The sequence below is a fragment of the Furfurilactobacillus milii genome, from assembly GCF_009863985.1.
In the GTDB taxonomy this organism is placed as follows: Bacteria; Bacillota; Bacilli; order Lactobacillales; family Lactobacillaceae; genus Furfurilactobacillus; species Furfurilactobacillus milii_A.
This window is the reverse complement of record NZ_WEZT01000005.1, coordinates 340,017-389,384: the sequence shown is the minus strand read 5'-3', so window position 1 is coordinate 389,384 and position 49,368 is coordinate 340,017. Positions and strand designations below refer to the sequence as shown.

Genomic DNA, 49,368 nt, shown 5'->3' with positions numbered 1-49,368 from the left:
TGAGCACATTAGTGCTCAAGATTTAACAACGACGTTACTCGAAATTAACCAACGCCCCCTTAAAGTACTTAACTGGCAAACACCTTACCAAGTGATGCTGACTAATTTGTCAAAAAATTCGGATTAAATTTGCAATCTACCATAAGTATGCTTTTTCGTTTTAAAATAAGCTACTAAATTTGGCTATAGTACAAACAGGGATTGCTCTCAACAGCAATTCTTTTTTATTTTGGCCTCGTATTCAAGAAAACAATTTTTTTAATTTCTGGAACATAGGTCAGCATTTTTCTTGATTTCTATTTTGAGCCCTAAAGGAACTTTAAAAATAAGTCGCTGAGTTCCGGTCAAGGCGTCTTTTTTGGTACAATGAGTCTAGTTTGAAGTTCGCTTATTGAGGAGTGTTCACATGTGGAAGAAGATTGTGGCAACATTTGCCGTTTTGGGGTTATTGATTACACTAGCGGCTTGTGGTCAGAAAAGTTATGCAGGCGTTCAGGTTTCGGAGAAAAAGTACGAACGGGTTCAATCGGAAAATGACGATATCAAAACATTGGTAACGGCGCTACAAAAATTTCGGTATGATGATGATAAAAGCGCCAATACTGTGTATAAGGCTGCTGACAAGCTGAATCAGGAGTTGCGTCCTGGACTTAGTGAAGCACAGAAAAACCAATTAGGGGTTGCCCTAGGGGATGGTGCAACAGGTGTGAAGGGCATTGTCAAAGCAGCGGTTAGCAAGCAATACAATTTTGACGATGAGGTTGCATCTCAATTTCATGCTAATTTCCGTATTGTGTTCGACTTAGCCTCATTTTCAATCGGTAATTCAGTTCAACAACGTAGCAAGATTGAAACACAGATGCGAAAAGACACCAACGCAGACACAGAACTCTATAAAATCGGTACACAGGAGTAACCGTTTATTAACGATTTGGTAAAAGATGACATAAATCTCTTAAGAAGGCTTAAAAATTGAATATGAGCCTCTGTGATTGATAAACTGGAAACAGATACTTAATCAAGTTAAGGGAGGTTTTTAGATGCTTGCCGTATTGATTTTATCCATTGTTTTGATCGGAAGTGGCGTGTGGGAATTGATGGGTCGTTCGTCAGCATCGCATCTGTCAACTAACCGTACAACCGCTCAACCAGATCATCGTCAGCATTAGTTTGTTTGAAAAATCGACTATTAGCTCCTTAACGTAGTGTGAAACCAGTGTGTTTCCACTGCGTTTTTTGTTACAATTAAAAACGACTGAGATGTTTTGCCAGAAAAAGGACTTGAAGCATTTGACGCACCGGGTCTTCTCTGGTAAACTCTTATTGTTGTATTTGTGGACTTCCCACACTGCAACCGCGCAAAATAAGTTTTAAGTTTTCTCTGTTTAGGCAGTGAAACGCTTATCTTTGGCGAGTCTAAGAAACTTTTAAGGAGGTGCACAACGTGTACGCAATTATTAAAACTGGTGGTAAGCAATACAAGGTTGAAAAGGGTTCACCTATCTTTGTTGAAAAGCTTGATGCAAAGGAAGGCGACAAAGTTACTTTTGACGAAGTTGTGTTAGTTGCTAGCCGTTCCATTAAGATCGGAACACCATATGTTGATGGTGCTTCAGTTACTGGAACTGTTGAAAAGCAAGGCAAGGAAAAGAAAGTTGTTACTTTCAAGTACAAGCCTAAGAAGAACCAACACACTAAGACAGGTCACCGTCAACCTTATACGCGTGTCATGATTGATGAAATTGCCGGCGCAACTTCATCAAAGAGCGCTGACGCAGACAAGTAAACAACTACGAAACCACGCTAAGCTATTATGATTAAAGTTGATATTTCGAGAAATGCTAAGCGCCAACCGGTTCGGTTTGTTATGACTGGCCATGCAGATGCTGGTGATTATGGTGAAGATATTGTTTGTGCGGCAGCCTCCGTGCTGGCGATTACCACTGTTAACGCACTGGATGAAATTGCTGGGGTTCACCCGACAGTTTCATCAGATGATGACAATGGTGGCTTCTTGGAAGTGATTATCAATGATCGCAATCAAGCAGTTGAAACAATTTTAGCCACATTTATTTTAGGCATGACGCAAGTTGCACAGAAATACACTCAATTCGTTACGATTAGTGATGGTCACATTAACTAATGGAGGTGTAACCACATGTTATTGGATATGAACTTACAATTTTTCGCTCACCATAAAGGGGGCGGATCTACTGCCAACGGTCGCGACTCTGCTGGTCGTCGTTTAGGTACTAAACGTGCCGACGGTCAAAAGATCAACGCTGGTTCCATCATCTACCGTCAACGCGGAACTCACATTCTGCCAGGTATGAATGTTGGTCGTGGTGGTGATGACACACTGTTTGCTTTGACAGATGGTGTTGTTAAGTTTGAACGTAAAGGTAAGGATCGCCGTCAGGTGTCCGTTTACCCTGCCGCTGAAGCAGCAGAATAACAATCGATCAATAAACGGGCATAATGTTAAGGCATTGTGGCCGTTTTTTGTTTGATTTAATTAGTGATGAGGAGCGATAGCATGGGACAAAAACGGGTTGCTAAGGTTCAAGGTGTTTTGGATCAATTACATTTAGATGCTTTTTTGGTCACGGATGAGTTTAATCTACACTATTTAACAGGTTTTGCTAATGTTGGTGGTGACGGATGTTTATTAATTACTGGCGATCAGTCTTTTATGATTACCGATGCTCGGTATGAAACCGAAATGAAGGCTGAATTAGATCCACAAATCACATTAATGATTACGCGGGACTATTATGGAACAGTTGTTAAGCTAGCTGCAGACCAAAATCTTAGTGTGATCGGGTTTGAAGACACATTACCATACGTTATTTGGTCTATGTTAGATGAGCAACTTGCCGCTGATTTTGTTGGACTACATGCAGTGGTGGATCATTTACGAGAAATTAAAGATGCTGACGAGATTGCTAAGTTACGTCGTGCGATTCGTTTGTCATGTGAAGGTTATGATGCGCTGTTGCCGAATGTTCACGTTGGCATGACGGAAATTGAAGTGGCCAATAAGTTGGATGCTTGGATGCGCGCGCATGGTTCGACCGGGCCTTCGTTTGATACAATTGTGGCCAGCGGCTATCGTTCTGCAGAACCACATGGGTCAGCCACAACAAAGAAGCTCGCTAAGGGCGAATTAGTTACTGTTGATTTTGGCTTCTACTTCGACGACTATACGTCTGACATCACTCGCACGTTTGCGTTGGGGCAACCAGATCCCGAGTTAGTGGATATTTATAATCTAACTAAGACGGCTAACCAGGCAGTTATTGATGTAATCAAGCCTGGCGCAACCGGCGCTCAATTGGATGCTGCAGGTCGTGATTTGATTAAGGCGGCCGGATATGGCGCCGAGTTTAATCACGGCATGGGACATGGCATTGGTTTGAATATTCATGAAGAACCTCAAGTTTACGGACCAAGAATTCCTTATGCCATTCAAGCTAACCAGGTAATCACTGTTGAACCAGGGATTTATCTGCCAAACCTTGGTGGCGTTAGGTTGGAAGATGATGTTTTGGTGACGGAAAACGGTGCTGAGGTGTTAACAACCTCTTCAAAGGACTTAAAGATTTTGTAGTCGTTTAAAATTGCCAACTATTGCAACGACGGGATGCGTTACTGTATACTGAACAAGAATGAATTTTAACAAGTGTCATATTTGGGCGTTTTGTGTGCCCAATATGCCTTTAGGAGGAACAATTATGTCAATCTCTACTGCAGACTTTAAAAATGGTCTGACGATTGAAGTTGATCACGCTATTTGGCGGATCGTTGAATTTCAGCATGTTAAGCCCGGTAAGGGTGGCGCCTTTGTGCGTTCAAAGTTAAAGAACTTGCGGACAGGTGCCGTTCAAGAAAAGACTTTCCGTGCCGGTGCAAAAATGGAATTGGCTGAAATCAGCCAAGCTACCATGCAATATTTGTACAACGATGGTTCGAACTACGTCTTCATGAACACTGAAACTTATGACCAAGTTTCAATTCCAAACGAACAGATGAAAAATGCTGCTAAGTACCTGTTGGAAAACATGGAAGTTAGCGTAACCTCATTTGGTAACGAAATTTTGGGTGTTGAAGTACCAAACACGGTTACTTTAACGGTTAAAGAAACTGAACCCGGCATTCGTGGCGATACTGCTACTGGTGGCTCAAAGCCAGCAACAATGGAAACTGGTTTAGTTGTTCAAGTACCATTCTTCGTGAATGCAGATGATAAATTGATCATCAACACACAGGACGGTTCTTACGTTTCAAGAGCTTAGTTTGGATTGGAGGCCATTATGCCTGAAGTCAATAACATTACCTTAAATCAACCAGCTGATGCACTAGGTAGCATTGAAATTGCATCGGATGTTCTGGAGATTATCGTTGGTGTTGCGGCTAGCCAAGTAGACGGTGTTAACCGGATGCGTGGTACGATTGCGAATAATGTTTCGGAGTTGTTTGGCCGTACTGAACACAGCAAGGGTGTCAAGCTGAGCGTTAACGATGGCGAGATTTCTGCTGACGTCTTTGTCTACCTAGACTATGGTGTTAATGTGCCTAAGGTAGCCTTGGAAATGCAGGATAAGGTCAAACAACAAGTTACTTTGATGACGGAACTGCCAATGGGTGAGGTTAATGTTCACATTGTTGGTATCGTTCCAGAAAAAAATGATTCTGATATTGATCCAGATGACATTTTTGGTGACCGCGCCGCTGCCGCTGGCGACGACGAACAAACGACCAGCAAAGATGGTGACTTGTAGTGAGCTTAAATAGACATCAGATTAGAAAAATTGCATTTCAAGTGTTGTTTGCAAAACATATGAATGCAGATGCGAATGTGGAAGATCTGTATCGTCAATTAATTCCTAGTCAATCAGATCAACCCACTGTGGTGCCTGAGTATTTAGTCACATTGGTAAATGGTGTGACTGAAAAGGAAGCTGAACTTGATGAACAGATTAGTCCATTGTTAGCAAACAAGTGGTCCATTTCTCGATTGGCCAATCCTGATTTAATTATTTTAAGATTGGGTCTGTATGAGATGGAGTACTCTGCTGAAGTTCCCACACGTGTCGCTCTTAATGAAGCCTTGGAGTTGGCAAAAGAATTTTCTGATGACAATTCACGACGATTCATTAACGGGGTTTTATCAAAGCTTTTTGATAAAGCAGATGCTTCTTCTGCGGAATAAAGTTGAATAACGATGTCATTAATTGAGACTATGTGGTCTGAATTAATGGCATCTTTTTTATGCTTCTTCGTTAATTTCTCAACGAAAATGCGTATGTAATGAGTATCTAAAACACACAGTGAATGTGTTAAAATTATTCAGTATGAACGAATAAAAGTGTGAATTTAAAAAGTTAGGGGCAGTTTTATGACAGCAATAAAAATTGATGGTCGTGCGACCGCTAAAAAAATAAATGCGCAGTCTGCTGAGCAAACACGGAAGTTGACGCAAAAAGGTGTCATTCCGGGATTAGCTGTCATTATGGTGGGGGATGATCCTGCCAGTGCCATTTACGTTCGAAATAAGGAACGTAAAGCTGCCAAGTTGCAGTTTAATTCTGTTGTGAAGCATTTGCCGGCCGATGCTTCACAAGCCGAGGTCATTGCCCTAGTCCAGCGCTACAATGAGGATCCGCAAATTCATGCGATCTTGGTACAATCACCATTGCCTAGCCACCTTGATGAGGAGGCGGTGGTGATGGCGATTGATCCACGCAAAGATGTTGACGGTCTGCACCCCGAAAACTTGGGTCAATTGTTTGCTCAAGTTGGTGAGAACTTTCCTGTTGCGTGCACGCCGAAGGGCATCATGACGCTACTTTCTCAATATCAGATTTCACTACCAGGTAAACGCGTCGTGATGGTCGGGCGTAGCCGATTAGTTGGCAAACCATTATTAGCGTTGCTTAATAACGCTAATGCGACGGTAACATTGGCTCATCGGCATACGACAGATTTAGCGGGGCTAACCCGTTCTGCAGATATTGTCATTGTGGCGGTTGGACAGGCTGATTTAATCACTCGTGAAATGATTAAGCCAGGCGCTGTCGTCATTGATGTGGGCATGAATCGTGACGAAAATGGTCAACTCACGGGTGATGTTGCAAAGGATGTTGAGGACGTTGCTGGTTATTTGACACCCGTACCTGGTGGCGTTGGTCCGATGACGATTGCGACGTTAATGCAACAAACGATTCAGTTAGCAGCATGGCAAACCGGACAAGTGGTGGATTAAATGGCAGATCGTGAAGATTATCTATCCGTTACAACGTTGACACGTTACCTTAAACGAAAATTTGATGCTGATCCTTACCTTGGTCGTGTGTATCTAACAGGAGAAATTTCCAATTTTCGTCCGCGACCGAACGCCCATCAATATTTCAGTTTGAAAGATGACCATGCCAAAATTAATGCAATTATGTTTAAATCCGCTTTTGCAAAAGTGAAGTTTCAACCTGAAGAAGGCATGAAAGTTCTTGTGACCGGGCGGATTTCGCTGTACGAGCCATCCGGTAGTTATCAAATTTATGTAGAGCGGATGGAACCAGATGGTGTCGGTGCCTTGTACCAAGCTTATGAACAATTAAAGCGTAAGCTAGCCAGTGAAGGTTTGTTCGAACGTCGTCAACGGCCGTTGGTTAAGTACCCAAAGCGTATTGCGGTTATTACTAGTCCATCTGGGGCTGTCATTCGTGATATCATTACAACTACTCGCAGACGTTATCCCATTGCCCAGCTTGTGTTGTTTCCAGCGCTAGTTCAGGGTGATGCAGCGGCAGATGATATTGTCCGCCGTATTCAACAGGTGAATGAACTTGGCACATTTGACACCCTGATTATTGGTCGTGGTGGTGGTTCTATAGAAGATTTGTGGCCATTCAACGAGGAACGCGTAGCGCGTGCAATTGCCGCTAGCGAAATCCCTGTCATCTCGTCAGTGGGCCATGAAACGGATACGACAATTGCCGATTTAGTAGCGGATGTGCGAGCAGCTACGCCCACTGCGGCTGCCGAGTTAGCTACACCTGTGTTGTCAGAAACATTGTTGGCCATTTCGCAATTACAGGGTCGGTTATTTCAAGCGATGACTAGCCAAATTCAGTTAGATCGTCAGCGGTTAAAACAAGTTCGCCAATCTTACGTATTCACGCAGCCACAGCGTTTGTACGAAGGTTATACGCAGCGTGTTGCACAGCTTACCGATCAGTTAGTTAATGATCAACGTCAGCTGTTGAATGGCAAGCAACAGCAGGTAGCAACTGTTCGGGCCCGCTTGAGTACGCATTTGTTAACGGCTCGTGTGAAAAATGGTCGTCAACAGACCGATGCATTAAGTCATGAGCTTCTTAGTGTGAGTGTTAATATGATCAAAACGAAAAAAACGCAGTTACATGCTCTGATTAATCAACTGGATTTATTGAGTCCACTAAAAATTATGACGCGCGGGTATAGTTATGTGACGGCTGAAGGTCAAGTTGTTAAAACAGTTGATCAACTGTCTGAAAAGCAGGCCGTTACGTTGCACTTAGCAGATGGTCAAGCGGCGGCTACAATAAATAGCGTGGATAAGGAGAAAGACTAACATGGCAGAGGAAAAAAAGGCACAACCAACGTTTGAAGAAAACCTTACAGCGCTTCAAGCAATCGTAACAAAATTGGAGCAAGGTGACGTACCGCTAGAAACAGCGCTAACTCAATTTCAACAAGGGGTTACGTTGAGTAAGCAGTTACAAGATACTTTGGACAATGCAGAAAAAACGTTGACCAAGATGATGAATGATACTGGTCAAGAAGTTGATTTTGAGGCTGCTCCCGATTCGGCAACAAATCATGAATAAACAATTACGTAGTTTCGAACAAGAATATGTGCCAAAAATCAATCGGTTGTTGGATGAAAAATTAGCAACCAGTGCTAATCAGTCGTTGCTAGGTCAATCAATGGCTTATTCCGTTAAGGCCGGTGGCAAACGGTTACGACCATTACTGACGCTGGCAACAATAGTGAGTTTGAATAAAGAAATTACGGCAGCTGAAATGCAAGCAGCGGTGGCTGTCGAATTGTTACACACGTATTCGTTAATTCACGACGATTTGCCCGCGATGGATAATGATGATTTACGTCGTGGTCAAGCAACAAATCATAAAGTGTTTGGCGAGGATATTGCTATCTTGGCCGGTGACGGACTTCAAGCGTTGGCCTTTGACTGGCTAGCGACAGCACCGTTAGATGCTTCAATCACAATTCGTTTGGTGCAAAAATTAGCTGTTGCAGCAGGGCCTAAAGGAATGGTTGCAGGGCAAGTAGAAGATGTTTCAACTACTGGCAAGCGGATTCCACTGGCTCAATTACAAGCGTTACACAAACGTAAAACGGGTGCACTCTTGGAGTACGCGGTTATGGCGGGCGCCGTCATGGGTCACGCAACGGCGGAACAATGTCAACATTTTGCTCGTTTCGGCGCAGCGTTTGGTTTGGCATTTCAAATTTATGATGATATTTTAGATGAAACTGCAACGGCTGAGCAGCTAGGCAAGACGCCTAATAAGGATGAGGTTGAGGGCAAAAACACCTATCCACGGTTGATTGGGTTACCTGCTGCACGGCAAGCGTTAAACGCCAGTATTGAGGATGCTCGGCAGGCTTGTGATGCGCTGTCAGACAGTGGTGCTGATGGAAACATCCTTAGCGCGTTCTTGAGTTATTTTGAGGGTTAGAAAGGGAAAAACACATGGAAAAACAACGTGTCGACATCCTGCTTGTTGAGCAGGGAGTATTCACGTCTCGTGAGCAGGCCAAACGGGCAGTAATGGCCGGTGAGGTGCTAGGAAAAAATGAAGAACGATTAGATAAACCGGGTGAGCGAATTCCAACAGATACGGAATTGCATATTAAAGGCGATCCGATGCCGTACGTGAGCCGAGGCGGTTTTAAACTAGCCAAAGCACTTAAAGTGTTTAACATTGATGTAACTGGCCAAACAGTGCTAGACATTGGTTCTTCCACGGGTGGTTTCACCGACGTTATGTTACAGAATGGTGCCGTCCGCTCATATGCACTAGATGTTGGCAGCAATCAGTTGGTGTGGAAGTTACGCGAAGATCCGCGTGTCGTTGTTATGGAACATACGAATTTCCGTTATTCGAAACCTGCGGACTTTACCTTTGGTCGGCCAACATTTGCTAGTATTGACGTATCCTTTATTTCACTACATCGCATCTTGCCTAACTTGAAAACAATTTTGCAGCCTCAAGGCGAAGTGGTTGCGTTGATTAAACCACAATTCGAGGCAGGTAAAAATTACGTTGGTAAGCACGGCATTGTTAAAGACCCAAATGTGCATGAATCTGTTCTGAATGATATTGTCTCCTTTTCATTGGCAACAGGTTATTCTGTTACAGGACTGGATTTTTCACCAATTAAGGGTGGCGAAGGAAACATCGAGTTCTTAATCCATCTTGTGAACACAGACGGAGAGGGACAACTGTCGCCAAATGTGTCCGTGAAGGAAACGTTGACGTCAGCTTATGCCCAACTGAATCAAAAGTAGAGGGTGGATCGTTCATGAAAAAACGGGAACGGCAGGCAATCATTCGGCGCGTTATCGTTAATAATGCTGTTCATACACAGACAGAACTGGTGCTTTTGTTAGACCGAGAGGGACTTGATGTTACACAAGCGACAATCTCGCGAGATATCACTGAGATGCAATTGATTAAAGTGCCTGACGAAAATGGGCGCACGTATTACACATTTTCTAGCGACCGACCAATCGATGGTGAGAGTAAGTTGCGACGAAACTTAAATGGCAATGTTATTGATATGACCATTAATAATCAATTTTGTTTGCTTAATGTGCTGCCAGGAAACGGCCCGGTTATTGCTAGTTTAATCAAACAGATGAATTATGATGAGGTTTTTGGTGTGTTAAGCGATGACAGTACCGTTTTGATTATTGCCTCAACGATTGATCATGCTGTGCAAGTTCGTTCAAAACTCGCCGAGTTGGGTGCGGAATAAGTTAAGTTTTAGACATACCACGATAGGGTCCCTAAACGAGGGCTTAAGGAGCAAGGAATGCTACAGGAATTATCCATTAGGAACTTTGCAATTATTGAAAAATTGAATATTGCCTTTGATGATGGAATGAGTGTTCTGACTGGTGAAACAGGTGCAGGTAAATCCATTATTATTGACGCTGTTGGTTTACTGGCCGGTGGCCGCGCTTCCGTTGACTTTATTCGTAAAGGGGCAACCAAAGCGTCGATACAGGGATTATTCGTGCTACCAAAGTCTTCTGTCACTTTTGAAGTGTTGTCAGACCTTGGTATTGATCATGCCGATCAACAAGTGGTTATCGATCGAGAACTGAATAAAAACGGACATAATACTAGTCGTGTTAATGGCACATTAGTTAATACCACCACCCTCAAACGCATTGGGGAGACAATGGTCGATATTCATGGTCAGAACGAACATCAAGAATTGATGCAGCCAGAAAAGCACTTGCAGTTGTTAGATGAGTATAGACCTAGCGCTTTAGCTAAGTTGAAGCAAACGTATACAGATAAATATGATGAATACCGGCGATTGCGTAAGCTGGCAATTGACAAACGTGACCACGCCCAAGAATGGGCGCAGCGAGTCGATATGTTGACATTTCAGGTGCAAGAAATTGAAGATGCCAATCTGTCGCCCGATGAAGAGGACACGTTGATTACAGAAAGAGACCGTTTGGCCAATTATCAAAAAATTGTGACAGCCTTAGAAAGCAGTCATGAAGCCATTGATGGTGGTGAAGATGGTTCAGCCTTGGATCGTATTGGTGTCGCAATGGCAGCTATGCAAGAAATCGCCACATTAGATCCTGAATATCAGGCATTGTCTGACACAATTGCGAGTGCCTACTATGGGCTTCAGGATGCAACTAATGGTCTTTCTTCACAACTTGATAATCAGGAGTTTGATGAAGGACGTTTAGACGAAATCGAAGCACGTCTGGAGGTTATTCACCAATTAAAGCGTAAGTATGGCGATTCTGTACCTAAGGTGTTGGCCTATTTCGATAAAATCAAAGTTGAATTGGATCGTATGCAGGGTGATCAGGATGATGATCAGACACTGATGACCCAGTTGAACAAGGCTAAGACTGCGGTGCAAAAAGCAGGCAATGAGCTTAGTGAAATGCGACAAAAATTGGCTAAGCAATTAGAGGAAGATGTTCACGAACAATTGAAAGCTCTCTATATGGAGAAGGCCGTTTTTGGTGTACGGTTTTTGAAACATGAAGAAACGCCATTTTTTACGACTGGGATTGATAACGTTGAATTCTATATTCAAACAAACCCTGGTGAAGATCCCAAGCCATTGGCCAAAACTGCCTCTGGCGGAGAACTTTCGCGGATGATGCTGGCGTTGAAGACGATTTTTTCTGAAAATCAAGGTGTGACAAGTATTATTTTTGATGAAGTGGATACTGGTGTTTCGGGGCGGGTTGCTCAGGCCATTGCTGAGAAAATTATGGTAATTGGTCGCCACTCTCAAGTTTTGTGCATCACTCACTTACCACAAGTTGCCGCGATTGCGGATCATCAATTTTATATTCAGAAGCAGATCAACAAGGGACGCACTAAGACCAGTGTTGATAAGTTGACAACTGCTAAACGGGTAACTGAACTAGCACGGATGCTGGCCGGCACGACTGTGACAAAATTGACAACTGAACACGCCTCAGAGTTGTTGAAAATGGCAGATGCAGAAAAAAAGCAGTTAGCTGAATCATAAGGTACAGTAGTTGGGCTGACGATATTTAAAATTAAACGAAAATAAAAAGCACTTGCGTTAACAGTTCCTGATTAGATACTCAGGAACTGTTAACGCAAGTGCTTTATTTTATACAACTGGTGTAATGTCATTCTTCAAATCTGTAATCAATGGTCGCTAAGGTTTAAGCGACCATCAAGCCGAAACAGATTTGACGAATTTGTTCTGGTAAAACTAAATAAGTTTTGCCAGTTGCGTGATTGGTAATCGTCAGAATGTCTTGGTCCTGCCTAAGAGTACCAGTAACTGTCGTGAGTTTCTTGGCAAACGGGTTTGATGGTTGGTTTAACATGATTGAGACAACTGCATGCTGTTTAAGCGCACGATCAAGATGGGCAATAATCACGTCAGACGAAAACTGTGGATGACGTAGTGTATCGCCACGTTCTGCCGTGAAAAAGCTTCTAATACGCTGACCAAAAGAGAGACGACTATGGTGTGAAAGAACCGATGAATGGCGAATACTATGATGAAGTGTTGATTTTGTCATCACAGGGTTGATATAAGTATTTGGCATTAATTGTTCCATAGTCGTGGCCTCCGAAATTTCGTATCGCTCGTCATTAAGAAAATGACGAAAACAGTTGAATTTTTTTCTAACGTTCGACAATCTGTTCGTGATAGAGAACGTCTGTTTGACTATTTATATTATACGAACACGCGTTCAAAAATGCAAACATAAATTTCAATTCTGTTAACAAGCTTTTGTAAAGGGACACTTTTCACGCAAAAGTTTCTAAAACGGCGTATTTAGCGGCAAATGTCGTAGTTGAACGCTTGAAATTGACGCCAAAAAAGTGCAAAATAATTGTTAAATTCTTTTTTAGGTTATAGATGAAAGGAACGAAGCAGTCGATGCCGAAACGTGGAATGTTAATTGTTCTATCTGGTCCATCAGGGGTTGGTAAAGGAACAGTTCGGAAAGCAATGTTTGACCAGGGAGGAACTGATTTTCAGTACTCCATTTCAATGACTACTCGTCAGCCACGGGAAGGCGAGGTAAACGGGAAAGACTACTTTTTTGTGAGCAAAGAGACATTTGAGCACAACATTGAAACCGGTGAAATGCTTGAATATGCTCAGTATGTCGATAATTATTACGGAACACCAATGCAATATGTTAAGGATACCTTAGCTTCTGGAAAAGATGTTTTTCTTGAAATCGAGGTCAACGGTGCCATGCAAGTTCGTGAGAAGATGCCTGACGGTGTTTTTATATTCTTAACCCCACCTGATTTAATGGCATTGAAGCAACGGCTGGTTGGTCGTGGCACAGAAACCATGACAGTTATTAACGAACGCATTCACCAGGCTGTTACAGAAATTAAAATGATGCGGAACTATGATTACGCAGTTGTTAATGATAAAGTGGATCTTGCTGTTGATCGAATCCGCGAAATTATCAGAGCGGAGCGTTTGCGGGTGCCTAGGGTTTACCCAGACTATGCACAAATGTTAGAATCGAAGCAGGTTACCGAGACGGAAAATGGGAAGGACGCTTAAATTATGATTTTATATCCATCAGTAGATAAGCTTTTAAAGAAGGTTGACTCACGTTATTCACTGATTATGTTGGCTTCCAAACGTGCACATGAGTTAGACGCTGGCGCACAGGAATTATTGCCACATTATCAATCAGTTAAGTCTGTCGGCAAGGCGCTTGAAGAGGTTGAGGCTGGTGAAGTCACAATTGATCCTGACCACGAAGAAGACTTGGGTACTTCAACACCTAAACCAACTGTTCAATAATAGTGTTCTTTAAAAAGAGAGTTAAGCAACAAATCCAGTTTAAAAAATTAATCTTTATTACACGATGATTCTATTCCTAAATTGTAGGAATAGGGTCATTTTAGTTTCGGCTTCTATTAAATGATTGTTAGTACTGTCTGGTCCTTGAAAATTGGCGCTACTGCCATTTGAAACCTGATAAATAATAATCTAAGGCTAAGACTTCGGCTTTCACTCACTGACAATTCACAAATAAGAGACTTCAAAAAATCTTGACTGGAGGGAGTCAAACAATGTCATTTTTTCCAGAATGCGCTATGCTTAAAGGGTAGTGAAAACGAGGGGGTTGTTCTCATGAACACGGAAATTAAAGCAGTTGTTTTTTTTGATTTAGATGGAACACTGTTTGATGATCAAAAAAATGTCCTGCCTGAAAGCATTGCTGCGATAAAGGAAATGCAGCAACACGATATTTTGCCAGTGATTGCAACAGGCCGTAACATCTTTGAGATTCAGGACGTATTGGACGAAACGGGCATTGACACGGTGGTTAGCGCCAATGGGTCGTACGTTCAGTATCGTGGTAAAGAGTTATTCCGCGAAGCAATTGATCAATCGCTTATCGAATCATTCACAGCGTTTGCAAATGAACAGGGTGACGCGGTTGCTTATTACAACAATGAAGGCTTTGCATTGACCAAGACAACGGATGATATCGTTAACAACTATAAGGCACTACGCTTGTCGATTACGGTGGATCCGGAATACTACCTTAAGCATCCCATTAACTTTTTAAATGTTTTTAACCGTGACAAAGAAGATCTCTATAACGAGCATTTTGCCGGTCAATTAACCTTGGTACGAAATAATCCGGTCTGTTTGGATACCATGAAGAGTGGCGTTACCAAACGAAGCGGATTAGAAAAATTGCTTCAACAGGCTCATTTGGAAGGTATTCATACTTATGCTTTTGGGGATGAACTAAACGATCTTGAGATGTTTGCTAGCGTTGATACAGCCATTGTTATGGGAAACGGTAATCCCCGTGATAAAAAGGTCGCCGATTACATTACTACGACGAACACAACGGATGGAATTGTTAACGGCTTAAGGCACTATCAACTCATCGCGAGTAAATGATGCCGATAAAAAACATTCAGAAAGGGAGCAGCAGATTCATGAAGATTAAAATTCCAACTGAAAATGGGTACATTGGTGACCGTTATAGTCGTCATGCCCAACCGGATGAAATGTACGCAGGCCAACCAGTGATTTCATTTCCGATGACGTTCACTGATTTACCAGCAGGTACAAAAACCGTTGCTTGGACACTGTTAGATGATGACGCGATTCCCGTTTCAGGATTTACGTACATTCATTGGATTGGGGCTAATCTGTCTGCTGAGCACGCTGAACTTAAAGAGGATGCCAGTCGCCGTGAAGGTGAAGCCTTTGTTCAAGGCAATAATAGTACGGCAGGTGGCCTGATCCACCGAACGGATCCGGCAATTACACGGCATTACGTTGGTCCAACGCCGCCAAATGGTGATCATGTCTATACGGTCACGGGGTACGCTTTAGATACCACATTGCCACTGCAAAATGGTTATTGGTTAAATGAGTTTTATCGGGCAATTAAGGGGCATGTTTTAGAGACTACCAAGACAACGTTTCTTGGGCGTTCTTAATAGGTGCAGTTTTTGTTTTATGTTCTAAGATAATCAAAAAACGACTTATCGATTATGAAATCGGTAAGTCGTTTTTGAAACTTATTATCCTGTATTAATTTGAGTCGATTAATTGTCCATTTGTGCTTTGATATTATCAAGAGTTAATGCACTAGTGTCAGCAAAAATAACATTAGCAGCACTTAGTTCTTGCTTATCGCCAATTCCAATCGAGGTTTCGTTAGCGGCATTGATACTGGCTACTCCGGCCGCAGCATCTTCCACACCAGCACAAACAGATGGATCTAAGCCAAGAATTTCTGCGCCCCGGGTGTAGATTTCTGGATCAGGCTTGCCCTTACTCAAGGTAGCAGGGTCAACAATTTTGGTAAAGTAGTCGGACAAACCGATATGACCTAAAATTGTTGGTGCATTTTTTGAAGCAGAAGCCAAGGAAATCTGGTAACCGTTGGCAATCAAATCATCTAAAAACTCCTTAATACCAGGGAAGACGTCATTAGGTGTCATGTTTTTGATGAGTGACAGATAATTGTCGTTTTTCTTTGTTGCATAGGCAACTTTTTCTTCAGGGGTATAGTCATTTTCTTTACCGCCGGCTTTTAAAATCATTTCCAAGGAATCCATTCGGGAAACGCCTTTTAAGCCATTAGCTAGTTCTTCGGTCCAGGTCACACCAAGTTCGTCAGCTAGTTGATGCCACGCTTGTCCGTGGTACTTTGCTGTACCAGTAATTACGCCATCCAAATCAAAAATAAATCCCTTTAAATCCGCAAACTTTGTCATTAATAAAACCTCCGCAAATAATTTTTAATTTTGATGATTCGTTTGAACACCTGCAATTAATTTTTTAATTGTAAGGGTTTGTCCGGTGTAACTGAGAACTCTTGCCCGCGAACCGTGAGTTTAGCTGGCTTATCTACAGTCACATGAATGCTAGTGTGGGTGAGATTAAACTTGTATAGTACACCCTTAAAGCGTTCACTAAACGCGAGACGGTGCCAATCTTCTGGTAAGTGTGGATCAACAGCTAATTCAGATTCGAATTCATTGACACCACCATAGTTACGCAATTCTAGCATTAAGACGGCACCCATAACGCCGAGGTGAATACCTTCAGCAGTTGTTCCACCCTGAATGTCATAGTAGTCAGAACGCAAAGCGGTGTTGAAGAAAGCAAATGACTGATCCATGTTGCCGTCGATCAGACTTAATTCTGAATAGACGATCCTTGATAAGGTTGATCCGTGAGTGGTTCTTGCCAAGTAGTATTCGATGTTCTTAGTGAGATATTCACCTGGCATTTTATAACCCAAGGTTTTCAGAACATTATCAATCGTGTCAAAGCTTAGGTTATAGTAAGCCATTAAGGCATCCGCTTGTTTGGCAACCTGATAAGAATCGGGTGATTTGCCTTCCGCTTTTAACAACCGGTCAACTCGCGAAATGTTACCATACTTTTTACGGTATTTTTCAAAATCGAGCGTTGGCAATTTAAAGTAGCCAGCAAACTGACCGATGATCCCATCTTTATTGATGTCCAATGCTAAATGATGAGCGATGTCATCAAACCGATTGAAATCATCGTCGTTAAGCCCGACTTTGGTTGTGACCGTTGACCAGTCCTTGGCTGGCATTGCCTTATGAATGTTGGCTAAAGTTGTAAACAGCCAACTTACCATGATATTGGTGTAGGCATTGTCTGTTAGGCCAGGCTCATCGGCATTAGGATAGTTTTCGTGGAACTCATCTGGACCCATGACATTTTTAATATCATAACGGCCGTTATCATTTTTGACGGCCTTACTGGACCAGAAGTGGGCAATTTCAAGTAACATTTCCAGACCATATTTGGTCATGAACTCGGTGTCATTAGTTGAGTGGTAATAAAGCCAAACGTTGTAAGCAATAGCTAATGAAACATGGCGTTGCAAACGACTGTTGTCGGGATCGAATTTGCCACTGTCGGGATTAAAGTGAAGCAGTTGCGACTGTTCATCCCCGAATTGCGCCGACTGCCAAGGATACATAGCGCCGTCATAATGTTCAGCAGCCGCATTTTGCTTAGCAGCGTCCAAACGTTTGTAGCGGTACATGAGCAATTGGCGGGTGAGGGATGGCGTGTGCAAGGTGTAGTAAGGCAGGATGAATAATTCGTCCCAGAATACGTGACCTCGGTAAGCTTCCCCATGGAGCCCACGAGCCCCGACAGAGGCGTCTAAATGCGGATTACTGATTGGGGAAGCAGATACGAATAAGTGATAAATGTTAACTCGTGTTAACTTTTGGGCAGTCAAATCCCCGTCAATCTGAATATCACTGTCTTGCCAAACTCCGTTCCAGAAGCTGGCGTTTTGTTGCACGATACCGCTAAAGGTGGCACCGTCTAATTCTGATGTAACAGCGTTATTTAAATCATCCTTGGTTTCCAAGGATGTGTTGATAGCAACCGCTTTTTCAATAACATAAGTCGTGCCAGTTTGTGCTTGGAACGAGAAGTTTTGTTCGAGGACGTCATCGGTAACGCTTTCATTTATCTTTGTTGATGGCGTTATTTCTTGACTTGAAAGGCGACTGCCAATTGAAAAAGCAACCTTGGAAGTTTTGGTTTGACCGCTGAGCATAGCATTTGAGCCATTAATGGTGGTTTCGGTAACGTCGAAATGACGACCATCGAACGATTTGTAACGGTCTACATTGGCGTTAGTAACGCTACCATCGATTCTTGAGAAAACGGTGACAGTACCTTCAAAGTTCATGGGTGTGATTTCATAACGGATGGCAAAACGGTGCCACTGATTCATATCGGCGACCCGTTGTGCACAGATTTTGAGCAAGTGGCCAGTTGGTAAGGATACCAACATTGTTGTGGTGAGCACACCTGTATGTAAATCTAATGAACGGTAAATGTCAGAAATGTTTTCTTTTTTGACGGTAAACGGTTCTTGATGATCGATGCTAAAGGACAGGTACTGGGCATTTGGCAAGTTAACTAAATCTTCGTTCACCACGTCACGACCATTGATTTTGGTGGTTAGCTGATTGTATAAACCGGCAACATACATGCCAGGGTAATTGTCAACATCTGCATTAGCTGCCAAATATGCACCCCGTAACCCATAATAGCCATTACCAATGGTGAGCATTGCTTCTTGGCCGTAATTACGTTTGGCTGCATATTCGCCGTAGTAGTCAAGGTGCCACTGATTGTATTGACGCTTGTTTTCAATGGCTTCGGCTAAGCCATTACGATTAGCCGTTTCTTGACTGACAACGGGGATGTTCAGCATGTTGGACAATGCTAGACCCATGTCGATTCGCTGGTGATTGACCCCAATAATGGTATCTGAAAAATCATATTCCAACGGATTTTCAATCAGTGCGGCATCGAAATCGATGCCGGCCAGTTTTTCACGAATCTTTTCAAGATTTTCACCAATGGGCACATCAGGATCGCACACAATGGTAATTGTTTTTGTCGCATTTGTTTTTCCGTTTGGTACGTAGGAGAGCTCAAAGGCGTCATCGAGGACGCGGACTGAAAACGTACGCATATTGCCTTACCCCCTAAAAAGTATGTGATGTAAATACATCTACTATTATCGTAAATTTAATTTTGCGACTTCTCAACCTTAATGTCTTATTTCATTGAAAAAAGTGCGTTTATTATGATCAAGTTTGTTTGACGGGTGAAATGTTGATCAAAGTTGTCTGTGTTAAATGTGCAACACAAACTATTACGCGGCATTTGACCGTAAAATCGCTGGTTGTACGGTTTTTTGTTAGTGAAATGATCATCCAGGACTGCACCTCATATTATGATGCATTAAATCGGCATCTTGAAACGGCATAGTACTTGTCATGTCTGGTACAATTGGAAAAGACAAAAACACATTGAAACTCAAAAATTGAGATTAAGACTAGCAATTACTAGCAATGATCAGAAAGGAACGCGTGATGGCAAAAATTGCACAGGTAATTGTGGATGTGCCAACAATGCAAACGAACCGACCTTATTCTTATTTAATTCCAGATTCGCTGACGGATGCGGTTCAGCCCGGAATGCGCGTTGCCGTTCCGTTTGGACAAGGTCACCGCGAAGTCGGTGGCATGGTTGTTGCCGTGAGCGACACAGGTACTCTAGATGAGACTTTCAGTGGCAAACTTAAACCACTGGGCGCTTTATTAGATTTAGCACCCGTATTAAATGAAGAATTACTATCGTTAAGTGACTGGATGGCTCAACATACGTTTGCATTTCGTATCTCAACTATTCAAACGATGCTCCCGGCAGCCTTAAAGACTAAGAGTCATAAGTTTCTCGTTGCTGATGCATCAATTGATGATCCTCAGTTAGCCTCATTATTTGATGATCAACGGCGGTTGGATTTTACGGCAGCTTCGTTAACTGATGAACAAACAGACGCATTGGCAAAGTTACAACAGCGGCAGATTATTCATGCTGAGTATCAGGTTGCTGACCGTGCTCGTGTCAAAACAGCCACATGGGTGAAATCATCATTATCAACAACCGAGATTGAAACAGCGCGAAAGGATGTCCGTCCGAATGCAATTAAGCAATTGCGGGTGTTGACTAGGTTAATGGATTTGCAAGAAGCACGTCCCTTACAGGATGTACTCGCAGATGAACGATTAACACGTGCTGATTTTACGGCCGCCGCAAAGAAAGGGTGGGTTGAATTAAGTGAACGCGAGGTTTATCGCGATCCATACGCTGATCATCAAATTGCTAAGACGGCGCCACTAACCTTGCAACCTGACCAACAGAGTGCCGTTAATGCCATAACTGACGCGATTGATGCCCATGATCCTAAAACGTTCTTGTTACAAGGTGTCACTGGTTCTGGAAAAACCGAAGTTTATCTGCAAAGCATCGCAGCCGCATTGGCTAAACACAAGACCGCACTGATGTTAGTTCCCGAAATTGCGCTAACGCCACAAATGGTAAACCGGGTGAAAGGTCGCTTTGGACATCAGGTAGCAGTGCTCCATAGTGGTTTAAGCGCTGGCGAAAAGTATGATGAATGGCGCCGTATTGAACGACATGAAGCAGCCGTTGTGGTTGGCGCCCGTTCGGCGGCGTTTGCACCATTGACAAATATTGGTCTGATTGTGATGGATGAAGAACATGAAACCAGTTATAAACAAGAAGATAATCCCCGCTATCACGCCCGCGATGTGTTGTTATGGCGCGCTCAGCGTCATCATGCCCCGGTGGTTTTGGGATCAGCGACGCCATCGCTAGAAAGTCGCGCGCGTGCCGAACGTCACGTATATACCCGATTGGCATTGCCACACCGGATCAACCAGCAGCCATTGCCACCAGTAAAAATCATTGACATGCGTGAGCAACTTAAAGCGCATACGGAAAGTAACTTTTCTACGCCTTTGCTAGAAGCGTTAAAAGTTCGGCTGGAACGACATGAACAAAGTGTGTTAATGCTAAATCGACGCGGCTTTTCTTCCTTTGTGATGTGTCGCGATTGTGGCTTCGTTTTAAAATGTCCCAACTGTGATATCTCGCTAGTATTGCACATGGACAGTCACACAATGAAATGTCATTACTGTGGTCATGAAGAACCAATTCCGCGAATTTGTCCAAATTGTCACAGCAAACGCATCAGCTATTATGGCTCTGGTACCGAAAAAGTTGCTGCGGAGTTAAATAGTTTGCTGCCAGATGCACGGATTATTCGGATGGACGTTGATACGACGCGTCGCAAGGGGATGCATGAAAAGCTTCTCAATTCATTTGGGCAACACAAAGCAGATATCTTGCTGGGTACGCAAATGATTGCCAAGGGACTAGACTACCCGGATGTGACACTGGTGGGCGTACTCAATGCGGATACTGCGTTGGGACTGCCAGATTTCCGTTCAAGCGAACGGACTTTTCAATTGTTGACACAGGTCAGCGGTCGTGCCGGCCGGGCTGACAAGCCGGGTGAAGTCTTGATTCAAACGTTTAATCCGGATCATTACGCCATTCAATTGGCTAAAACACAGGATTACGAACGATTCTTCCGGGTGGAAATGGGGATTCGCCATATGGGTAATTATCCACCATACTTTTTCACGGCCTTGATAACCGCCAGTGACAAAGACGAGGGTGTTGCCGCTAAGAAAATGTTTGAATTGAGCGATCAGCTTAAACAGACTTTGTCACCGGATACAATTATCTTAGGACCAACTCCACGACCAATTGCCCGCATCAAAAATCGTTATTACTATCAAATTGTTTTAAAATATAAGCGAGAGCCTAAACTGCAGTCGGTTTTGGATGGCATTTTGGACGATGCGCAGCGTGAGCAACGTAATGGTCTGCAGGTTGCTATCGATATGGAACCGCAGAGCTTTATTTAAATGGCGGGCCCAGGATTGGGTAATTTCGAATAATAAAGATGAGGTATAAGGAGCAAATTCATGACAAAAATTGTATTTATGGGAACACCGGCGTTTTCTACACCAATTTTGGAATCATTGATTGAAAAATATGATGTTGCTGCAGTGATGACACAGCCAGATCGGCCAGTTGGCCGGAAACATGTTTTAACACCATCACCGGTTAAAAAAGTGGCCTTGGTCCACAATATCGAAGTTCTTCAGCCGGAGAAAGTAAGTAAGTCACCGGAAATGCAACGGGTGATTGACATTGCGCCTGATTTTATCGTCACGGCCGCATTCGGTCAGTTCCTGCCGACAAAACTATTGAAGGCGGCTAAGATAGCGGCTGTCAACGTCCATGCTTCATTGCTGCCGCTTTATCGTGGCGGCGCCCCAGTCCACTATGCCATCATGAACGGTGATGAAGAAACGGGTGTGTCCATTATGTACATGATTCGTCAGATGGATGCTGGTAACGTCATTTCACAAATTAAGTGTCCAATTACTCAAGCGGATGATACAGGGTCGATGTTTGACAAACTGAGTCTGGCGGGCCGGGATTTGTTATTAAAAACGTTGCCGACGTTAATCGATGGTCCAGTTGAGGGGATTAAACAAGACGAACGAGCAGTCACATTTTCACCTAACATTTCACGAGCTCAAGAAGAAATTGACTGGACGCATACGGCCAGTGAAATTGATTGGCAAGTACGTGGCTTGCGGCCGTTTCCGACTGCCTATGTAGTCATGGATAATGTTCGAACAAAGATCTTGGATGTCACAGTATTAGCTGATCAACAGACGACTCAGATGCCAGGAACGGTCGTGAGCCGAACCAAGCACGAATTAGACGTTGCTGCTGGTCAGGGGACGGTTCTAAGAATCAATCGCTTGCAACCAGCGGGCCATCCGCAAATGGCGATTACTGATTTTCTGAACGGTGCGGACACGCAGTTTGAGGTTGGTAAACAAATCATGAAAATGAAGTTTGGAGCGACAAATTAATGGCAACAAAGCTTAAAAGTCAGTCTGATCACGTTAGCAAACAGGTGAATGCAGAAACAAATCCACGTTTTGTCGCCGTCTCAGTGCTCGAAAACGTAGCTAAGGGCGGTTACTCAAATCTAAGTTTAAATGCGTCATTGGACGATGCTCAGTTATCGGCAGTGGACGCAGGTTTATGTACAGAAATTGTCTATGGCGTTTTACAGCACCAAATGACACTGGATTTTTGGCTAAAGCCGTTTATTAAACAACCAGCCAAGGTTAAACCGTGGGTTCTTATCTTACTTAGAACAGCCTTGTTTCAAATGCAATATTTGGACAAGGTGCCAACTCGTGCTGTTTTTGATGAAACCATTCAGATTGCCAAACAACGTGGGCATGAAGGCATTCGTCGGTTTGTGACAGGCGTTTTGCACGCGGCTGATCGACATGGCTTTGCAGATTTAGCAACAATTAAGGACCCGTTGACGCGCTTGAGTACGACTTATAGCGTGCCAATGCCATGGGTCCAGCAGATGCGCAAAACAGTTGGTGATGATAAGACAAGGCAGATTTTAGCCAGTATTAATCAGCCAGCGTTTCAGTCCGTTAGATTAAATCCAGCGCTTGGAGAGCGACAGGCACTTTTGCCACAGCTTACTGCGGCGGGTTTAAAATGGACGGACAGTGAAGTCAGCGGAGAAGGGTTAAGAATCAACGCTGGTCATCCAGCAGGGACACCGCCTTTTAATGAGGGGCTTATTACGATTCAAGACGAAAGCGCGATGCTGCCTGTTGAGGCTTTGGCTCCGCAACCTGGCGATGCTGTCTTGGACGCATGCGCTGCCCCAGGCGGAAAGACAACACAAATTGCCGCTCAGCTGAATCCATCGAAGGGTGGGCATGTCACGGCACTGGATTTACATGCGCATAAAGTGGCACTGATTGAAGCAAATGCGCGTCGGATGCAGGTTGCAGACAGAGTAACGGCGGAACAGTTGGACGCTAGAAAGTCGGCTCAACAGTTTGGCGATGAAGCATTTGACCGAATCTTGGTCGATGCACCATGTTCGGGATTGGGACTGTTGCGTCGAAAACCAGAAATTCGTTATGCAAAGACACTTGCGGATAGCAAACAACTTCAGCAGATTCAGTTAGCAATTCTTGATGCAGTAGCACCGACGCTGAAGAAAAACGGTATACTAGTTTACAGTACTTGTACCATTTTGAAACAAGAAAACGATGACGTGGCAACTGCGTTTGTCAAAGCACATTCAGACTTTGAACTTGTACCAGTGGAGACAGTTCATCATCTGAAAGAAAATCGGTCAACACCTTGGTTGACCATTTATCCCGATGATTTTGGCTCCGATGGGTTCTTTGTTTGTGCATTTAGAAAACGTCACGACAACGATTAGGTGATTGGCTTATGGAAGTAGCATATCTGTCAGATATTGGGCGGCAACGAGAAAGCAACCAAGACTATGTCGGCATGTTTCGGAATCAATCGGGACTTGAATTTGCCATTGTGGCGGACGGCATTGGTGGTCATCAGGGTGGTGATGTGGCCTCAACAATGGCCGTTTCACACATGGGCAGTCGGTTTGAGGACACCTCTTTCACTGACCCCGGAACTGCGGCCAAGTGGCTGTCTAGCGAGGCCCAACAAGAAAATGACACCATTATTGAAAAAGCACATCAATATCAAGATTTAAACGGCATGGGAACCACCATCGTTGTTGCGATCATTTTTCAACGACAATTTTTGTTAGCCAACATTGGGGATTCACGTGGTTATTTACTGCGTAATGCACAGCTTGCTCAATTAACTGAAGACCATTCATTAGTTAATGAGCTGGTCAAGTTGGGACAGATCAGTGAAGAAGATGCGCGCACTCATCCCGAGAAAAATATTATTACGCGGACACTAGGCATCAATGACGAAGCTGATATTGATATTAATTTGTATCACGCTCAACCGCACGATGTGGTTATGCTTTGTTCTGATGGGCTGACCAATATGGTGACAGATGCCCAAATACAGGCGGTCTTGCAGAGAAATCTGACATTGCAGGAGAAGTGTCAACAGTTGATTGATTTGGCAAACGAGGCTGGTGGCAAAGACAACATCACGGTATTACTGATTTCAGCCGAGGGTGAGGTGACTGCCTCATGAGGCCGAACTACACATTAGCGGGTCGTTACCGAATCATTCGTCCGCTAGGTGAAGGCGGGATGGCCGATGTCTATCTGGCACATGACCTGATTTTGGATCGGGATGTATCCGTTAAGTTATTACGTTTGGACTTACGCGATGATCCTTCTACGGAACGGCGCTTCCAACGCGAAGCGATGGCCGCAAGTGAACTCGTGTCACCACATATTGTGAGCGTGTATGACGTTGGTGAAGATAACGGAATGCAGTATCTGGTCATGGAATATGTGTCCGGAACTGACTTGAAAATGTATATTCGCAATCATTTTCCGATTCCTTATCCGACCGTTGTCAATCTCATGCAACAAATTTTGGATGGCGTTCGCATTGCTCATGAGCATGGTATTATTCACCGTGATTTAAAACCGCAAAACGTGTTGGTGGATCAGTCTGGCCAGTTAAAAATCTCGGATTTCGGGATTGCGGTAATTAGCAGCGAGTCTTCGATGACACAGACTAATACCGTGTTAGGATCGGTTCATTATTTGTCCCCTGAGCAGGCGCGTGGTGGCATGGCTAGCAAAAAGAGTGACATTTACTCATTGGGGATTATTCTCTATGAGATGTTAACCGGCAGTGTACCATTTGAAGGCGAAACGGCTGTGTCGATTGCGTTGAAGCACTCACAGAGCAACATGCCATCGGTCCGCGATTATGACTCCAGAATTCCGCAACCGTTAGAAAATGTTATTCTTCATGCCACGGCAAAAAATCCCTCAGATCGTTACGTATCTGTTCAGGCCATGGCCAACGATTTAGCAACGGCGTTGTCACCAGAACGGCGTGACGAGAAACGATTTGAACCGCGAATTGTCGACGACGGTGCCACTAAGGTGATTCCAGTTGATCAAATATTGGCAGCGAGCAATCAACAACGTGCTGATAGTCAAATTTCGCGTCAGGAACCGTCTTCCGCAGCTGCCGAAGTGGCGGATACACCAAGTCGAAAATCGCCTGCACGAGCCCGCAAGCTATTCGGGTGGTTGTTTGGCGTTGCTGTCGTCTTAATATTGGGTGTTTTAGCGTGGATCTGGTTGATCCCTGGTCAGGTAACGGTGCCCAACGTCGCAGGGATGACGCCAGTTAAAGCAGCCAAGGTGTTGAAACACAACCAGTTGCGTTTGGGCAAGCAAACTAAGGCAACTAGTGAACGGCGTGCCAAGGGTGAAATTATCAAGGCTACGCCGGCAATTGGTTCACAGGCAAAGCAGCAGGCAAAGGTCAACGTGATCGTCAGTTCAGGACGGCCAAAGATTAGTGTCGACGATTATACCGGTGAACGGTATACGACGGCTGTGCGCCAATTAAAGAAGCTGGCTTTAACAGCAACACGTGTTGATGAATATACGGCTGACGCGGCTAACGGGGTCATTGTTGATCAAGATGTCGTGCCAGGCGACACGGTTTATCGTCACAGCACCATAACGTTTACTGTTAGCAGTGGGTCTTCTCATGGCTCAACGGTTAAACGCTATAAAATGCCAAACTTTGCCGGTGATAAGCAGACTGAGGTGCAGCAGTGGGCAGAAGACCATAGTGTGACTGTCACATTTAGTGATGAAACATCGACAACGGTCGCTCAGGGTAAAATTATTCGCCAGGCACCGACGTCTGGCAGCATGATTTCAGCCGGTCAAACGTTCGCAGCCGTAGTGTCATCTGGACCAGCGTTGCATAATTTCCATGTCAATCTCACAATTCCGTACAAAGCACCAAGTAATGATCCAACCGGAACGAATGATATTAAAATTTATATCAAGGATCACGACAAGAAATTAACGGATGTGTATCAGCAGTTACAAATTTCATCAGATACAGATGTTTCGCTGCCATTTACAACAACGACCAATGGTGAAGGCGAATACGTCATTAAGCGTGATGGTCATACAATTATGGCGGATCATAGCGTAACCTCAGGAAATTAGGAGAAGTCTATGAAGGGACAAATTCATCAGTTGTTGGCCGGTTTTTATGACGTTCAGACAGCTGATGGCCAGTTATACAGAACGCGAGCTCGTGGTAATTTTCGCAAACGGAAAGTGAGTCCCATGGTTGGCGATTTTGTTGAATTTAGTGCAGAGGCCGGTTCAGACGGTTACATTTTAAGTATTGATGATCGACGAAATGCTTTAGTCCGGCCCCCAGTTAGCAACATTGATCAGGCTGTCGTCGTGACTGCGGCCACGGAGCCAACCTTTTCGAGTAACTTACTGGATCGTCAGTTGGTCGCACTCGAGAGTCAGCATATTCATTCCATTATTTATTTCACAAAAACAGATTTGTTAACTGCTGATCAGCGAGAGCATTTTGCACCACTCATTGCTGGTTATAAAGCGATTGGTTACGATGCTTTCTTTAGCCAGCAGGCGTTTTCAGATACCGATTTAAACGGGCTACGCGATTGTTTTAAGGACAAGTTAACTGTTTTTATGGGCCAAACAGGTGCAGGAAAATCGACTTTACTCAACCATTTGTCACCAGAGCTAGACTTGGCAACGGGTGAAATTTCACAGGTTCTGAATCGTGGGAAACACACAACTCGTAAAGTTGGCTTGTTAAGTGTCGGTGATGGCTTAGTCGCGGATACACCTGGTTTTTCATCGTATGAAGACTTCAATATGGATGCTCGTGAATTAGGGCAGTACTTTCCTGAGTTGCAGGCACTCTCACCATCCTGTCGTTTTCGCGGCTGTCAGCACATTAATGAACCAGGTTGTGCAGTTAAGGCTGCCGTGGACGCAGGCGAGGTCATGAAAAGCCGATATGAGAATTATTTACAGTTTCACCAGTTGATTGCCGACCAGAAACCACGGTATGATAAGAGTCGGAAATAAAAATTTGGAGGAAGATTTTATGATTAAGGTAGCCCCATCGATTTTAAGTGCAGATTTTGTTAATTTTGAACGTGACATTAAGATGGTTGAAAAAAACGGTGCTGACTTGTTACACGTCGACATTATGGATGGTATGTTCGTACCTAACATGTCATTTGGCTGGACAACAGTTGCAGCCATTCGTCCAATTACTAACTTGTTCTTGGATGTTCACATGATGGTTCAAAATCCTGAACGGTACGTTGACCAGTTTGCTAAAGCAGGTGCTGATTTAATTGGTGTTCACGTTGAAGCAACTTCTCATATTCACCGTGCACTTCAAATGATCCATAACGATGGCGTTAAGGCTGAAGTTGTGATCAACCCAGGCACGCCTGTTAGCCAAATTGAACCATTACTGCCATTTGTCGATCAAGTATTGGTAATGACGGTTAATCCTGGTTTTGGTGGTCAAAAGTTCTTGCCACAAATGATCGAAAAGATTCAACTTTTGGATGATTTGAAGAAGGACAAGGGTTACGACTTTGACATCGAAATCGATGGTGGTGTTAACGACAAGACAGTTGTTGACTGCTACAAAGCAGGTGCGACGGTTGCTGTTGCTGGTTCGTTTGTATACGGTGCTGATGATTCTGCAGCTGCAATTGCATCTATTCATAATGCAACGCGCTAATTGATGAGGGCAATTCAAACATGGTAAAGACAAGTGGGACACCTCAAAGCCTTGAACGACTCAATATTTTAGTTGGCGGTCCTCAATCCGAATGGCCGGATGACTTGGTCAGAGGGGCGGTTAGTGGTCCATGGATTGGTGTTGACCGTGGTGCAATTAGGCTATTACAACTTGGGATAACACCGTTAATTGCGCTTGGCGATTTTGATTCTTCAACTGATGAGGAGTTTGCACGTGTACGCAAGGCAGTTAGTGATCTTCGTCAAGTCGGTTCTGCAAAAGATGAAACAGATACGCAAATGGGTGTTTCAGTAGCTATGACCGAGTTTGATGCTCATGAAATTGTTGTGTACGGTGCTACCGGTGGCCGCCTTGATCACTTGTTAGCTAATGTATTTTTACCATTAGAACCTCGGTACCGATCAGTCGTTAATCGGCTCACGTACGTTGACCGCCAGAATACGATGCGCTTTTATGTACCGGGAACTTATCAATTACAACGGGAATTAGATAAGCGCTATTTGGCGTTTGTTACGTTTGGCCCTGTTCGACAGTTAACTCTTCCAGATGAACGTTATCATCTGGATCATGCTGATATCACGCGACCGGTTTCATTTGCCAGCAATGAATTTGTGGGCGACACAGCGTCATTTTCATTTACCAGTGGTATCGTTGGCGTTATTCAAAGTCGCGATTTAAAAGATAATCGTGCGGAACGATATGATTTAAATGCCTAAACCTCAGATGACGCTGCTTAGTTGTCATTTATATTCATAAAAAAAGTTGATTGCCAGATTTGGTAATCAACTTTTTTAGTAATGTGAATTTTTTTGAACATTGATCAAAGTGATTGTGAGATGCTTTGTTCTGACTTGGTTTTTATAAGGTACATTTTCAAAGAGAAGCGGGGCATCTTATTGAAACCAAAGAAAAAACGCCAGTCAATTGACTGACGCTATCGTGTTTAATTAAACACGAGTCACTTTTCCTGATTTTAATGTCCGGGCAGAAACCCAAACACGCTTCGGCTTGCCATCAACTAAGATGCGAACCTTTTGCAGGTTAGCCTTCCAGCTACGACGGCTGCTGTTTAAGGCGTGGGAACGGTTGTTACCAAAATGTGTCCGTTTGCCAGTAATAAAATCTTTAGCCATTGTTCATCCCTCCTTATCGGATTTCCAAAGGGAACCTCTTTTTTCTCACCTAAATAATTTACCATATGCTGTTAGCGAATGCAATATAAAATGCCAAGGAAAAATACTTGACACCTTAAATTGCCGTTCAGACGCTTAAACAACACTCTAGACTTTTTTCAAGGACCGTTTTATGATAGCATGATTGAAGATTGCATGATGAACTCTTTATCTAAGAGTGAGTTAAATAGTTGAGGAGGCCTATTCATGGCTGTTAAGATCAAAACGCAATTTGGCACCATCGATATTAATAACGATGTGATTGCCACGGTCGTTGGTGGCGCCGCAACCGACAACTATGGTGTTGTCGGAATGGCATCTAAAAACCAACTGCGTGATAACGTAAACGAAATTTTACGACGTGATAATTATGCACGTGGCGTCGTTGTTCGCCAAGAAGACAATGGTGTGGCCATCGATGTGTACATCGTGGTTGGCTATGGCACCAAGATTTCTGAAGTATCTAAAAACGTACAACAAAAGGTTCGTTACAACTTGGATAGTATGCTTGGCATTGCAGCTAACTCCGTGAATGTCACGGTTCAAGGTGTTCGAGTACTTGCAGACTAGACGATTTTTTGTAACGAAGTGGGGGAAACTGAATTGGAAGCAACATTAACTACCATGACCAACCTTGAATTCGGAAAGATGGTCCAGGCTGCCTCGAAACGTTTGACGAGTCAGGCAGAATTTATTAATTCGCTCAACGTTTTTCCGGTGCCCGATGGTGACACAGGTACCAATATTTCACTGGCGTTTGCCAGCGGTGCAAAATATGAACGCGAAGTTACGTCAACTTCTGTTAGTGATCAGGCGGCTGCTTTAGCCAAGGGATTGTTGATGGGTGCACGTGGTAACTCCGGTGTTATCACATCACAGATTTTTCGCGGCTTTTCAAAGAGTGTTGACGGTAAGCAAACACTTAGCGCTAAAGACTTTGCTGAGGCTTTAGCAGCCAGTGCTCAAACAGCTTATAAAGCGGTTATGAAGCCAACGGAAGGTACTATCTTAACGGTTATCCGTGAGGCTGCCAAGGCTGGTCGCGATAAGGCAAACGAAACTGATGATATTGCCGTTGTGATGGATGCCGTATACGCAGCGTCTCAGAAGGCTTTAGCTTCAACACCAGATTTACTACCCGTCTTAAAGCAAGTTGGCGTGGTGGACTCTGGCGGTCAAGGGTTGGTATTCATTTTCCAATCTTTTGATGAAGTCTTGAACGGAAAGTCTACTGACTCTGATATTGATACACCAGACGATGCTCAAATGGATGAAATGATCAACGCGACTCATCATCGCAGTGTGCAGGGTGAATTAGATCCCAATGATATCAAGTACGGTTACTGTACTGAAATTATGGTGCGTATTGGTGGCGGACAGCAAGTTGACCGCAAGTTTGATTATGATGAATTCTATCAGTATTTAGCTGGTTTAGGCGATTCATTGTTAGTGATTAATGATGACGAAATCGTTAAAGTGCATGTGCACACCGAGCACCCCGGAGATGTCATGACATGGGGTCAACACTTTGGTGATTTAATCAAAGTTAAAGTTGATAACATGCGCCATCAACAAGAAGAAATCATGGAAAAGGATCAGGACGAGGTAACCACTAAGACGGCTACCGGCGTTGCCCAACCTGTCGCCGCACCAGACACTGCTGTGATTTCCGTTTCTGCTGGTGATGGTGTTGCTGAGCTATTTAAGAGTTTGGGTGTCACGCACGTGATCAACGGTGGCCAGACCATGAATCCAAGCACTGAAGACATCGTCAAGGCGATTAATGCCAGTGGTGCCAAAAAAGCGATTGTGTTACCAAACAATGGCAACATCTTTATGGCCGCTGACCAGGCTGCTAAAGTTGCCGATGTGCCAACTGTGATTGTTCACAGTAAATCCATTTCGCAAGGGATGACAGCTCTGCTAGCCTATAATCCTGATTCAGAATTGGATGCTAACAAGCAGGCAATGGAAGATAACTTGGATACTGTGAAGAGCGGTCAAGTAACTCATGCCATTCGTGATACAACGCTTGATGGGATTGAGATCAAGAATGGTGAGTTTATGGGCATCATTGATGGTTCTATCAAAGTGACAGATGCATCATTGCTCGGTGCTGCCACCAAGATGGTGCAAGCTATGATTGATGACGACAGTGAAATTGTCACGGTGATTTACGGCGCCGATGCAACGGAAGCTGACGCTTCATCGCTAGAAGACGCGATTATGGCGTTGGATGATGAGCTTGAGGTCGAAATCCACGAAGGTGACCAACCGGTTTATCCGTTCTTGGTTTCCGTTGAATAATTAAAAACAATTGTAAAATTCCTATTCCTGTACTCTAGGTTTAGGAATTTTTTGATTTAGTAATAGCTGTTTAACTTAGTTTTGCCTATTGTTTTGGATGACGTTTTTACTCGTGTTAGGTCGTAAACTGTTCTTTTTCTATTGCTTATCTGTCGTTTTTTGCCCGTCTTTGATACGATAAGAGTAATGCATTTACTTCAGATTAAATCACACTGCATAATTGGAAGGGAGGTTTCAAAATGTCTGCGCCGTTAAAGTCAATCGAAGATCCAGTGACACAATTAAGCGGCGTCGGTGAACAACGTGCCGCTGCGCTAAAAACGTTAGGTATTCAAACGATTGCTGACTTATTGGAATACTTCCCATTTCGTTATGATGATATGGCTGCTAAGGATTTGTCCAAAGTGACTGAGGGTGAAAAAATCACCCTGAAAGGCACTGTAGCAAACGAACCGACAGTCGTCAGATTTGGCAGAAAAAAGAGTCGCTTAAACTTTCGCTTACTTATCGGTCATGACGTCGTCGGTGTTACATTTTTCAACCAACCGTGGTTGGACAAGCAACTGGCGATTGGCCAAGAAACAGCCGTTTATGGTAAGTGGGATGCTACTCGAAAGAGCCTGTCCGGGATGAAATTAATCACCAGTAGCGATAAGGCAGCGTTTGGTGCCATTTATTCGACGAACAAGCACATTCGTCAGAGTACGATTGCTCAACTGGTGAAACAGGCGTATGAGGCATATCAGGACGTTATCTATACGGTTTTGCCCGCGAAACTGATTGAAAAATATCGTCTTTTAGATCGTCGAACAATGATTCATGATCTTCATTTTCCGAAGGATCCAGAGGCGGCCAAAGCTGCACGGCGAACGGCTGTGTTTGAAGAGTTTTTCTTGTTTGAATTACGTTTGCAAATGATGCGGGCAAAAGATCACCAGGCAGCTGGCATCAGTATTGAATATGATAATGAAGCGTTAAAAAAATTTATCAAGACATTGCCGTTTGAACTCACCAATGCGCAAAAGAAAGTGGTTAACGAAATCTGTGCGGATCTAAAACGACCACTTCACATGAACCGATTACTGCAGGGAGATGTTGGTTCCGGTAAAACAATCGTGGCGGCCATTGTTATATACGCAGCCATTACTGCGGGATATCAGGCCGCGCTCATGGCGCCAACTGAAATATTGGCTGAGCAACATGCACGTAATTTGGCCAATATTTTTAAGGATTTGCCGATCAATATCGTTTTGCTGACGGGATCAACAAAGGCAAAGGCTCGTCGCGAGGCATTGAAACATATTGCTAGTGGTGAAGTAAACTTAATTATTGGCACGCACGCCTTAATTTCAGACGATGTGGTTTATCACCAACTTGGTTTGGCAATTATTGACGAGCAACACCGGTTTGGTGTTAACCAACGACAGGCCCTGCGTCAAAAAGGGCAACATCCAGATATATTGGCAATGACGGCGACACCGATCCCCCGAACCTTGCAAATTACCGCTTATGGCGAAATGGATGTTTCCATTATTGACGAACTACCGGCAGGCAGAAAACCGATTACTACCCGTTGGATTCACAGCAATCAGGTTGAAGCTGCGATGGATTTTATCCGCACCCAATTAGCCGCTGGTCAACAGGCGTATGTCGTCACACCGCTAATTGAAGAGTCGGAAGCACTGGACGTCAAGAATGCTGAGGCGATTTATGACCATTTAAGTGAAAACTTTGCGCCGGATTATCGAGTTGGTTTGTTACATGGCCGGTTGAAAAACGAGGACAAAGAAGCTGTCATGAATGCCTTTAAGGCTGATGATTACGACGTGCTGGTATCAACAACTGTAATTGAAGTCGGCGTGGACGTGCCGAATGCTACGGTAATGCTCATTTTTGATGCGGATCGCTTCGGCTTGGCACAACTACATCAATTACGTGGTCGAGTCGGTCGGGGGTCAGTTGCGTCAACGTGTATTCTTGTTGCAGACCCTAAGACCCAGGACGGCATTGCTAGAATGCAAGTCATGACGGATACAAACGACGGTTTTCTTTTGGCTCAAAAAGATTTAGAATTACGTGGTTCTGGAGATTTGTTGGGTACAAAACAGTCTGGGGTGCCAGACTTCAGAGTCGGCGATCCCGTTGCGCAGATTAAAATTTTGCAGATTGCTCAACAGGAAGCGATTGCTTTGGTGGATCAGCCTAATTGGCAGACTCAACCAGATAATCGTGAATTGGCCGGTTACGAACAAAGCGAATTAAAACGACATTCAACTCTTGATTAGCGTTATGCCTAAAAAGTTACGGTTGAATGTTTAATCGCTTGACTTAAATGGTGTGAGTAGTTTCTTTATTATAAAAACGGGTTTAGAAAGCGAAGGTAGAACTGTGAAAGTTGCTGTAGATGCAATGGGCGGCGATAATGCCCCAGAAGAAATTGTCAATGGTGTTGAGTTGGCTCGGGACAAATATCCTGACATGTCCTTTCAACTATTTGGACCGGAAAAGCAAATTAAAGCGTTGGTTCAAAACGATGATCGTATTACCGTTGTGCCCGCAAATTCCGTCATTGCGATGGAAGATGAGCCGGTGCGCGCGGTGCGGACGAAAAAGGATTCGTCCATCGTGTTAGCCGCAACTGCTGTTAAAGAACATACGGCAGATGCATTCTTCTCTGCTGGCAATACGGGTGCTGTTCTTGCCGCGGGACTGTTTATTATTGGTCGTGTCAAAGGAATTGATCGGCCCGGATTAACGACCACATTGCCAGTTGTCACTGGAGATGCCACTGGTAGTTTCACCATGCTAGACGTTGGTGCCAACGCTGATTATAAAGTTGCTAACCTTGAACAATTTGCTGTGTTAGGCAATTTTTATGGTCAAACCGTGATGGGTATCAAAACACCTCGCGTTGGGTTACTGAACAACGGTACCGAATCTGATAAGGGTGACAAAGCGCATCGTGAGGCATACCAACGATTGTCAGAAATGACAAACATTAATTTTATTGGTAATGTGGAATCTCGCGAATTATTAAATGGCGCGGCTGACGTTGTTGTGACAGATGGTTTTACTGGAAATGCTACGTTAAAGGCCATTGAGGGAACGGCACTGTCCATGATGACGTTGATTCGCTCAAAAATCATGGCTTCTACCAAGGCTAAGATGGGTTATGTACTGAGTCGCAATGCATTTCACCAAGTTGGTCAGGTCATGGATTATTCCAAACATGGTGGGGCAGTGTTGCTCGGTTTGAAAGGTGCAGTAATCAAAACTCATGGTTCTTCGAAAGCAGAAACCGTTCGCAATACAATGGGTCAGATTCATCAGATTATTGCTAGCGGATTAATTCAACAAACAATTGACTATTTTGATACTTCGGCGGACCAAACAAACGCGGATAACACTGAAAAGTAGCTTCGAGAGGTAGACATTTCGCCCCTAAAACGATAGACTAAATGACTGTAAAACACTTATGAGAAACTAGGTTAAACATGACTAAACAGGAAATTTTTGATAAAATCTCTAAAATTATTGAAGACCGGTTTGAAGTTAGCAAGGACAAGATTACTAATGACCTTAACTTTCGAACTGATTTAGATGCTGATTCCATTGATTTCGTTGAATTTATCATGGAACTAGAAGATACTTTTGGCTCCGAAATTTCGGATGATGATGCCGAAAAATTGACGACCATTGGTCAAGTGGTCGATTACATTTATGATCATCAGGAAAAAACTGACTAAGTTTGGTAAAGCCGCCTCACAGGCGGTTTTTTTAAACAGTCAGTTTATGTAAAAATGCATTGTCACAATAGGACTTAAGGAGCGTTCACATTGATTGCAGGACTAGAAGACGAGTTAGCAAAACGATTTGATATTCATTTTCAGCATCCGGAACTACTGGACGAGGCGTTTACACAAGCCAGCTACGTAAATGAACATCCACATCAAAACTTGAAGTTTTATGAGCGAATTGAATTTTTAGGTGATGCGGTGCTTCAATTGACCGTATCAGAGTACATTTATAAGCGGTATCCAGAAATGCCACAAGGTAAGTTGACACGGCTACGTGCGGCAATGGTTCAAGAGGCTAGTTTTGCCAAGTTTGCACTAGAGTGCCATTTTGATCAATACATCCGTTTGGGTCGCGGAGAAGAAAAAGAGGGTGCCCGTCACCGCTCATCATTACTTTGTGATATTTTTGAATCCTTTATTGGCGCATTGTATTTGGACCAAGGCAAAGATGCCGTTGTTGCCTTTATCACAAAGGTTATTTTTCCCAAACTTGATGCAGGCTGGTTCGATCATGCGATTGACTATAAAACGGCATTGCAGGAATGGCTACAACGCGATGGCGATGTCATTATTGATTACGAGCTTAAACGTGAAGATGGCCCCGAAAACGATCGCAACTTTACGATGACCGTTGCTGCAGATCAAAAGATTATTGGTGAAGGCACCGGTAAATCAAAGAAGAATGCAGAACAAGCGGCTGCGTTACAGGCGCTTCAAAGTCTTCGTGGTCAACAAGAAACATTAGTGACGCACGGTAAGGACGAACTCGATTAATTAACGGATGGATGTTGCATGAAATTAAAGGCCTTAGAGATCAGCGGCTTTAAATCGTTTGCTGATAAGACAAAAATTGAATTTATGCCGGGCATGACTGGTATTGTCGGCCCGAACGGAAGCGGTAAAAGTAATATTATTGAAGCCATCCGTTGGGTTTTAGGCGAGCAGTCTGCGCGTGATCTTCGTGGAACCAAAATGACTGACGTGATTTTTGCCGGCGCAGCGAACCGAAAGCCACTTAACCGAGCGGAAGTCTCGATTACGTTTGATAACAGTGATCATTATCTAAAGAGTGATTATGCTGAAGTTCGCGTTACACGGCGTCTTTTTCGTAACGGGGAATCTGAGTATCGGATCAATGGTAATCAGTGTCGGCTTCGTGACGTTGTTAGTTTATTCATGGATACTGGCTTAGGTCGAGAATCATTTTCGATTATTAGTCAGGGGCGTGTTGAAGCCGTTTTTAATAGTAAACCGGAAGACCGCCGCACAATTATCGAAGAAGTAGCCGGTGTCTATAAGTACAAGCAAAATAAGGACAAGGCTGAAAAAGAATTAGGCACGACTCGCGAGTATTTGAACCGGGTCAATGATATTATTGCGGAACTGGAAAGCCAGATGGAACCGTTGGCTGAGCAAAGTGCCATGGCTAAGGACTATCTTGATCAAAAGCACCGGTTTGACGATTTGGATAAATCTAGATTGGTTATTGAAATTCAGGATAATCGACGCGCTAAGCACGAGGTCGATCAGAAAATGACCCAGGCCAAGATGCTTGTGAGTGACTATGAGCAACAAGTAAAAGACCAAACGCAAGCTGTCGCAAAGATGAAACAGCATCAAACAGAATTGCTGAACAAAAAAGATACTTTGCAGAACAAACAGTTAACACTTACGCAGCAAGTTGAGCGGTTAACGGGTCAACGGACTAATGCCAGCACCAAAACAGCCTTTCAACAGCAACAATTGGAAGAAGTAAACCATGCACTAAGCGAAGCAAAGACAAATGCACAAAAAGTGATCGCTGATAACGATACTTTAAAGGCGGCTATTGCTACTCAACAACAGGCCATTGACGAAGCCAGTAGTGTCGTTGCAGGCCTTAAAGATGGCCAAAACAAACAGCAACAAGCAACGTTAGAAAGCAAAATTAGTCAGTTACAAGACTCATACATTGAGCAAATGCAGTCACTGACAACCTTGCACAATGAGTTGCATTATTTGGAACGGGAACATGAGCAAGGCGGTCAGGCCCGCGCCCACCTTTCGGATGAAGCTGGCAAAGCCCGTGCAGAATTGGATCAATTAACGGCCCAGCGTGATCAGTTAGCTGCTCAACTGAGTATTAGTAAATCCAATCAAGACAAAGTACGTGCTAGCTTTAAGGATGCTGGTGATAAGTACCAGGAGCTTACACAAGCCTTTGAAAAAGCACAAAAAAATTGGTACAACGCGTTAGGTGTACAACAACGGGCCAAGGCCCGTGCGGATAGTCTGGCAGCTTTGAATGAGGAACACGCTGGTTTTTATCAAGGTGTTAAGGCGATTTTGAAGCAACGAAACAAGTTTAGTGGCTTAGTCGGTTCAGTGGCGGATCTCATCACCGTACCCAAGGATTTGGTCAAGGCCATTGAAACGGCTTTAGGAGCTCAATTACAGCAATTAGTTGTTCGTGATGAACAGACGGCCCGTGATGCAGTGCATTATTTGACCCAGCAACGAGCCGGGCGAGCAACCTTTCTGCCATTAACGACCATCCATGGCCGTCGACTCTCATCAGCACAGCTGTCAGCAGTTTCATCCACCAACGGGTATGTCGGCTTGGCAGCGGAACTAGTGACGTTTGATCAGTCATTGGAGCCAGTCATTGATCATTTGTTGGGAACCACTGTTGTTGCGACTGATTTAGATGCTGCGATTGCGATTGCGAACATCGCTGGTCATCGCTTTAGAATCGTGACACAAGATGGTCAGGTCATGAATGCCAGTGGTTCGATTACTGGTGGGGCCAATCGAAACGCTCAGGCTGGTTTATTAAGCCAACGCGCTGAACGTGATGAACTGACAGCGGCTATCGCAGAAATGCAGGCCAAATTGGATCAACAAGAACAACATGTTGCTGATTTGCAATCACAAGTCGACGCCATGGCTAGCACGGGGACAGACTTACGAAATCAAATGAACGATGCTGATACTCAGGTTCAGCAGCAATCAGGTCAATTAGAGCTGCTCGGTGACAAAATTAAGGAAGCCAAGCGAAAGCTTTCTGCTAGTCAGTTTGAACGTGACCAACAGGTTCAGGATGCAGCCGATTATGAATCACAGTTGGCAAAGAACAAGTCCAACACAGCTGCAACTGAGCAACAGCTGGCAACAATCAAAGCTCAACGTGAACAAGCACAACGGGACTTGACGAGTTTAACGGCAGACGATGAAACGAAAGCGACTCAGTTACAAGAAAAGATGACTTGGTTGGCGGCTGCTAAAGCCCAATTAGCCGCTAAAGAAGCTGATTACAGGCGGGGCGTGCAATCCTTAAAGGATCTTACTGACCGTCAGCAATCATTATCTGATCGTTTGAAATCGTTGCAAACGAGCCAATCGGTTTCGGGGATGTCAATGAGTGAAGTTGCTGCTCAATTGACCAAATCGCAGGCCGAAGTTAAGCAAGTTGTGAAGCAGTTAGAACAAACAAATGCTGACTTGACGGAATTGAGTGATCAATTAACGACTGGCGATGCCGAGTTAACGAGGATTCAGGGGCTTCAACGCGCATCTCTGAGTGAGATGAATGATTTGAGTGCCCGTCAATCCCGACTGGCAACATTGTTAGATAATGATTTAAATACGTTGAGCGAAACCTATCAATTGAGTTTTGAAGATGCTCAAGCTGGTTTGAATGACCTCGATCCGAATGAGATTAGAAAGCAGTTGAAGCTACTCAAGCGTGGTTTGGATGAAATTGGTGATGTGAATATTGGCGCGATTGACGAATACCAGCGTGTTTCAGAACGTTATGATTTCTTGGCACGCCAACAGTCAGATTTATTGACCAGCCAACAGCAGTTACAGGAAACCATGACAGAAATGGACGGAGAAGTTCAGACGCGATTCAAACAAGCATTTGATGACGTGGCCAAGGCCTTCAGCAAGATTTTCGTTCAGATGTTTGGTGGCGGTAAGGCACAACTAGTTCTGACTGATCCGGAACACTTATTGACGACTGGAATCGACATCATGGCGCAGCCGCCTGGCAAGAAGTTCCAGCGAATGAGCTTGCTTTCAGGCGGTGAGCGAGCCTTGACTGCGATTACACTCTTGTTTGCGATTCTTGACGTGCGGCCCGTTCCGTTTGCAATTCTCGATGAGACAGAAGCGGCCTTGGATGAAGCCAACGTTACGCGGTTTGCTCGCTATCTGCGTGAATTTGCAGGTGATACACAATTCATTGTCATTACACATCGTAAAGGCACAATGGTGAACGCAAACGTGCTGTACGGGGTCACTATGCAGGAATCGGGTGTTTCAAAAATGGTTTCGGTTTCTCTCGATGATGTTGAAGCTGTGTCATAATAAATTTAAATTTGAGAAGGTGAAGAAATGGGACTATTTGATATTTTTCGTCGTCGAAACGCTGAAGAAAATAAAAAAGACTCAGATCAGGCCAGTGAAAATTCTGAAACGGCCTCGCAATCGACGGTCGGTTCAGAATCTGCTCAATCGGCCAATTCTGACTCTGAACGAGTTGAAATAGCAACTTCCATTGTGCCCAGTCAGGATCATGATAGCCAGTCTGATCATGATTCGCAGACACCTTCATCGGCTAACAGCCAACATGGTGTGTCGGATGAGGCGATGGAATCGGCAACAGGAAGCACGGTGGCATCTAGTTCATTAGTAACTGACGAGAGTAACGATGCTTCTGCACAAAAATCAGGCTTAAACGCCGATTTAAACGGAAGCAAAGACCATCAACAATCAACTGCAAGTGTTGCCTCGTTAACGGACAGCCAACCGTCTGAGGCAAAGTCGGCCGTTACTAGTAGTAATGCTACGAGTGGCCTGACGGCGCGGCAATCTGTCGCTAATTCGATAGCGGCGGCTCGTCAATTGGCACATCGGACCGCTTCACTGAGCGCTGATGCTGCTGAAAAAAGCGCATCTGAACAACAAGCATCTGAATTAGCGTCTCAAAGTGAACAGGCCAGTCAGTCAGTTGCGAGTGAGTTTGCTGTCAGTACATCTGTTAGTGCCTCCGAAAATAACGTATCTGAGTCTGAGTCGAGTGAAGCATCTGAGTCAGCGACAGATACGCGAACGGATGCTGAACTTTATGATCAGGGATTAGCCAAGTCGCGTAAGACGCTTGGTGATCGTTTGAATGCGTTCTTAGCTAATTTCCGTTCTGTTGATGAAGATTTCTTTGATGATCTTGAAGAAACGCTGATCGGAGCGGATGTTGGTTTCAATACTGCAGTTCAGATAACCGATGAGCTTCGCGACGAAGTTAAATTGAAAAATGCGAAAAAGCAACAGGATGTTGAAAACGTGATCGTAGAAAAGTTAGTCAACTTATACGATCAGGATGGTGCTGACGAAAACATTGCCGTCAACATGGCTGAAAGTGGACCTACCGTCATCTTCTTCGTTGGTGTCAACGGGGTTGGGAAAACCACAACGGTCGGGAAAATGGCTAACATGTACAAGCAACAAGGTAAAAAAGTTTTGTTGGCTGCGGCCGATACTTTTCGTGCTGGTGCCATTGAACAGTTACAAGTATGGGGACAACGCGATGGCGTTCCCGTAGTGGCGTTACCTGAACGTAGTGACCCAGCCGCAGTTGTTTTTGACGCAGTGCAACGCGCAAAAGATGAACACTTTGATATTTTGATGGTTGATACGGCTGGTCGTTTGCAAAACAAAGTTAATTTGATGAACGAGTTGTCAAAAATGAAGCGTGTGTTAACGCGTGAAATTCCTGAGGCTCCGCATGAGGTCTTACTCGTGCTAGATGCCACAACAGGTCAAAATGCGTTGAACCAAGCAAAGACGTTTGGCGAGATTACAGCCGTTACTGGTATTGTATTGACGAAGCTTGACGGTACTGCTAAAGGTGGTATCGTGTTGGCAATTAGAAATGAAATGCATTTACCCGTTAAATTTGTTGGTCTGGGCGAACAAGTCAACGATCTGCGACCATTTGATGCAAACGAATTCGTTTACGGACTGTTTAAAGGATTGATTAAAGAATAGTCAGGTTTTTAAATTAAGCGTTAATTATAAAAACAATAAAAAAAAGGACTGCCGGCAATGTCGACAATCCTTCTTTTCTTATATCGATGCACGAGGTGGGGTTCGAACCCACAACCCTTGGTTTCGAGGACCAATACGCTATCCAGTTGCGCCACTCGTGCATAACTTGATTACACTACTAATACTAGTGGTTTCGATTGTCTTCGTCAATTGCAATGTTATCAGTGCAAAGGGTAAACTATTTATTGAAAAATATTTTTTGATTTCAAGCGATGATTTACGCGGGGCAATAATATGGAAATTGATACGACAATGCTACAACAGGCAATTATGGCTAATAAGGCAGCTCATAACTGGAACACGACTGATGTGCGGTTTGAACTTTTACAATTGTACAGTGAAACAAGCGAACTATTTGAGGCTACTTTGAAAAAAGATCAGGACAACATTACTGAAGAATTGGCCGATGTTGCAATTTTCCTACTGGGCATTGCTGAGATGGAACACGTCGATTTGGGTGAGGCCATAACAGACAAACTAAAAATTGATCAGCACCGTGGCTATGATGAGCAAGGGCATAAACGGTTGATGCCGGACAAATCGCCCAAAAAGAACTAATTCTTTTGATTGACGTGGCTGCGCAGTGTTCTTTAGTGAGTCAAAATGTTAAACTATTACGGTATCGGGAATAATGAAGGGTGCGTGGAAAGATGGAAATCGCAAAAAATGATCGCATAAATTCATTATTTGAGTTTTATGAACCGTTACTGACGGAAAAACAAAAAGCTTATATTGAACAATATTACGGCGATGATTATTCCCTTGGCGAAATTGCAGAAAACTTTGACGTAAGTCGCCAAGCCGTTTACGACAATATCAAACGAACAGAAAAAATTCTGGAAGGTTACGAGCAAAAATTGCATCTATTTAGTGATTTTCGCAAACGCAATCAGGTGGCTGATGAAATTTCCGTTTATGTACGACGCGCATATCCTAGCGATAAACAGCTAATCCAGTTAGCTGACCGACTTGAAACAACAGAAAGCGATTCTGAATAAGCAATTATTTAGAGTCGCTGACGATGGAGGAATGACACATGGCCTTTGAAGGGCTTACTGAACGATTACAAAATGCAATGAAAACACTGCGTGGTAAGGGCAAGGTCTCTGAAAGTGACCTTCGTGAAACCATGCGGGAAATTCGGCTTGCCTTGTTGGAAGCTGATGTTAATTTTGATGTTGTTAAAACATTTGTTAAAACGGTGCGTGATCGTGCCATGGGTAGTAAAGTGCTGGATGGTTTGAATCCAGCTCAACAAATTGTCAAAATTGTGAACGAAGAACTCACAAAAACGATGGGGTCTGATGCTTCAGAATTAAATAAGTCACCAAAAATTCCAACAATCATTATGATGGTTGGGCTTCAAGGGGCCGGGAAGACTACGACTGCTGGTAAGTTAGCCAATAAGTTGAAGACTGAACAAAACGCTCGACCATTATTCATTGCGGCCGATGTTTACCGTCCCGCCGCGATCGATCAGTTGGAACAAGTTGCTAAACAAATTGATGTCCCAGTCTTCCAATTGGGGACTGATGTTGATCCCGTGGAAATTGTTCGCCAAGGTCTGGCGAAGGCCGAAGCCGATAAAAACGATTACGTGATTATCGATACGGCTGGTCGTTTGCAAATTGATGAACAGCTGATGGATGAACTGGCTAACATTAAAAAGTTAGCTAATCCGACTGAAATTTTGCTGGTTGTCGATGCGATGACCGGTCAAAATGCGGTCAATACGGCGACTGGATTTAATGACAAACTGGATATTACCGGTGTCGTCCTTACCAAGCTGGATGGTGATACGCGTGGTGGTGCTGCACTGTCAATTCGGGCCGTGACTGGCAAGCCAATTAAGTTCGTTGGTGAAGGCGAAAAGATGTCCGATCTGGATACTTTCCATCCAGACCGAATGGCCTCACGAATCTTGGGTATGGGGGATATGCTTACCCTGATTGAAAAGGCTCAACAAGTTTCTGATGAGAAGCAAGCTGCTGATTTGGAACAAAAGATGCGGGAAAATTCGTTTGACTTTAACGATTTTCTCGATCAAATGGACCAGATGAACAAAATGGGTGGCATGGAGAGTATCATGAAAATGATTCCAGGATTGGCTAACAATCCTGCGCTCGCCAATGCCCAAATTGACCCTAAGGATCTTGCCCACATGCGTGCGACAGTGTATTCGATGACGCCACAAGAGCGTGAACATCCCGAGGTGTTAAACCCGAGTCGTCGCCGTCGAATTGCTGCTGGGGCTGGTCGACCTGTTCAAGAAGTCAACCGGATGATTAAGCAGTTTGATCAAATGAAAAAGATGATGAAACAGATGTCTAACGGTAATATGGGTGCGTTGGACCAAATGGTGCCAGGTGGTTTAGGCGGCATGATGGGCAGCGGTTCTGGAATGTCCGGTCGTTTAGGCAAAATGGCGGTTAACCGAATGGTCCGTCAAACAAAGAAGAATAAAAAGAAGCGGCTTAAGAAGAACAAACGCCGTCGCTAATAGAAAATGACTTGTGAATGCCCAATTTTTTGAAGGCCGCAAGTCATTTTTTGTTTGTCCAAAAATCGTGTAAACATTCATTTCAGGATGCTTTAAAAAATTCCGTGTTTTAATTTGAAAGTCAACCATCGGTGATGAAAAAAGTTTTCGACTGGGCGTAGGATAATGTTTTTAATGAAGCAAATATGGTTACGGATTTATCACCCATATTGAATAAACATTTACTATTTCAAGCATTTATTTAATGAAGTTCTAACACTTCTAGTTTAAAAATTTTAAAAGTCGCTAAAATTTTTTTCATGTTTTTCAGCATTGTTTGATATATGACATTGTTTCCGATCAGTGTAAGCGCTATGCTAAATATGTGAAAACACTTTCAAAATTGGAGGGATGTTGAATGGCAATCGTAGTTTCTGCGCTTAAAGAAGCTGATGGCGAGAATCGTGTCGCAATGACACCTGACATCGTTAGTCGGTTAGTTAAGAGCAACTATGAAGTTTTAATTGAACAGGGCGCCGGGGTAAACGCGTTCTACCCAGATGACGCCTACACCAAAGCTGGTGCAAAGGTCGTTAGTCGGGATGAGGCCATTAATCAGGCTAGTATCATTGCCATGATTGACAAGCCAAGCGCCGCAACAATTCAGCAGTTAAAGGCAGGTCAGGCAATTATTGGCTTGTTGGCACCTTTGACTGATCAGGATACGGTGAAGGCACTTGCTGATAAAAAGGTTAGTGCGTTAGCTTTTGAGCTACTGCCACGGACTGTTTCGCGTGCGCAAACAATGGATGTGCTCAGTTCACAATCCAGTGTTGCAGGTTACAAAGCGGCTTTATTGGCGGCAGATCGCTTCTCACGTTACTTCCCAATGATGATTACCGCTGCCGGTACCGCTAAACCGGCTAAAGTACTAGTTTTGGGTACCGGTGTCGCTGGATTGCAGGCCATTGGGACAGCCAAACGTTTGGGTGCAGTTGTATCGGGTTATGATGTCCGTCCGGCCTCACGCGGTGAAGTTGAATCACTGGGGGCCACGTTCTTGACGACATCTGTTTCAGGCGCTGGTGAAGGCGGTTATGCTCGTCAATTAACACCTGAAGAAACGCAACAGCAACAAGATGAATTGGCTGGTTTCATTGCAGAGAATAATGTCATCATTACTACGGCGCAAGTGCCTGGTCGAAAGCCACCATTGTTGGTAACTCAAAAATCCGTTGATGAAGCTAAACCTGGGACGATCTTTGTTGATTTAGCCGCTAGTGAACTTGGCGGTAACGTTGCTGGTTCAAAACCTGCGACGACAGTAACAACCGATGCTGGGGCGCAAATTATTGGTGCTGGTGACATGGCAAGTCAGTTGCCATCCGCTGCTTCCGATATGTTTGCTAAGAACGTTCAAGCGGTCATTACTTACATTACTAAAGATGACCAGTTGACACTGGATGTGGACGATGACGTTATTGGTGAACTATTGGCTACCAAGGATGGCGAAATTATTAGTAACCGTCTGCGTGGGGCAATGAAGTTGCCAGAGCGGAAAGCTGCTGAGGAAACTGTCAGCGCTTCAAGCGAGGCTGCCAAAGATGGTCAATCTACGTCTAAAAATGATTCGAAAGGAGCTTAGCCGTCATGAGTCAGGAATTATATACCAACTTGGCCATCTTTGTGATGAGTCTGTTAGTTGGATTTGAAGTTATGAGTAAGATTCCGTCAACGTTACAAACGCCCATGATGTCTGGGGCAAACGCCATTCACGGGGTTGTTGTCGTCGGTGCATTTGTGATCGCTGCGGAAGCAAACAGTTGGATCTTTTATGTTTTAGCCTTCCTTGGCGCCTTCTTCGCCGCAGTTAACGTGGCTGGCGGTTATACTGTTACAGACCGGATGCTGGGCATGTTTAATCGTCCTAAGAAATCCGCTTCAAAGGAGGATGAGAATAAATGAGTGCGTTAACGACTGTTGCTTCTTTAGTTTATTTGATTTCCGCCGTTTGTTATGTGATTGGTGTGCACTTAATGCGGTCACCGAAAACTGCTCGCCGTGGTAATGGCTTATCTGCAGTTGGGATGTTCTTAGCCGTGATTATGATTGTGATCACGATCATCGCTGAGGGCAAGATTACTGGTACCGGTTGGGTTGTATTGATTCTTGGTCTAGCACTTGGTGTTTGGTACGGGGTTGCCCGTGCACGCAAGGTGCCAATGACGGATGTGCCTCAATTGGTTAGTTTGTTCAACGCCGTTGGTGGTGGTGCTGCCGCTGTAATTGGGATCTTCGACTACGCGGTCAAAGCGGGCGGCACCCACTTGAGCGTTGCCTTTTCACTACCAGTTTTACTAGATGTTATTATTGGTGGAATTACATTCTCTGGTTCGCTGATTGCGACCGGGAAATTATCTGGTCATGTTCCAGGTAAGCCAATTACATTCCCAGGCGCTCGTCTGGTCAATGTGTTAGTTGTCATTGCTATTTTAGTGGCTGCCTGGTTAATGATTGGTTTGCCAACAAATGTTTGGTTCATGGTGCTTGGCTTAATTGCCAGTTTGGTCTTTGGTCTGTTAATGACCTTGCCAATTGGTGGGGCTGATATGCCGGTTGTTGTTTCACTGTTAAATGCCTTTACTGGGTTGGCAGTTGCGTTTGCCGGGTTTGTTATCGATAACCAAGTATTGATCATTGCTGGGGCATTGGTTGGTGCTGCAGGGACGATCTTGACCTTACAGATGGCTGATGCGATGAACCGTTCAGTTGCCAACATCCTTGCCGGTGGTTTCGGTACGGGCGATAGCAACAGCAGTTCTGCTGCCGATGAAACACCCGTTAACGTTAAAGAAACGTCAGCTGACGATATTGGCTTGCAACTCGCTTATGCTAACAATGTCATGATCGTTCCTGGTTACGGGTTGGCTGCTGCTCAAGCGCAACATGAAGTCGCTGAGTTGGCCAAACTGTTGACGGACAATGGCATCAATGTCAATTACGCCATTCACCCAGTTGCTGGGCGGATGCCAGGACATATGAATGTGCTGTTGGCGGATGTTAACGTGCCTTACGACCAGATGAAACAGATGGAAGAAGCAAATTCCATGTTTGAAAACACTGATGTTTCACTTGTTATTGGGGCAAACGATGTTACCAACCCATTGGCTCGCGAAAGTGGTAATGCCATTTCTGGGATGCCGATTCTGGATGTTGATAAGTCGAAGTCCGTGGTTGTTATCAAACGGTCAATGAGCACAGGTTATGCTGGTGTTCAAAACCCACTGTTCTCGATGGATAACACGCAGATGTTCTTCTCCGATGCAAAGAAGGGGCTTGCTGACATCATTGCATCGACTAAAGAGTACATTAACCAGTAAGATGAGTAATTGTTCGTGATGAATAGAAAGACCATTTCGATGGATAAACTTTCATTGAGAGGGTTCTTTTTATTGTCTTCGACAGAATTTGGCGCAGTTCAATATAATGGGTTAACGCTTGTGGTTGAATTCATTAAAAGTTCTTTCAGTTACCAAAATAACTTAAGAGTGTTATGTTGGTGGCGAAGGAAGGCGTTTACATGAGTGAAACAGAGGACTCAACGACTGAACAGTTTAAGGTCAACGAGCACGTGGTATGCAAACGATTCACAGGTTTGCCAAGAAATTTTAAAGGCACAATTGTGAAAGTTTACGATCATGCGTTGCTGTTGAAACTAAACGTAAAGGACTTCACAGCCCGTTATCAATCCACATTAGATGACCTTAACGACAAGGTTGTCATTGCGAAAAAATTAGTCGTACCGACACCGGTTGTATAAGTTTTTGGTGATAAAAGATGTTTATGCTTGCTCTATGGTCTAATTAGGGTTAAAGTATAGTCATTGTATTGATAGTTCGGTAGTAAGTGTACTAGTTCTTTTGAATGACAACCTTTCTCGCCCGGCTTTAGATGCAAAAATTAATTTGCGCAATGCGCATGGAGGTTTCATTCATATGGAACAAGGTACTGTTAAATGGTTTAACGCTGACAAGGGTTACGGCTTTATTACTCGCGAAAACGGTGACGATGTATTCGTTCACTTCTCAGCTATCCAAGGCGACGGCTTCAAGACTTTGGACGAAGGTCAACACGTTTCCTTCGATGTTGAAGACAGCGACCGTGGCCCACAAGCTACAAACGTTAACAAAGACTAATTTTAATAATTAGATTTTAAAGAGCATTCACATTTGTGAATGCTCTTTTTTTGTGTTTGACTTTAGAAATTACGGCTTCACTTGCTTCTCTTGCTAGGGATCGAGTAGCTCATTTTAAAAATAATCCTGTAGTAATACAGGTGTAATGAATGTTTCGATGATAGCTGAGACAACATACAACAAAGGAACAATACTACACATATCAATTAATAATGTTGACCACTGAATCGCTGGTGGACATTGAGTTGGATGACAGAGCTGGTGGATTGACTGCTGAATGTATTTAGTAATCTGAGCCGCAATACAAAATGTTAATATTTGCGCGGTGATTTCAAATATCCCATGAGGCAGAATGCCCAAAAATAAAGTCGCAATTGGTTGAGAACCAACTAGAACTATACCAACAGTTAAGGCATTAATGATGGCAAATAGTCAGTAGCAGGGCAAGGGTAAGAAAGCAACGCTGACACAAAACCATGCAAGGCCATAATTGCGTTCAAAAAGACTGAGAACATTTTGCCAGTTGTTTAAACGGCCACTAGTATTTACGTTAAGGCCGAGTGTAAGACCATCGCGGGCAGACTGACCATCTAAGTGAAAGACATAAAAAATAGTCGGTACAAGCAACCAGATTAACATCATTATGATCGCGAAATAAACAAATTGTGGCCAATACAGTGCCCATCTTTTTTTAAAGGCAAATTCTATAATTAATCCGAACAAAAAAAAAAAAAGGCCCAAAGCAATCTCTTACAATGATAGTAGTTAATCCCAACCAGCTATAAGGAGTGATTACTTTGGGTACTTCTACTTTATCACGTTTTCAACGTGGTGCGCTAGCTCAACTGGTCAGTGAAGGCCATCATACTTACCAAGATATGGCTGACGCCTTAGGCGTTGCCAAATCAACTATTAGCTATGAATTAGATCG

Annotated in this window: 50 protein-coding genes, 1 tRNA gene, 1 pseudogene and 1 other annotated feature; of the genes and pseudogenes, 46 read left to right on the top strand and 6 right to left on the bottom strand. The window is 43.9% G+C overall.

Annotated features, from left to right (window positions below; genetic code table 11):
* The 17 genes and pseudogenes from GB992_RS04760 to recN form a co-directional block, all read left to right on the top strand.
* Nucleotides 1-127: pseudogene (locus GB992_RS04760) on the top strand (IS30 family transposase); the annotation flags it as partial.
* A 279-nt stretch (nt 128-406) separates the two neighbouring features.
* Nucleotides 407-916: an LptM family lipoprotein gene (locus tag GB992_RS04755; protein ID WP_161001433.1), complete on the top strand. Its 510-nt coding sequence runs from the start codon at nt 407-409 to the stop codon at nt 914-916.
* Nucleotides 917-1,040: 124 nt separating this feature from the next.
* The gene (locus GB992_RS11850; RefSeq protein ID WP_284142927.1) at nt 1,041-1,169 is read left to right on the top strand and encodes a hypothetical protein; all 129 of its coding nucleotides are present in this window, start codon (nt 1,041-1,043) and stop codon (nt 1,167-1,169) included.
* 173 nt (nt 1,170-1,342) lie between these two features.
* Nucleotides 1,343-1,428 (top strand) — a sequence feature (ribosomal protein L21 leader region).
* Between the two features lie 16 nt (nt 1,429-1,444).
* Nucleotides 1,445-1,786: a 50S ribosomal protein L21 gene (rplU, locus tag GB992_RS04750; protein ID WP_017261756.1), complete on the top strand. Its 342-nt coding sequence runs from the start codon at nt 1,445-1,447 to the stop codon at nt 1,784-1,786.
* Between the two features lie 27 nt (nt 1,787-1,813).
* The gene (locus GB992_RS04745; RefSeq protein WP_161001432.1) at nt 1,814-2,143 is read left to right on the top strand and encodes a ribosomal-processing cysteine protease Prp; all 330 of its coding nucleotides are present in this window, start codon (nt 1,814-1,816) and stop codon (nt 2,141-2,143) included.
* Between the two features lie 15 nt (nt 2,144-2,158).
* Entirely contained in the window at nt 2,159-2,455 is a 297-nt protein-coding gene (gene rpmA / locus GB992_RS04740) for a 50S ribosomal protein L27 (protein WP_017261758.1), read from the top strand.
* Nucleotides 2,456-2,536: 81 nt separating this feature from the next.
* Nucleotides 2,537-3,610, top strand: coding sequence for a M24 family metallopeptidase (locus GB992_RS04735; protein ID WP_161001431.1), 1,074 nt, complete (start codon nt 2,537-2,539; stop codon nt 3,608-3,610).
* A gap of 124 nt (nt 3,611-3,734) precedes the next feature.
* Nucleotides 3,735-4,295, top strand: a complete 561-nt coding sequence (gene efp / locus GB992_RS04730; RefSeq protein WP_017261760.1) for an elongation factor P — start codon at nt 3,735-3,737, stop codon at nt 4,293-4,295.
* An 18-nt stretch (nt 4,296-4,313) separates the two neighbouring features.
* Nucleotides 4,314-4,781 carry an Asp23/Gls24 family envelope stress response protein gene (locus GB992_RS04725; protein ID WP_017261761.1) on the top strand — a complete coding sequence of 156 codons (468 nt, stop codon included), beginning with the start codon at nt 4,314-4,316 and terminating at the stop codon, nt 4,779-4,781.
* Nucleotides 4,781-5,212 (top strand): transcription antitermination factor NusB, encoded by a 432-nt coding sequence (gene nusB, locus GB992_RS04720; RefSeq protein WP_017261762.1) that lies wholly within the window; start codon nt 4,781-4,783, stop codon nt 5,210-5,212. Before GB992_RS04725 ends, nusB begins: the two co-directional genes overlap by 1 nt.
* A 186-nt stretch (nt 5,213-5,398) precedes the next feature.
* A complete protein-coding gene (gene folD, locus GB992_RS04715; protein WP_161001430.1) occupies nt 5,399-6,265 on the top strand; it encodes a bifunctional methylenetetrahydrofolate dehydrogenase/methenyltetrahydrofolate cyclohydrolase FolD in 867 nt (288 codons plus the stop codon).
* On the top strand, nt 6,266-7,612 hold the full coding sequence (gene xseA, locus GB992_RS04710; RefSeq protein ID WP_161001429.1) for an exodeoxyribonuclease VII large subunit: 1,347 nt from the start codon (nt 6,266-6,268) through the stop codon (nt 7,610-7,612).
* Between the two features lies 1 nt (nt 7,613).
* Nucleotides 7,614-7,868: an exodeoxyribonuclease VII small subunit gene (locus tag GB992_RS04705; protein ID WP_161001428.1), complete on the top strand. Its 255-nt coding sequence runs from the start codon at nt 7,614-7,616 to the stop codon at nt 7,866-7,868.
* Nucleotides 7,861-8,745: a polyprenyl synthetase family protein gene (locus GB992_RS04700; protein WP_161001427.1), complete on the top strand. Its 885-nt coding sequence runs from the start codon at nt 7,861-7,863 to the stop codon at nt 8,743-8,745. The genes GB992_RS04705 and GB992_RS04700 overlap by 8 nt, the downstream gene beginning before the upstream one ends.
* 14 nt (nt 8,746-8,759) lie before the next feature.
* A complete protein-coding gene (locus GB992_RS04695) occupies nt 8,760-9,578 on the top strand; it encodes a TlyA family RNA methyltransferase (protein WP_161001426.1) in 819 nt (272 codons plus the stop codon).
* Nucleotides 9,579-9,592: 14 nt separating this feature from the next.
* A complete protein-coding gene (locus GB992_RS04690; protein ID WP_161001425.1) occupies nt 9,593-10,048 on the top strand; it encodes an arginine repressor in 456 nt (151 codons plus the stop codon).
* Between the two features lie 57 nt (nt 10,049-10,105).
* Complete coding sequence (gene recN, locus GB992_RS04685; protein WP_161001424.1) at nt 10,106-11,812, top strand: DNA repair protein RecN; 1,707 nt, start codon at nt 10,106-10,108, stop codon at nt 11,810-11,812.
* A 163-nt stretch (nt 11,813-11,975) separates the two neighbouring features.
* On the opposite strand, the gene GB992_RS04680 is transcribed toward recN, so the two are convergent.
* On the bottom strand, nt 11,976-12,380 hold the full coding sequence (locus GB992_RS04680; RefSeq protein ID WP_161001423.1) for a hypothetical protein: 405 nt from the start codon (nt 12,378-12,380) through the stop codon (nt 11,976-11,978).
* Between the two features lie 326 nt (nt 12,381-12,706).
* On the opposite strand from GB992_RS04680, the gene gmk reads away from it, so the two are divergent.
* From gmk to GB992_RS04660, 4 genes are all read left to right on the top strand, one after another.
* Entirely contained in the window at nt 12,707-13,354 is a 648-nt protein-coding gene (gene gmk / locus GB992_RS04675; protein WP_017261771.1) for a guanylate kinase, read from the top strand.
* A gap of 3 nt (nt 13,355-13,357) precedes the next feature.
* A complete protein-coding gene (gene rpoZ, locus GB992_RS04670; protein ID WP_017261772.1) occupies nt 13,358-13,600 on the top strand; it encodes a DNA-directed RNA polymerase subunit omega in 243 nt (80 codons plus the stop codon).
* Nucleotides 13,601-13,933: 333 nt separating this feature from the next.
* A complete protein-coding gene (locus GB992_RS04665) occupies nt 13,934-14,719 on the top strand; it encodes a Cof-type HAD-IIB family hydrolase (protein ID WP_161001422.1) in 786 nt (261 codons plus the stop codon).
* Between the two features lie 38 nt (nt 14,720-14,757).
* Nucleotides 14,758-15,267 (top strand): YbhB/YbcL family Raf kinase inhibitor-like protein, encoded by a 510-nt coding sequence (locus tag GB992_RS04660; RefSeq protein WP_161001421.1) that lies wholly within the window; start codon nt 14,758-14,760, stop codon nt 15,265-15,267.
* A gap of 108 nt (nt 15,268-15,375) precedes the next feature.
* Here the strand turns inward: GB992_RS04660 and pgmB are convergent, their stop codons facing one another.
* Complete coding sequence (gene pgmB / locus GB992_RS04655; RefSeq protein WP_017261775.1) at nt 15,376-16,050, bottom strand: beta-phosphoglucomutase; 675 nt, start codon at nt 16,048-16,050, stop codon at nt 15,376-15,378.
* A gap of 56 nt (nt 16,051-16,106) precedes the next feature.
* The gene (locus tag GB992_RS04650) at nt 16,107-18,818 is read right to left on the bottom strand and encodes a glycoside hydrolase family 65 protein (RefSeq protein WP_161001420.1); all 2,712 of its coding nucleotides are present in this window, start codon (nt 18,816-18,818) and stop codon (nt 16,107-16,109) included.
* A 403-nt stretch (nt 18,819-19,221) separates the two neighbouring features.
* Here GB992_RS04650 and priA point away from each other — a divergent pair, with 403 nt between their 5' ends.
* From priA to GB992_RS04610, 8 genes are read left to right on the top strand one after another with little or no spacing between them, the layout of a single operon-like run.
* Nucleotides 19,222-21,648 (top strand): primosomal protein N', encoded by a 2,427-nt coding sequence (priA, locus tag GB992_RS04645; RefSeq protein ID WP_161001419.1) that lies wholly within the window; start codon nt 19,222-19,224, stop codon nt 21,646-21,648.
* A 60-nt stretch (nt 21,649-21,708) separates the two neighbouring features.
* On the top strand, nt 21,709-22,674 hold the full coding sequence (gene fmt / locus GB992_RS04640; RefSeq protein WP_161001418.1) for a methionyl-tRNA formyltransferase: 966 nt from the start codon (nt 21,709-21,711) through the stop codon (nt 22,672-22,674).
* A complete protein-coding gene (gene rsmB, locus GB992_RS04635) occupies nt 22,674-24,071 on the top strand; it encodes a 16S rRNA (cytosine(967)-C(5))-methyltransferase RsmB (protein ID WP_161001417.1) in 1,398 nt (465 codons plus the stop codon). The genes fmt and rsmB overlap by 1 nt, the downstream gene beginning before the upstream one ends.
* Before the next feature lie 11 nt (nt 24,072-24,082).
* Nucleotides 24,083-24,829: a Stp1/IreP family PP2C-type Ser/Thr phosphatase gene (locus GB992_RS04630; RefSeq protein WP_017261780.1), complete on the top strand. Its 747-nt coding sequence runs from the start codon at nt 24,083-24,085 to the stop codon at nt 24,827-24,829.
* Nucleotides 24,826-26,793 (top strand): Stk1 family PASTA domain-containing Ser/Thr kinase, encoded by a 1,968-nt coding sequence (gene pknB / locus GB992_RS04625; RefSeq protein ID WP_161001416.1) that lies wholly within the window; start codon nt 24,826-24,828, stop codon nt 26,791-26,793. Before GB992_RS04630 ends, pknB begins: the two co-directional genes overlap by 4 nt.
* Before the next feature lie 9 nt (nt 26,794-26,802).
* Nucleotides 26,803-27,702 carry a ribosome small subunit-dependent GTPase A gene (rsgA, locus tag GB992_RS04620; protein WP_161001415.1) on the top strand — a complete coding sequence of 300 codons (900 nt, stop codon included), beginning with the start codon at nt 26,803-26,805 and terminating at the stop codon, nt 27,700-27,702.
* A 19-nt stretch (nt 27,703-27,721) separates the two neighbouring features.
* Nucleotides 27,722-28,375, top strand: coding sequence for a ribulose-phosphate 3-epimerase (gene rpe, locus GB992_RS04615; RefSeq protein WP_161001414.1), 654 nt, complete (start codon nt 27,722-27,724; stop codon nt 28,373-28,375).
* A gap of 20 nt (nt 28,376-28,395) precedes the next feature.
* Nucleotides 28,396-29,112: a thiamine diphosphokinase gene (locus tag GB992_RS04610; protein WP_161001413.1), complete on the top strand. Its 717-nt coding sequence runs from the start codon at nt 28,396-28,398 to the stop codon at nt 29,110-29,112.
* A 231-nt stretch (nt 29,113-29,343) separates the two neighbouring features.
* Here GB992_RS04610 and rpmB read toward each other — a convergent pair whose 3' ends face one another.
* On the bottom strand, nt 29,344-29,529 hold the full coding sequence (gene rpmB / locus GB992_RS04605; protein ID WP_017261785.1) for a 50S ribosomal protein L28: 186 nt from the start codon (nt 29,527-29,529) through the stop codon (nt 29,344-29,346).
* Nucleotides 29,530-29,775: 246 nt separating this feature from the next.
* Between rpmB and GB992_RS04600 the strand changes: the two genes are divergently transcribed.
* The 8 genes from GB992_RS04600 (at nt 29,776) to ftsY (ending at nt 41,702) form a co-directional block, all read left to right on the top strand.
* Nucleotides 29,776-30,138 (top strand): Asp23/Gls24 family envelope stress response protein, encoded by a 363-nt coding sequence (locus tag GB992_RS04600; protein WP_017261786.1) that lies wholly within the window; start codon nt 29,776-29,778, stop codon nt 30,136-30,138.
* A 54-nt stretch (nt 30,139-30,192) separates the two neighbouring features.
* A complete protein-coding gene (locus GB992_RS04595) occupies nt 30,193-31,875 on the top strand; it encodes a DAK2 domain-containing protein (RefSeq protein WP_161001533.1) in 1,683 nt (560 codons plus the stop codon).
* 239 nt (nt 31,876-32,114) lie between these two features.
* On the top strand, nt 32,115-34,160 hold the full coding sequence (recG, locus tag GB992_RS04590; protein WP_161001412.1) for an ATP-dependent DNA helicase RecG: 2,046 nt from the start codon (nt 32,115-32,117) through the stop codon (nt 34,158-34,160).
* Between the two features lie 103 nt (nt 34,161-34,263).
* Nucleotides 34,264-35,292 (top strand): phosphate acyltransferase PlsX, encoded by a 1,029-nt coding sequence (gene plsX, locus GB992_RS04585; RefSeq protein WP_161001411.1) that lies wholly within the window; start codon nt 34,264-34,266, stop codon nt 35,290-35,292.
* 77 nt (nt 35,293-35,369) lie between these two features.
* The gene (gene acpP / locus GB992_RS04580; RefSeq protein ID WP_161001410.1) at nt 35,370-35,621 is read left to right on the top strand and encodes an acyl carrier protein; all 252 of its coding nucleotides are present in this window, start codon (nt 35,370-35,372) and stop codon (nt 35,619-35,621) included.
* Between the two features lie 90 nt (nt 35,622-35,711).
* Nucleotides 35,712-36,446 carry a ribonuclease III gene (gene rnc / locus GB992_RS04575; protein WP_161001409.1) on the top strand — a complete coding sequence of 245 codons (735 nt, stop codon included), beginning with the start codon at nt 35,712-35,714 and terminating at the stop codon, nt 36,444-36,446.
* An 18-nt stretch (nt 36,447-36,464) separates the two neighbouring features.
* Nucleotides 36,465-40,022, top strand: a complete 3,558-nt coding sequence (gene smc, locus GB992_RS04570) for a chromosome segregation protein SMC (RefSeq protein WP_161001408.1) — start codon at nt 36,465-36,467, stop codon at nt 40,020-40,022.
* Between the two features lie 27 nt (nt 40,023-40,049).
* The gene (gene ftsY / locus GB992_RS04565) at nt 40,050-41,702 is read left to right on the top strand and encodes a signal recognition particle-docking protein FtsY (RefSeq protein ID WP_161001407.1); all 1,653 of its coding nucleotides are present in this window, start codon (nt 40,050-40,052) and stop codon (nt 41,700-41,702) included.
* A gap of 87 nt (nt 41,703-41,789) precedes the next feature.
* Here ftsY and GB992_RS04560 read toward each other — a convergent pair.
* Nucleotides 41,790-41,863: transfer RNA gene (locus tag GB992_RS04560), tRNA-Arg, on the bottom strand.
* Between the two features lie 133 nt (nt 41,864-41,996).
* Here GB992_RS04560 and GB992_RS04555 point away from each other — a divergent pair.
* The 8 genes from GB992_RS04555 (at nt 41,997) to GB992_RS04520 (ending at nt 48,437) form a co-directional block, all read left to right on the top strand.
* Nucleotides 41,997-42,320 carry a MazG nucleotide pyrophosphohydrolase domain-containing protein gene (locus GB992_RS04555; protein ID WP_161001406.1) on the top strand — a complete coding sequence of 108 codons (324 nt, stop codon included), beginning with the start codon at nt 41,997-41,999 and terminating at the stop codon, nt 42,318-42,320.
* A gap of 92 nt (nt 42,321-42,412) precedes the next feature.
* Nucleotides 42,413-42,760 carry a putative DNA-binding protein gene (locus GB992_RS04550; protein ID WP_017261795.1) on the top strand — a complete coding sequence of 116 codons (348 nt, stop codon included), beginning with the start codon at nt 42,413-42,415 and terminating at the stop codon, nt 42,758-42,760.
* 38 nt (nt 42,761-42,798) lie between these two features.
* Nucleotides 42,799-44,262 (top strand): signal recognition particle protein, encoded by a 1,464-nt coding sequence (gene ffh, locus GB992_RS04545; protein WP_161001405.1) that lies wholly within the window; start codon nt 42,799-42,801, stop codon nt 44,260-44,262.
* 397 nt (nt 44,263-44,659) lie between these two features.
* Entirely contained in the window at nt 44,660-45,886 is a 1,227-nt protein-coding gene (locus GB992_RS04540) for an NAD(P) transhydrogenase subunit alpha (RefSeq protein ID WP_161001404.1), read from the top strand.
* Between the two features lie 5 nt (nt 45,887-45,891).
* Nucleotides 45,892-46,206, top strand: coding sequence for an NAD(P) transhydrogenase subunit alpha part 2 (locus GB992_RS04535; protein ID WP_161001403.1), 315 nt, complete (start codon nt 45,892-45,894; stop codon nt 46,204-46,206).
* Nucleotides 46,203-47,621: an NAD(P)(+) transhydrogenase (Re/Si-specific) subunit beta gene (locus GB992_RS04530; RefSeq protein WP_161001402.1), complete on the top strand. Its 1,419-nt coding sequence runs from the start codon at nt 46,203-46,205 to the stop codon at nt 47,619-47,621. The genes GB992_RS04535 and GB992_RS04530 overlap by 4 nt, the downstream gene beginning before the upstream one ends.
* A 200-nt stretch (nt 47,622-47,821) precedes the next feature.
* Complete coding sequence (locus GB992_RS04525; protein ID WP_161001401.1) at nt 47,822-48,061, top strand: hypothetical protein; 240 nt, start codon at nt 47,822-47,824, stop codon at nt 48,059-48,061.
* Between the two features lie 175 nt (nt 48,062-48,236).
* Nucleotides 48,237-48,437, top strand: a complete 201-nt coding sequence (locus GB992_RS04520) for a cold-shock protein (protein WP_017261801.1) — start codon at nt 48,237-48,239, stop codon at nt 48,435-48,437.
* Between the two features lie 114 nt (nt 48,438-48,551).
* On the opposite strand, the gene GB992_RS11990 is transcribed toward GB992_RS04520, so the two are convergent.
* Nucleotides 48,552-48,857 (bottom strand): stage II sporulation protein M, encoded by a 306-nt coding sequence (locus GB992_RS11990; protein WP_431188827.1) that lies wholly within the window; start codon nt 48,855-48,857, stop codon nt 48,552-48,554.
* A gap of 377 nt (nt 48,858-49,234) precedes the next feature.
* Here GB992_RS11990 and GB992_RS04510 point away from each other — a divergent pair.
* Nucleotides 49,235-49,368: helix-turn-helix domain-containing protein (locus GB992_RS04510; protein WP_161001531.1), on the top strand; the 134-nt coding region annotated here is incomplete at its 3' end.

Coding starts and splice junctions, on each gene's coding strand:
- GB992_RS04755 (WP_161001433.1), top strand. CDS start 407: ATGTGGAAGAAGATTGTGGCAACATTTGCCGTTTTGGGGTTATTGATT.
- GB992_RS11850 (WP_284142927.1), top strand. CDS start 1,041: ATGCTTGCCGTATTGATTTTATCCATTGTTTTGATCGGAAGTGGCGTG.
- GB992_RS04745 (WP_161001432.1), top strand. CDS start 1,814: ATGATTAAAGTTGATATTTCGAGAAATGCTAAGCGCCAACCGGTTCGG.
- rpmA (WP_017261758.1), top strand. CDS start 2,159: ATGTTATTGGATATGAACTTACAATTTTTCGCTCACCATAAAGGGGGC.
- GB992_RS04735 (WP_161001431.1), top strand. CDS start 2,537: ATGGGACAAAAACGGGTTGCTAAGGTTCAAGGTGTTTTGGATCAATTA.
- efp (WP_017261760.1), top strand. CDS start 3,735: ATGTCAATCTCTACTGCAGACTTTAAAAATGGTCTGACGATTGAAGTT.
- GB992_RS04725 (WP_017261761.1), top strand. CDS start 4,314: ATGCCTGAAGTCAATAACATTACCTTAAATCAACCAGCTGATGCACTA.
- folD (WP_161001430.1), top strand. CDS start 5,399: ATGACAGCAATAAAAATTGATGGTCGTGCGACCGCTAAAAAAATAAAT.
- xseA (WP_161001429.1), top strand. CDS start 6,266: ATGGCAGATCGTGAAGATTATCTATCCGTTACAACGTTGACACGTTAC.
- GB992_RS04705 (WP_161001428.1), top strand. CDS start 7,614: ATGGCAGAGGAAAAAAAGGCACAACCAACGTTTGAAGAAAACCTTACA.
- GB992_RS04700 (WP_161001427.1), top strand. CDS start 7,861: ATGAATAAACAATTACGTAGTTTCGAACAAGAATATGTGCCAAAAATC.
- GB992_RS04695 (WP_161001426.1), top strand. CDS start 8,760: ATGGAAAAACAACGTGTCGACATCCTGCTTGTTGAGCAGGGAGTATTC.
- GB992_RS04690 (WP_161001425.1), top strand. CDS start 9,593: ATGAAAAAACGGGAACGGCAGGCAATCATTCGGCGCGTTATCGTTAAT.
- recN (WP_161001424.1), top strand. CDS start 10,106: ATGCTACAGGAATTATCCATTAGGAACTTTGCAATTATTGAAAAATTG.
- GB992_RS04680 (WP_161001423.1), bottom strand. CDS start 12,380: ATGGAACAATTAATGCCAAATACTTATATCAACCCTGTGATGACAAAA.
- gmk (WP_017261771.1), top strand. CDS start 12,707: ATGCCGAAACGTGGAATGTTAATTGTTCTATCTGGTCCATCAGGGGTT.
- rpoZ (WP_017261772.1), top strand. CDS start 13,358: ATGATTTTATATCCATCAGTAGATAAGCTTTTAAAGAAGGTTGACTCA.
- GB992_RS04665 (WP_161001422.1), top strand. CDS start 13,934: ATGAACACGGAAATTAAAGCAGTTGTTTTTTTTGATTTAGATGGAACA.
- GB992_RS04660 (WP_161001421.1), top strand. CDS start 14,758: ATGAAGATTAAAATTCCAACTGAAAATGGGTACATTGGTGACCGTTAT.
- pgmB (WP_017261775.1), bottom strand. CDS start 16,050: ATGACAAAGTTTGCGGATTTAAAGGGATTTATTTTTGATTTGGATGGC.
- GB992_RS04650 (WP_161001420.1), bottom strand. CDS start 18,818: ATGCGTACGTTTTCAGTCCGCGTCCTCGATGACGCCTTTGAGCTCTCC.
- priA (WP_161001419.1), top strand. CDS start 19,222: ATGGCAAAAATTGCACAGGTAATTGTGGATGTGCCAACAATGCAAACG.
- fmt (WP_161001418.1), top strand. CDS start 21,709: ATGACAAAAATTGTATTTATGGGAACACCGGCGTTTTCTACACCAATT.
- rsmB (WP_161001417.1), top strand. CDS start 22,674: ATGGCAACAAAGCTTAAAAGTCAGTCTGATCACGTTAGCAAACAGGTG.
- GB992_RS04630 (WP_017261780.1), top strand. CDS start 24,083: ATGGAAGTAGCATATCTGTCAGATATTGGGCGGCAACGAGAAAGCAAC.
- pknB (WP_161001416.1), top strand. CDS start 24,826: ATGAGGCCGAACTACACATTAGCGGGTCGTTACCGAATCATTCGTCCG.
- rsgA (WP_161001415.1), top strand. CDS start 26,803: ATGAAGGGACAAATTCATCAGTTGTTGGCCGGTTTTTATGACGTTCAG.
- rpe (WP_161001414.1), top strand. CDS start 27,722: ATGATTAAGGTAGCCCCATCGATTTTAAGTGCAGATTTTGTTAATTTT.
- GB992_RS04610 (WP_161001413.1), top strand. CDS start 28,396: ATGGTAAAGACAAGTGGGACACCTCAAAGCCTTGAACGACTCAATATT.
- rpmB (WP_017261785.1), bottom strand. CDS start 29,529: ATGGCTAAAGATTTTATTACTGGCAAACGGACACATTTTGGTAACAAC.
- GB992_RS04600 (WP_017261786.1), top strand. CDS start 29,776: ATGGCTGTTAAGATCAAAACGCAATTTGGCACCATCGATATTAATAAC.
- GB992_RS04595 (WP_161001533.1), top strand. CDS start 30,193: ATGACCAACCTTGAATTCGGAAAGATGGTCCAGGCTGCCTCGAAACGT.
- recG (WP_161001412.1), top strand. CDS start 32,115: ATGTCTGCGCCGTTAAAGTCAATCGAAGATCCAGTGACACAATTAAGC.
- acpP (WP_161001410.1), top strand. CDS start 35,370: ATGACTAAACAGGAAATTTTTGATAAAATCTCTAAAATTATTGAAGAC.
- smc (WP_161001408.1), top strand. CDS start 36,465: ATGAAATTAAAGGCCTTAGAGATCAGCGGCTTTAAATCGTTTGCTGAT.
- ftsY (WP_161001407.1), top strand. CDS start 40,050: ATGGGACTATTTGATATTTTTCGTCGTCGAAACGCTGAAGAAAATAAA.
- GB992_RS04555 (WP_161001406.1), top strand. CDS start 41,997: ATGGAAATTGATACGACAATGCTACAACAGGCAATTATGGCTAATAAG.
- GB992_RS04550 (WP_017261795.1), top strand. CDS start 42,413: ATGGAAATCGCAAAAAATGATCGCATAAATTCATTATTTGAGTTTTAT.
- ffh (WP_161001405.1), top strand. CDS start 42,799: ATGGCCTTTGAAGGGCTTACTGAACGATTACAAAATGCAATGAAAACA.
- GB992_RS04540 (WP_161001404.1), top strand. CDS start 44,660: ATGGCAATCGTAGTTTCTGCGCTTAAAGAAGCTGATGGCGAGAATCGT.
- GB992_RS04535 (WP_161001403.1), top strand. CDS start 45,892: ATGAGTCAGGAATTATATACCAACTTGGCCATCTTTGTGATGAGTCTG.
- GB992_RS04530 (WP_161001402.1), top strand. CDS start 46,203: ATGAGTGCGTTAACGACTGTTGCTTCTTTAGTTTATTTGATTTCCGCC.
- GB992_RS04525 (WP_161001401.1), top strand. CDS start 47,822: ATGAGTGAAACAGAGGACTCAACGACTGAACAGTTTAAGGTCAACGAG.
- GB992_RS04520 (WP_017261801.1), top strand. CDS start 48,237: ATGGAACAAGGTACTGTTAAATGGTTTAACGCTGACAAGGGTTACGGC.